The sequence below is a fragment of the Vibrio tapetis subsp. tapetis genome (assembly GCF_900233005.1).
Taxonomy (GTDB): domain Bacteria; phylum Pseudomonadota; class Gammaproteobacteria; order Enterobacterales; family Vibrionaceae; genus Vibrio; species Vibrio tapetis.
On the sequence record NZ_LT960611.1, the window covers coordinates 461370 to 518805 of the forward strand.

The 57436-nt window shown below is 44.1% G+C and carries 56 protein-coding genes and 7 pseudogenes (2 of these 63 only partly in view); 32 read left to right on the top strand and 31 right to left on the bottom strand.

All coding sequences use genetic code 11. The features are described 5' to 3' along the window. The 12 genes from VTAP4600_RS02125 to VTAP4600_RS02180 form a co-directional block, all read right to left on the bottom strand. Positions 1-229, bottom strand: partial view of a phosphopentomutase gene (locus tag VTAP4600_RS02125; protein WP_102521286.1) — the 5' end (the start) only. Its footprint begins 1013 nt before the window's first position; 229 of the gene's 1242 nt are visible here — the first part of the coding sequence; it begins with the start codon at positions 227-229; its stop codon lies off the left edge, out of view. Next, positions 222-1397, bottom strand: a complete 1176-nt coding sequence (locus VTAP4600_RS02130; RefSeq protein ID WP_102521287.1) for a YhfX family PLP-dependent enzyme — start codon at positions 1395-1397, stop codon at positions 222-224. The genes VTAP4600_RS02125 and VTAP4600_RS02130 overlap by 8 nt, the downstream gene beginning before the upstream one ends. A 72-nt stretch (positions 1398-1469) precedes the next feature. Further along, positions 1470-2771, bottom strand: coding sequence for a YhfT family protein (locus VTAP4600_RS02135; RefSeq protein ID WP_102521288.1), 1302 nt, complete (start codon positions 2769-2771; stop codon positions 1470-1472). Between the two features lie 9 nt (positions 2772-2780). After that, a complete protein-coding gene (locus VTAP4600_RS02140; RefSeq protein WP_102521289.1) occupies positions 2781-3140 on the bottom strand; it encodes a DUF2620 domain-containing protein in 360 nt (119 codons plus the stop codon). A gap of 13 nt (positions 3141-3153) precedes the next feature. Further along, positions 3154-4029, bottom strand: coding sequence for a phosphotriesterase family protein (locus VTAP4600_RS02145; RefSeq protein ID WP_102521290.1), 876 nt, complete (start codon positions 4027-4029; stop codon positions 3154-3156). Positions 4030-4040: 11 nt separating this feature from the next. Further along, complete coding sequence (locus VTAP4600_RS02150) at positions 4041-4412, bottom strand: PRD domain-containing protein (RefSeq protein ID WP_102521291.1); 372 nt, start codon at positions 4410-4412, stop codon at positions 4041-4043. A 37-nt stretch (positions 4413-4449) separates the two neighbouring features. Then, positions 4450-5343: a GntR family transcriptional regulator YhfZ gene (gene yhfZ / locus VTAP4600_RS02155; RefSeq protein WP_102521292.1), complete on the bottom strand. Its 894-nt coding sequence runs from the start codon at positions 5341-5343 to the stop codon at positions 4450-4452. A gap of 252 nt (positions 5344-5595) precedes the next feature. Continuing rightward, positions 5596-5787 (bottom strand): hypothetical protein, encoded by a 192-nt coding sequence (locus tag VTAP4600_RS02160; protein ID WP_102521293.1) that lies wholly within the window; start codon positions 5785-5787, stop codon positions 5596-5598. 169 nt (positions 5788-5956) lie between these two features. Continuing rightward, entirely contained in the window at positions 5957-6988 is a 1032-nt protein-coding gene (locus VTAP4600_RS02165) for a J domain-containing protein (RefSeq protein WP_102521294.1), read from the bottom strand. A 14-nt stretch (positions 6989-7002) separates the two neighbouring features. Next, entirely contained in the window at positions 7003-7332 is a 330-nt protein-coding gene (locus VTAP4600_RS02170; RefSeq protein ID WP_102521295.1) for a DUF2799 domain-containing protein, read from the bottom strand. Positions 7333-7416: 84 nt separating this feature from the next. Next, on the bottom strand, positions 7417-8109 hold the full coding sequence (locus VTAP4600_RS02175; RefSeq protein WP_102523865.1) for a DUF2786 domain-containing protein: 693 nt from the start codon (positions 8107-8109) through the stop codon (positions 7417-7419). Positions 8110-8258: 149 nt separating this feature from the next. Continuing rightward, positions 8259-8951, bottom strand: coding sequence for a DUF3334 family protein (locus tag VTAP4600_RS02180; protein ID WP_102521296.1), 693 nt, complete (start codon positions 8949-8951; stop codon positions 8259-8261). 221 nt (positions 8952-9172) lie between these two features. Here VTAP4600_RS02180 and ydiJ point away from each other — a divergent pair, with 221 nt between their 5' ends. From ydiJ to VTAP4600_RS02205, 4 genes are all read left to right on the top strand, one after another. Further along, complete coding sequence (ydiJ, locus tag VTAP4600_RS02185) at positions 9173-12211, top strand: D-2-hydroxyglutarate dehydrogenase YdiJ (protein ID WP_102521297.1); 3039 nt, start codon at positions 9173-9175, stop codon at positions 12209-12211. Positions 12212-13029: 818 nt separating this feature from the next. After that, positions 13030-14313, top strand: coding sequence for a group II intron reverse transcriptase/maturase (gene ltrA / locus VTAP4600_RS02195; protein WP_102521018.1), 1284 nt, complete (start codon positions 13030-13032; stop codon positions 14311-14313). 185 nt (positions 14314-14498) lie between these two features. Further along, positions 14499-15044 carry a GNAT family N-acetyltransferase gene (locus VTAP4600_RS02200; RefSeq protein WP_102521299.1) on the top strand — a complete coding sequence of 182 codons (546 nt, stop codon included), beginning with the start codon at positions 14499-14501 and terminating at the stop codon, positions 15042-15044. Positions 15045-15131: 87 nt separating this feature from the next. Continuing rightward, a complete protein-coding gene (locus VTAP4600_RS02205; protein ID WP_231897848.1) occupies positions 15132-15593 on the top strand; it encodes a methyltransferase family protein in 462 nt (153 codons plus the stop codon). On the opposite strand, the gene VTAP4600_RS02210 is transcribed toward VTAP4600_RS02205, so the two are convergent. The 5 genes and pseudogenes from VTAP4600_RS02210 to VTAP4600_RS02230 form a co-directional block, all read right to left on the bottom strand. Next, a complete protein-coding gene (locus VTAP4600_RS02210; RefSeq protein WP_145958547.1) occupies positions 15577-16458 on the bottom strand; it encodes a GGDEF domain-containing protein in 882 nt (293 codons plus the stop codon). The two genes, VTAP4600_RS02205 and VTAP4600_RS02210, sit on opposite strands and share 17 nt — an antisense overlap. A 421-nt stretch (positions 16459-16879) precedes the next feature. Then, on the bottom strand, positions 16880-17605 hold the full coding sequence (locus tag VTAP4600_RS02215; RefSeq protein ID WP_102521301.1) for a DUF3581 domain-containing protein: 726 nt from the start codon (positions 17603-17605) through the stop codon (positions 16880-16882). 185 nt (positions 17606-17790) lie between these two features. Next, positions 17791-19323 (bottom strand): histidine ammonia-lyase, encoded by a 1533-nt coding sequence (gene hutH / locus VTAP4600_RS02220; RefSeq protein WP_102523867.1) that lies wholly within the window; start codon positions 19321-19323, stop codon positions 17791-17793. A 14-nt stretch (positions 19324-19337) separates the two neighbouring features. Then, positions 19338-21017, bottom strand: coding sequence for a urocanate hydratase (gene hutU, locus VTAP4600_RS02225; protein ID WP_102521302.1), 1680 nt, complete (start codon positions 21015-21017; stop codon positions 19338-19340). A 115-nt stretch (positions 21018-21132) separates the two neighbouring features. Then, positions 21133-21465, bottom strand: a pseudogene (locus VTAP4600_RS02230) (arginase family protein); the annotation flags it as partial. Positions 21466-21588: 123 nt separating this feature from the next. Here VTAP4600_RS02230 and VTAP4600_RS02235 point away from each other — a divergent pair. Next, positions 21589-23117 (top strand): annotated as a pseudogene (locus tag VTAP4600_RS02235) (transposase). 83 nt (positions 23118-23200) lie between these two features. Here the strand turns inward: VTAP4600_RS02235 and VTAP4600_RS02240 are convergent. From VTAP4600_RS02240 to hutC, 3 genes are all read right to left on the bottom strand, one after another. Continuing rightward, complete coding sequence (locus VTAP4600_RS02240; protein WP_102521304.1) at positions 23201-24004, bottom strand: formimidoylglutamase; 804 nt, start codon at positions 24002-24004, stop codon at positions 23201-23203. Beyond that, positions 23997-25217: an imidazolonepropionase gene (hutI, locus tag VTAP4600_RS02245; RefSeq protein WP_102521305.1), complete on the bottom strand. Its 1221-nt coding sequence runs from the start codon at positions 25215-25217 to the stop codon at positions 23997-23999. Before hutI ends, VTAP4600_RS02240 begins: the two co-directional genes overlap by 8 nt. 121 nt (positions 25218-25338) lie before the next feature. Further along, the gene (gene hutC / locus VTAP4600_RS02250) at positions 25339-26046 is read right to left on the bottom strand and encodes a histidine utilization transcriptional repressor HutC (protein ID WP_102521306.1); all 708 of its coding nucleotides are present in this window, start codon (positions 26044-26046) and stop codon (positions 25339-25341) included. A 203-nt stretch (positions 26047-26249) separates the two neighbouring features. Here hutC and yqfB point away from each other — a divergent pair, with 203 nt between their 5' ends. From yqfB to rplT, 5 genes are all read left to right on the top strand, one after another. Then, the gene (yqfB, locus tag VTAP4600_RS02255; protein ID WP_102521307.1) at positions 26250-26567 is read left to right on the top strand and encodes a N(4)-acetylcytidine aminohydrolase; all 318 of its coding nucleotides are present in this window, start codon (positions 26250-26252) and stop codon (positions 26565-26567) included. Positions 26568-26731: 164 nt separating this feature from the next. Then, positions 26732-28657, top strand: a complete 1926-nt coding sequence (thrS, locus tag VTAP4600_RS02260) for a threonine--tRNA ligase (protein WP_102521308.1) — start codon at positions 26732-26734, stop codon at positions 28655-28657. Positions 28658-28741: 84 nt separating this feature from the next. After that, entirely contained in the window at positions 28742-29212 is a 471-nt protein-coding gene (infC, locus tag VTAP4600_RS02265; RefSeq protein WP_462889670.1) for a translation initiation factor IF-3, read from the top strand. Between the two features lie 104 nt (positions 29213-29316). Further along, a complete protein-coding gene (rpmI, locus tag VTAP4600_RS02270; RefSeq protein ID WP_102523868.1) occupies positions 29317-29511 on the top strand; it encodes a 50S ribosomal protein L35 in 195 nt (64 codons plus the stop codon). A 43-nt stretch (positions 29512-29554) separates the two neighbouring features. Next, positions 29555-29908 carry a 50S ribosomal protein L20 gene (gene rplT, locus VTAP4600_RS02275; protein ID WP_102521310.1) on the top strand — a complete coding sequence of 118 codons (354 nt, stop codon included), beginning with the start codon at positions 29555-29557 and terminating at the stop codon, positions 29906-29908. An 87-nt stretch (positions 29909-29995) separates the two neighbouring features. On the opposite strand, the pseudogene VTAP4600_RS02280 reads toward rplT, so the two are convergent. The 6 genes and pseudogenes from VTAP4600_RS02280 to VTAP4600_RS26130 all read right to left on the bottom strand — a co-directional run bounded on the left by VTAP4600_RS02280 (position 29996) and on the right by VTAP4600_RS26130 (position 34125). Further along, a pseudogene (locus tag VTAP4600_RS02280) lies at positions 29996-30958 on the bottom strand (integron integrase). Between the two features lie 639 nt (positions 30959-31597). Then, complete coding sequence (locus VTAP4600_RS02285) at positions 31598-31888, bottom strand: type II toxin-antitoxin system RelE family toxin (protein WP_102521311.1); 291 nt, start codon at positions 31886-31888, stop codon at positions 31598-31600. Next, on the bottom strand, positions 31878-32126 hold the full coding sequence (locus VTAP4600_RS02290) for a type II toxin-antitoxin system Phd/YefM family antitoxin (RefSeq protein WP_004730320.1): 249 nt from the start codon (positions 32124-32126) through the stop codon (positions 31878-31880). Before VTAP4600_RS02290 ends, VTAP4600_RS02285 begins: the two co-directional genes overlap by 11 nt. A gap of 183 nt (positions 32127-32309) precedes the next feature. Further along, positions 32310-33509 carry an IS4 family transposase gene (locus VTAP4600_RS02295; protein WP_102521312.1) on the bottom strand — a complete coding sequence of 400 codons (1200 nt, stop codon included), beginning with the start codon at positions 33507-33509 and terminating at the stop codon, positions 32310-32312. A 139-nt stretch (positions 33510-33648) separates the two neighbouring features. Beyond that, a pseudogene (locus VTAP4600_RS02300) lies at positions 33649-33844 on the bottom strand (type II toxin-antitoxin system RelE/ParE family toxin). Further along, positions 33841-34125 (bottom strand): annotated as a pseudogene (locus tag VTAP4600_RS26130) (damage-inducible protein J). The pseudogenes VTAP4600_RS02300 and VTAP4600_RS26130 overlap by 4 nt, the downstream one beginning before the upstream one ends. Positions 34126-34402: 277 nt before the next feature. Between VTAP4600_RS26130 and VTAP4600_RS02310 the strand changes: the two are divergent. The 16 genes and pseudogenes from VTAP4600_RS02310 to VTAP4600_RS02375 all read left to right on the top strand — a co-directional run bounded on the left by VTAP4600_RS02310 (position 34403) and on the right by VTAP4600_RS02375 (position 45214). After that, positions 34403-34930, top strand: a complete 528-nt coding sequence (locus tag VTAP4600_RS02310; protein WP_231897851.1) for a hypothetical protein — start codon at positions 34403-34405, stop codon at positions 34928-34930. Between the two features lie 725 nt (positions 34931-35655). Further along, positions 35656-35958, top strand: a complete 303-nt coding sequence (locus VTAP4600_RS02315; RefSeq protein WP_102521313.1) for a hypothetical protein — start codon at positions 35656-35658, stop codon at positions 35956-35958. A 240-nt stretch (positions 35959-36198) separates the two neighbouring features. Further along, positions 36199-36525, top strand: a pseudogene (locus VTAP4600_RS26135) (IS3-like element ISVisp1 family transposase); the annotation flags it as partial. Between the two features lie 16 nt (positions 36526-36541). Beyond that, entirely contained in the window at positions 36542-36694 is a 153-nt protein-coding gene (locus tag VTAP4600_RS26655; protein ID WP_172443050.1) for a hypothetical protein, read from the top strand. A 20-nt stretch (positions 36695-36714) separates the two neighbouring features. Then, positions 36715-37188, top strand: a complete 474-nt coding sequence (locus VTAP4600_RS02320) for a GrpB family protein (RefSeq protein ID WP_102521314.1) — start codon at positions 36715-36717, stop codon at positions 37186-37188. Between the two features lie 290 nt (positions 37189-37478). After that, complete coding sequence (locus VTAP4600_RS02325; protein ID WP_102521315.1) at positions 37479-37889, top strand: GNAT family N-acetyltransferase; 411 nt, start codon at positions 37479-37481, stop codon at positions 37887-37889. 114 nt (positions 37890-38003) lie between these two features. Beyond that, a complete protein-coding gene (locus tag VTAP4600_RS02330) occupies positions 38004-38543 on the top strand; it encodes a nucleotidyltransferase family protein (protein WP_102523870.1) in 540 nt (179 codons plus the stop codon). 269 nt (positions 38544-38812) lie between these two features. After that, complete coding sequence (gene istA, locus VTAP4600_RS02335) at positions 38813-40345, top strand: IS21 family transposase (RefSeq protein WP_102521316.1); 1533 nt, start codon at positions 38813-38815, stop codon at positions 40343-40345. A 9-nt stretch (positions 40346-40354) separates the two neighbouring features. Further along, positions 40355-41095, top strand: a complete 741-nt coding sequence (gene istB, locus VTAP4600_RS02340) for an IS21-like element helper ATPase IstB (protein WP_102521317.1) — start codon at positions 40355-40357, stop codon at positions 41093-41095. Positions 41096-41245: 150 nt separating this feature from the next. After that, entirely contained in the window at positions 41246-41491 is a 246-nt protein-coding gene (locus VTAP4600_RS02345) for a Rho-binding antiterminator (RefSeq protein ID WP_102521318.1), read from the top strand. Positions 41492-41558: 67 nt separating this feature from the next. Continuing rightward, complete coding sequence (locus VTAP4600_RS02350; protein WP_102521319.1) at positions 41559-42032, top strand: DM13 domain-containing protein; 474 nt, start codon at positions 41559-41561, stop codon at positions 42030-42032. Positions 42033-42530: 498 nt separating this feature from the next. Next, complete coding sequence (locus VTAP4600_RS02355) at positions 42531-43298, top strand: sulfite exporter TauE/SafE family protein (protein ID WP_102521320.1); 768 nt, start codon at positions 42531-42533, stop codon at positions 43296-43298. Between the two features lie 48 nt (positions 43299-43346). Next, the gene (locus tag VTAP4600_RS02360; RefSeq protein WP_102521321.1) at positions 43347-43715 is read left to right on the top strand and encodes a VOC family protein; all 369 of its coding nucleotides are present in this window, start codon (positions 43347-43349) and stop codon (positions 43713-43715) included. A gap of 83 nt (positions 43716-43798) precedes the next feature. Further along, entirely contained in the window at positions 43799-44251 is a 453-nt protein-coding gene (locus tag VTAP4600_RS02365; protein ID WP_102521322.1) for a GNAT family N-acetyltransferase, read from the top strand. Positions 44252-44283: 32 nt separating this feature from the next. Then, positions 44284-44837: pseudogene (locus VTAP4600_RS02370) on the top strand (GNAT family N-acetyltransferase). A gap of 131 nt (positions 44838-44968) precedes the next feature. Next, positions 44969-45214, top strand: a complete 246-nt coding sequence (locus tag VTAP4600_RS02375; protein ID WP_102521323.1) for a DUF3297 family protein — start codon at positions 44969-44971, stop codon at positions 45212-45214. A 149-nt stretch (positions 45215-45363) separates the two neighbouring features. Here VTAP4600_RS02375 and VTAP4600_RS02380 read toward each other — a convergent pair whose 3' ends face one another. Next, a complete protein-coding gene (locus VTAP4600_RS02380) occupies positions 45364-46758 on the bottom strand; it encodes a sensor domain-containing diguanylate cyclase (RefSeq protein WP_231897852.1) in 1395 nt (464 codons plus the stop codon). 226 nt (positions 46759-46984) lie between these two features. Between VTAP4600_RS02380 and VTAP4600_RS02385 the strand changes: the two genes are divergently transcribed. Beyond that, positions 46985-47503 carry a DUF2058 domain-containing protein gene (locus VTAP4600_RS02385; protein ID WP_102521324.1) on the top strand — a complete coding sequence of 173 codons (519 nt, stop codon included), beginning with the start codon at positions 46985-46987 and terminating at the stop codon, positions 47501-47503. Between the two features lie 109 nt (positions 47504-47612). On the opposite strand, the gene VTAP4600_RS02390 is transcribed toward VTAP4600_RS02385, so the two are convergent. The 3 genes from VTAP4600_RS02390 to VTAP4600_RS02400 form a co-directional block, all read right to left on the bottom strand. Further along, a complete protein-coding gene (locus tag VTAP4600_RS02390) occupies positions 47613-48986 on the bottom strand; it encodes an L-cystine transporter (RefSeq protein WP_102521325.1) in 1374 nt (457 codons plus the stop codon). 189 nt (positions 48987-49175) lie between these two features. After that, on the bottom strand, positions 49176-49874 hold the full coding sequence (locus tag VTAP4600_RS02395) for an NAD(P)H-binding protein (RefSeq protein ID WP_102521326.1): 699 nt from the start codon (positions 49872-49874) through the stop codon (positions 49176-49178). A 92-nt stretch (positions 49875-49966) separates the two neighbouring features. Then, positions 49967-51967 (bottom strand): methyl-accepting chemotaxis protein, encoded by a 2001-nt coding sequence (locus tag VTAP4600_RS02400; RefSeq protein ID WP_102521327.1) that lies wholly within the window; start codon positions 51965-51967, stop codon positions 49967-49969. A gap of 596 nt (positions 51968-52563) precedes the next feature. Here VTAP4600_RS02400 and cobT point away from each other — a divergent pair. From cobT to btuD, 5 genes are all read left to right on the top strand, one after another. Next, positions 52564-53628 carry a nicotinate-nucleotide--dimethylbenzimidazole phosphoribosyltransferase gene (gene cobT / locus VTAP4600_RS02405; protein ID WP_102521328.1) on the top strand — a complete coding sequence of 355 codons (1065 nt, stop codon included), beginning with the start codon at positions 52564-52566 and terminating at the stop codon, positions 53626-53628. Between the two features lie 99 nt (positions 53629-53727). Next, positions 53728-54261: a bifunctional adenosylcobinamide kinase/adenosylcobinamide-phosphate guanylyltransferase gene (gene cobU / locus VTAP4600_RS02410; RefSeq protein WP_102521329.1), complete on the top strand. Its 534-nt coding sequence runs from the start codon at positions 53728-53730 to the stop codon at positions 54259-54261. Between the two features lie 157 nt (positions 54262-54418). Continuing rightward, positions 54419-55495 carry a succinylglutamate desuccinylase gene (locus VTAP4600_RS02415; RefSeq protein WP_102523872.1) on the top strand — a complete coding sequence of 359 codons (1077 nt, stop codon included), beginning with the start codon at positions 54419-54421 and terminating at the stop codon, positions 55493-55495. 68 nt (positions 55496-55563) lie between these two features. Continuing rightward, positions 55564-56559 (top strand): vitamin B12 ABC transporter permease BtuC, encoded by a 996-nt coding sequence (gene btuC / locus VTAP4600_RS02420; RefSeq protein ID WP_102521330.1) that lies wholly within the window; start codon positions 55564-55566, stop codon positions 56557-56559. Next, positions 56546-57295 carry a vitamin B12 ABC transporter ATP-binding protein BtuD gene (gene btuD, locus VTAP4600_RS02425; protein WP_102521331.1) on the top strand — a complete coding sequence of 250 codons (750 nt, stop codon included), beginning with the start codon at positions 56546-56548 and terminating at the stop codon, positions 57293-57295. The genes btuC and btuD overlap by 14 nt, the downstream gene beginning before the upstream one ends. A 136-nt stretch (positions 57296-57431) precedes the next feature. Here the strand turns inward: btuD and VTAP4600_RS02430 are convergent, their stop codons facing one another. After that, positions 57432-57436, bottom strand: the 3' portion of a protein-coding gene (locus VTAP4600_RS02430) for a glyceraldehyde-3-phosphate dehydrogenase (protein ID WP_102521332.1). It continues 1438 nt past the right edge of the window; 5 of the gene's 1443 nt are visible here — the last part of the coding sequence; its start codon lies beyond the right edge, outside the window; its stop codon occupies positions 57432-57434.

The window sequence follows — 57436 nt, forward strand, 5'->3', positions numbered from 1 at the left end:
ATAACGCGGTGCCGATAGAGGCATTTGGCGAAGGTTGCATCACAGACTCTGAATTTGGAACGAGGTTAATCAGCCCAAGCCGCTCTAAGGTCGGTAGTTTCTTGAGTGGGAAATGGTTAAGCAGCTTAAGAGCGGTGTTTGCTCCGGTATCTTGTGGCCTGACGATGGGCACATCAGGCATTTCACCGATGCCAAATCCATCAAGAACGATAATAATAAATCTACTCATCACACACCTCGTTGCCTAAAGCGTCGTATATTCCTACCAGCTTCGGTTGGCCTGTATGGCAACCTGAAATCAATGCGACATCACTCCGTGTAACAAAAACCTGAGTGCGAAAAGCCATGATGACGGCCGCACCAATGGGATATTTATCGTCCAATTTGAAGTGATAATCGATGCTCGATTCGTCGTCGTTACTTACCTTGCTGTAAACAGATTTGGCGAGTTGCCTATTTGACCGTGGGACGATTAAGGCTTTATTGAGATTGCCACGGCGATAAAGCCCGCCACCATAGCAATAACTGCGCTGGTTAAAATGATGAGATATTTCACTGATATAGAGCATGGAAATTTGCTCACTTTGGCTCCCGTCAACGTTGTTTGGGATCGTCCCTGTTAACGCATGACCGGGTTCCGCGTGAGTACCTTGCAAACGAGCAATGTCAGGTAAGGTTTCACAACTGCTAAACGACGGCATATTGAGTTGAAGGTTATCAAACCCTAATGCATTCAAAGCATGATATGCAGAGTGCATTGTGCGTACATTATTGGTGGTTTGTGGTTTGCCATCTTTGAGCAGAAAACACGGAAAGTGGGTGATCCCCGCAACACGGATATGCTGCATACTTTGCAACTCTTCAATAACGGCTGTTAAGTCAAGTAGCGTAAATCCAGACTCTTGATTAACATAGAGCGCGTCATCGTCTTGATAGAATTTCAGCATGATGTCTTGGACGATGCCTAACTTGGCCGCCGCATCTGAAATTGATTGTGCTTTTTCTAAACTGGTCACCGTTACGATATCTGGCTTGCCGACAGATAAAGTTGACTCAATCATAGATTCTGGTAGTTGAACTAAATGTCCTACATGGGCAATTTTAATTCCAGCCTTTTGAAAAAAGCGCACTTCTTTAAAATCGACACACACGATGCCTTCATAGCCCAAATCATCAACTAGAATTCGGGCTAATACTGGGTTACGACCAATTTGTTTGGTCATCGCGTACAGTTTGATGTTGTGTTTGTCTGCGGTTTCCTTCAGTTTTTTTGCGTTTTCTATGAAGGAATCTACGTCTATTACGTAGCTGTCAGGCAAAATTTTCCCTTGTGATAATAACGTAACACTCGCTTCTATAAGCGCTGGGTTGCGTTTTATTAGTGCATCTAAAAACATACCGACGTCTCACTAAAAAATGCGCTAACCCGAACAGGGGGGGAGGTGGTTGAGTTAGCGCATGAAAGAGAATTAAAGGCTAAATAGCCCAAGGACAAACAGAACGTTGAGTACGATACCCGTAAGAATGGCAGCCACAGCTGGTGCGGCAATTTTCAATACTGGTCGGCCTAACACTTCGTTGAGGAAGTACAAGATGGCAAAAATGGTAAAGCCTGTTGTTGAGCCCATTTTCATTACCGCCAATACACCACCAATCAATAATGCAAACTCCATTAAGGTGTTCATTGAATTACGAATGTTATCTGATGCGTTACGAATAGACGGGAAATGCTCTAGCACTCGGCCTACGCTACGCAATAAGAAAATCTCTAGGCAAATGGTAATGGCACCCAAAAGCGCAGCCACTGGGATGTTTGGTGCTAAATAGCCAACAACAAAAACGAATGTCATGCCGACGACACCATACACACCTGTTGCTAACGCGGTGGTTGCAATCAGAGGGATAAAACCTAATCCACGCATGAATTCAGACAGGGCGACTTGTTTTAATGCGGCATCTTGTTCCGCTGCATCCGTCAGCTTGTAGGCTTCGGCAAGGGAATAAATCGAGACTTCAGAGCCTGCGAAGATACCCGCATTAGACACGGCAGCAATCAATGCACCCGTGACAGCAAGGAAAGGCAGGTGTTTGACGATTCGTTTGGTGCGTTCATCGAAAATACCGTGTAGACCAGACATGTCGGGTGGGCTGATCCCTGCTTTTTTGTCTGCTAAGTCTTTACGAATCGCGATAATAATCAGCATTAGCATGCCAATAAAGATCTGGATGGATTCAGGGTAGATACCGGTGTATTTGATGACCAACAGTCGAGAAAGCAAAATGACAACAGCGGTTACAGCGCCTGCTCTCCAGCCAAATTGATAGAAGATAGCCAATAATGGGAATAGAGCAAAAGCCGACATCACAGGCGTACCGAGTTCACCCAACGCACCCAGTGCATCTACAGGTAAACCGGTTAGCACAGTATTGACGGCGGTTAGCGAGGTCACCACTAAGATGCCCCAAGTTGCGCCAGCCAAGGCCGCTAAAATTCGGCTGCCAATCATTACGCCTAGTATATCGGTAGGCAAAAAGAGTAACCAAGGGTTGAGTAGGCCTGTTGATAAGGTGAACGAGATCCCCACTGAAGCAACAAAACCAATAGATAAACCAAACGCAACGGAACCGGCATCTCGGCGGCTCATGTTGCCCTCAAATACTTGAGGGAGTATGGGTCTGATGCCATCGTGGAATACCGCGGCGCTCATATTGGCGATCAGTGCGGTCATGCCACAGAGCAGGGCGACGAGGCCTAAGTTCATAAAGTCCATAATGTATCCTTACAATCGGGCTAGAGTAGTAATGAGTAAAGGTATTGCGTGTTCTACGTGTTCGACAGACAATCCGAATGCAACTTTTCCTTCAGAAATGAACTGCTCTACTTCCGCTTGTTTTGCTTGTATAGCGGGTTTGGCAATGGTGCAGCTTTTGTCGAAGCCGATGATCGCAATGGCCATGGAAAGGGCGGCGCCTGCTCCGGTATTGCAGCAGCCGATGTAATAATCAAGCTCACCACTTTTCACTTTTAATGCGGCATCCATATCATTAAGGATGTGCATTTCAAAGGTGTCTGGAGACGTTGCTTCTATTTGCTGTTGAATTTGTTCACGCTGTAAACCAGCTATGCCGATCTTTTTCATAGTGGTGCCTTTATTATTTAAATAGGGTGTAGGGGGTGTGGATCATCATGGTGTCTATCTCCTGTTGAGATATGCCATGATTGAGTAATTCTGGGAGAAAGTGTTCAACTAGGTATCCAAAGCCAAGCCCCCCATTTTCCTTAAGATGGGAGCGGCGAGTGATGTCCATTGAAAGCATCACTCGGTCTAAGCAGCCTCGCTGAGACAAAGCCATCAACATCTCGATTCTTTTGCTGTCGGGGAAGTAACTATTTTTGCCGATGGTGTCGAACTGCACATAGCAGCCTTGGTCGATCAGCCATTGAATTTCATCTAAGTTGCTTTTTAAATCGCAGTGACCAATGGTTACGCGTTCTAAATCGACTCCCATGTTCCGAAACAGGTTCACCTGCTCTTTGCCTAAGGTACTTAAAGACTGGTGAGTTGAAATGGGACGTCCAGTTTCCATATGGGTAATCGCCGCAGCGTGAAAGACTTTTTTTTCTAGGTCGGTAAATCGCTCTTCACTGCTGCCAACTTCACCGATGATACTGGCCTTAAGTGAACTGCCTGGAAGACCGTTTTCAATTTCAGATATCATTTTTTTGGCTAATTGCTGCGCCGTTAGCTGAGAAACTTCAGGCGGGAAAAAGCCCTCAATGTAATACCCAGTAGAGAGCAATACATTCATTCCGGTGTCGTTAATTAAATCCTCAATAAAATGAGGATTTCTGCCCATAAAATGATTGGTTACTTCTACGATGTTTCGTACGCCAAGTTTCAGCAGGTTTTCCATTTCTTCTTTTATCAACCCGTACTGATCGAGCCGACAATCAATGTCGCCTTTCTGAGGGGACAAATCGATATGGAGATGCTCATGGCAATAGGTATACCCTGTGTTATCAATCATCTTCACGGTTCCTAACGGTCGTCATCGGTTAATTGGCTAATGGCAAATAAATTGCTAACCAAGAATGAGTTTTCAGTTTGGGGTGCCTGTTCGATTCCATATAGGCTTAGAACTTTTGTGTTGAGCGCCTGCAGGGCATCAAACTGAGCGGACTCCACAATTTCTTGCCAGATATCATCATCGAGCCCTTCTTCGATTGGGCTTTCAAGCAAGATGCGATCCGTTGCTCTGGCTAAGTGGGTTACTAGCATCTGAAACTGTTCGTTATCAGGTGTTAGGTTGAATTCCGTTTCAATTAATGCCGCCGCCGCTATTGAAGCTTGATAACTGGCTTGGCTGATCACGGCATTTTCGGCCAGAATGGATAAACGTTGTTGCATCATTATTAACGTTCCTTATTTAATGAGTTTCACTGCCTATTTAATAGCTTGGTGTTATTAGGCCCTCTACCACTTGGTTCTGATGTGATATTAGGGCGTGTATATTGAGCAGTTTTCGCAACAATACCCGAATATACTGTGCCTCTGTGCGGACCAAAATAACGGCTTGAGAAGCGTCTCGGCATTCTTCAAATTCATCGAGAGATCGTTCCGATAAGCCCATGCCTAGCATATCGATAGCTTCAGGGAGCCAAACTACCGCATCTATGATGCCATTGGTCAGGTGACTGAGGCTGTCGCTGTAGTTAATTTCTACGATTTCAATTTGCTTGTCTTTAAAGGCAAGCTCAGTTAACACGCGTTGATCGGGTGAATCGGAATCGACCCCCACTTTTGTTATGGTGCTGTACTCGCCATCACGGTAAATCAACCTATGGGCGTTTGAATAAGAGTGATCGCCTAAATCGATGGCCGTTACTAAGCCGTCGACGACATAATCTTTGGCGGCAAGTCGTGACATGATCGCCATGTCGTATGTGCCGGCTTTTAAGCATTCTGCCCTGACGTTTGCACCTCTCATATGGGCAAAATAAAAAGGAAAGTCACTCATTTGTGCTTTAATGCCACTGGCAATGCCTTCGTAGTGTTTGGTATACGGAAGAGGCATGGCACAGACCAAATGAGACAACCCAGACAACTTAGCCAGTTCAGTTTCGTTTAGCGTGCTAATGAAGGTGCCATTTCGGCCTTGCTTGCTCAAACCGACCGCTTGGTGGCTTTCAATCGTGGTGAGCGCTTTTTGAATGAAACCAACCGATACCCCGAATTCTTCGGACAACGAATCAATCGTTCTTACTCGGTCTCCTTCCTTTGCGGTAAGGAGGTAGCGCGCAACATTGATAACTGCAGAACCTTCTCGACTGATGTATTGCATAGTGTGCTTCTTTTAATCTTCATTATTTTGAAGATAATATATAGCATTGGTATTGTTTATAAAATAGACATGATGAAAATTTGTGAGGCATGATTGATTTGTCAATAAGACAAAAAATTTAAATGATTAAAAATAAGGGGTTATGGTTTTCTGGCGAAAGGCGAAAGATAATTTTTAGTGAGAGTAGGGGGGAATAAGAGCGTAAGCACATGACGTGTACCTACGCGTTTTTCTGTTGTGCTGGATATGTGACTAGCGTGTGGCGCAGCTTGCTACGGAACTACTGCGTAATGCGAGCTCGTCTATATTGAATAAGCGTACGTCTAGTGTGGCAATGTCGTTACAAGTTTCACATGAGTGGTGGTGTTTTCCATCGACATAGTCGTGTTTCATTACCATTTTTGGTTGTTTACACCAGTCGCATGTGCCTTCCGTGTTGAACATTGAAATCTCCTTTGGTTGTTTTATTCGTATGAGATGACATCAAAATATTATGCCACAAATAAAATACAAATGTTAAATTTTTGTTACTTTTTGATTTGTAAAAATCCAAAATGCGATCGATTTAGCGTATTTAGCACTGAGTACGATTAGCTACTGAGCGTGGCTTTCACTATTTGTTATATGACGGGTGTTTCAAAATGACCTTGAGAGCCCCATTGAGTTTTTTCATCTCATCATCACTGCCGTTGGCATCAGGGTGATAGACACGGCAAAGCTTTTTGTATCGAACTTTTATCGCTTCGGCGCTGGGCAATCGTTTTGCATTGAAACCAAGAAATGTACAAGCTAATGTAAAATTCTGATCTTGTTGTGCATTTTTCAGATCCTTTAGCACCGCATTTTGGCTCAATAACTGGCGGCGTGTTTTCTCAAGCTCTTTACGTAAAATACGAGAGTCATCAGCGGATTTTTGTTCCTGTTTAACGGCTGTTTTTTGTTTGCGCTTTTTACGGCCCAGCAAGATAACCGCCAGTAATGCGAATAGGAAGGTTGCCGCGATAATGAGGTAACCGACTTGTTGAGACACTTCAGGCAATGCCCAGTTAGATTCTTGCGTCATTTTAGGAGCTGGCGATGAGGGTTCTGTTGCGGTGAGGGCTTTGTTTGACTCGTCATCCAACTGCGTAATTTGTCCGAGTTGGGCTGCGCGCATCGCATTAAACTTAGCTTCCAATACTCGGTTGTAGCCGGCTTCGGCTTGAGTGCTGTTATTTTCTAGCGCAACCTTGTACCAAACTCTGGCTAAGTCTAGATCTGTGATGGTTTGATATTCGTTGTATTCGCGCTCGTACAGAATCCCAAGTTTTAGTTGAGCCCTGGCTAATCCTTGAACCGCAGCTTTGGTGTACCAATAAACGGCTAAATCTAAGTTCTCTTCTATGGCAATGCCGCTATCGTACGCGTTAGCCAGTTTGAGTTGCGCCAATGAGTAACCATTGTCTGCGGATTGCTTGAGCCAATCGAGTGCTCGTTGCGGATCTTTTACTACGTCTTTCCCGGTGAAGAAAGCTTGAGCTAGTGAATATTGTGCAACGGGGTCTTGCTTGTTGGCTTGAGTTTCTAATTCTCCAATGGTGACTGCACCTAACCAATGACTGAAGAAAAGTGCAGTGATACACAATAATCGAATTGATTTATTCATTGGGGATTGGTTTCCTAGAGTTTATCAGAACCGCGACGAAAGCCGTCTCGATAGCTTTGTTCAAATGACCAATCACAAATACCAAAATAGGGCTTACGCAATAGGCCTAACCGATGCGGATCTTGTGAACAATAAACATCCTGCCCACTTTGGTAGCCATTGGTGTAGGCAAGGTAATTGTCTTCGGAGGTTTGTGCTTTGTTGGGACTAAACTGTACAGCACCCTTGTTGGATTGCTCAAAGCCAAAGTCGTACCATTCTTTTTCAGAAGTGAGGTGATTAAGATCGACACTGGTACAAGCAACCAAAAATAGAGTTGGGAGAATCACTGTGAATTTGTTCATTATTGTGTCCCTTAATTTACCCGAATGTGTAAGGTTATTATGATAGCAAATTCAGCAGTGTTCAATTTACGCAGCGATAAAGGGCTACTTTAATAGTTTTGGAGCAGCGGCGGGTGTTGTTCCACCGACAGGGCGGTTCACCGATAAACGGCGGCCTTTCTTTAAGCCAACTTCGTAATCGGCGGTGATGTTTTTCATGGCATCACGTAGCTGTTGCTTAAAGGTTTCACGATCGATGTTTTCAAATTCTTTATCAATGTAATTATTGATTTTGTTATTTGAATCATCATCTGGTGCGATCGTCGGCAGTTTTTCTAATGCGCCTTCAATCCAACCGGATAAAAACGAAGACACGCGTTTGGTGACTTCAGCGCTACTGGTACCAGAGCCTGCAAAACTGTTGCGGAACTGCCCCGTGTGTTCGTTCATTTCTCTATAGACAATATCAAAGGCAAATGCGGCAAAAATTGCGCGATCGGCTTCACCAATGAACTCGAGACGTTTTAACCCTTTGTGGTTCAGCAATACGGCTTCAACGCCAAATTTAGTATTGATCCCACGAACAATACGTAAAATGTTGGAGCCAACATTGCTTGGAAGTAAGTGGCTAGATTGAGTCTTGCCCATTTTGATGAACTCAATGTCATCTTTATCTAACCCATATTTAATCATGAGATTATGGGCCATCTTGATGGCATTAGCAGCTTCATTTACGTTCGCTGAATTACCGAGTTCAAGACACTTCGCAATTTTCTTGAGGGCTTTTTGTTTATCCATTAATGCTGCAGGTTGATGAGAAAAGTCGACCATTTTAGCGTTATTTGACGGGAAGTAAAAGAGTGGAATGGGCGATTAAGGCAGGATTACGTTAACTCAGTACCGGCTGACACCAAGTTAACGCAACAGATAGTTTGAATTTAAGGCAATTAGATGCCTAGTTCATCAAGTAAGTCGTTAGCCATATCATCAGCGGCTGATGTAACGGGTGCGCTTTTTTCTTGCTTCTTGCTCGATTTCTCTCGTTCTTGATCTATCAATGAGTCGATGCAGGTTTCTTCTTCGATTTCAAATTCTTCTAGCTGAATAAACTCGGTTTTATCCATAGCAAGTTCTAGGTAGAAGATGTTGTTTTTCTCTGTCGAGAAGGTTACGCGACGCGCTTGCGGACGATCTAAGTTTGTATCAACGGATAGCATGACTTGTTTTGTCAGCGCTAGCATTTTAGGTTGGTTTTGAGTGATGTTGGTTTGCAGCTCTTTACGTACCTTGTTAGTAAAATCACCAACTAATTGGTTCATCAGTTCGCCAAGAACATCACCGACTTCATCTGAGGTGTGCAAAATGGCCAGTTCATCTTCTGGCATGCCCATGTTACGCATGTAGTTTTGATAGATCTCTAATGCGGCTGGGGCTGCGAAGTTGATAACAACCAAGCCAGAAAAACCGCCATCGAATAGCACAAAACAGCCAAAATCAGGTTTTAGGCAAGTTTTGTTGATTTTTTGTACCATTGCCGAGTAATGAATCGGAGAATCTGTTGCCGAGGTCAAAACGCCAGACACTGATTTACATAGCATTAATAGAATGTCTTCGGTGGTAACTACTTTATTTTTTTTCATGAGATTATCGCTTTAATAAGCATATAAGAAATTGTTGCTTGTAAGAAGTGTGGACTAAAAATCCAAAAATGTAAGCAATCGATTCAGTTTGAAGTGCAGTAACTGTTTTTATCAAGCTCTAAAATGTTGTAAAGTGACGAAAATCAAAAAAATCACCCGCAATGTCAACCGAACTACTTTCCCCACTGAATGATTCAGTGTTGTAGGGAGCAGGAAGCACCATGTTACCAAGAATTTCAAATCAACCTGATATCGATAGTGTTGTTACTCAATACCTTAATGAGCTTGAAGAAAAAGGATTTAGTGGCGACATCGAAATAGGCTATTCAAGCCGCCTTGCTGTTGCGACCGACAACAGTGTCTACCAGCAGCTGCCACAAGCGGTTCTTTTTCCAAAAAATACCAGTGATGTTCAGTTAATTGGCTCAATTGGTCATGCCGCGCCATACCAGTCTGTCACTTTTTCCCCAAGAGGCGGAGGCACCGGCACTAATGGCCAGTCACTGACCAAAGGTTTGGTGATCGACCTTTCTCGTTATATGAACCAAATGTTGGAAATTAACGAAAAAGAAGGTTGGGTTCGTGTCCAAACCGGCATCGTCAAAGACAAGTTAAATGACTTGGTCAGACCGTATGGCTATTTCTTTTCTCCTGAGCTATCGACCAGTAATCGTGCGACGTTAGGCGGTATGGTCAATACGGACGCATCTGGCCAAGGATCGTTAAAATACGGCAAGACTTCGGATCACGTATTGTCGTTACAGGCGGTCTTTAGCGATGGTTCAATATTAGAAAGTGATTTGTCTGATGGCCTTCCAATCCCAGACACACAAGCGGCAAAGGCTCTCGAAGTCACCGAAGCCGTATGCCGAGATAATCGCGATAAAATTGTCGCAAAATTTCCAAAGCTAAATCGGTTTTTAACGGGTTATGATCTAAAAAATGCCATCGATGAAGACAGTGCAGCGTTTAACTTTACGCGTGTTCTGTGCGGCTCTGAAGGTTCGCTCGCTTTTATCACCGAAGCTAAGCTTAATTTAACGCGTATACCTAAAGCTCGCACGTTAGTGAATATCAAATATTTGTCGTTCGATTCAGCGTTGCGCAATGCGCCGTTAATGGTAGAAGCAGACGCCTTATCTGTTGAGACAATCGATTCAAAAGTACTGAATTTGGCTAAGCAAGACATCGTTTGGAACACCGTAAGCGATCTGTTAACCGATGTACCCGGCAAAGAAATGTTGGGCATTAATATGGTTGAGTTTGCTGGTGAAGACGTTGCCTTGGTTGAGCAGCAGGTTAAGTCCTTAACTCAAAGCTTAGATGAAATGATGGCGGCAGAGCAGGCAGACATCATTGGTTATCAAGTGTGTTCTGATTTGGCCAGTATTGGTCGTATCTATGGGATGCGTAAAAAAGCCGTGGGTTTGTTGGGAGCCGCTAAGGGCAAAGCAAAGCCTGTCGCGTTTGCTGAAGATACCTGTGTACCACCAGAAAACTTGGCTGATTTTATTGAAGAATTTCGCCAGTTACTCGATGACAAATCATTGAATTATGGCATGTTTGGTCATGTGGATGCCGGTGTTTTGCACGTTCGTCCAGCGCTGGATTTGTGCGATCCCGAACAAGAAATTTTGATGCAGCAGATCTCTGACCAAGTGGTAACTTTGGTGGCCAAATATGGCGGTTTGATGTGGGGCGAACACGGGAAAGGCTTCCGCTCTGAATATGGCCCTGCCTTTTTTGGTGAAGCACTGTTTACGGAGCTTCGTAGAGTGAAAGCGGCCTTTGACCCGTATAACAAAATGAACCCGGGTAAAATCTGTACGCCGTTAGATAGCGATGCGGAACTGGTGAAGGTTTCGGATACTAAACGCGGCTATTACGACCGCCAAATTGATGTAGAAGTGCGAGACAGCTTTAGCCAAGCGATGGAGTGTAACGGTAACGGGTTGTGCTTTAACTATGATGTGCATTCGCCAATGTGCCCATCAATGAAGGTAACGGCTGATCGTCGTCATTCTCCGAAAGGCCGTGCAGGATTGGTTCGTGAATGGCTACGTCAGCTAACCGAAGAGGGCATCGATGTGCTCGATTTGGAAAAGCAAACTCTGGCGGGCACCAATAGCATTAGAACCCTGATTGAGCGTGTTCGTAATACGATTAATAAAAGACACGAATACGATTTCTCTCATGAAGTTTTAGATGCGATGAATGGCTGTTTAGCGTGTAAGGCTTGTGCCAGCCAATGCCCAATTAAAGTGGATGTGCCGAGTTTTCGTTCTCGTTTTCTAAACCTGTACTATTCACGTTACCAAAGACCCGCTAAAGACTATTTGGTGGCGAATATTGAAACCATGCTACCGTTGATGGCAAAAGCGCCGAGTTTAGTTAACTTTGCTTTAAAGCAGCCTTTAGTGAAATTATTAACGGCGAAAACGGTCGGTTATGTTGACGCGCCGTTGTTGAGCGTACCAACGTTAGCAAAGTCACTGAAATTTAAACCAGACACTCAGTTTGATTTACAAAAACTCAACCGTTTATCGGATGAGGACAGAGCCAGTCATGTGCTTATTGTTCAAGACCCATTCACCAGTTTTTATGATGCAAAAGTGGTTGAAGACTTTGTTGATTTAGTCAGTAAATTAGGGTTGCAGCCAATCGTTTTACCGTTTAAACCGAACGGAAAAGCGCAACACATTAAAGGCTTTTTGAAGCAATTTGCTCAGTCGGCCAATACGAGTGCCGAATTTTTATCCATGCTGGCAGAAACCGGGATTCCACTGGTTGGCGTAGATCCTGCGTTGGTGCTTTGTTATCGCGATGAATATAATGAAATTTTAGGCGATGAACGCGGTGATTTTGATGTACTTACGGTGCACGAATGGCTCACGCCTAAGTTGCCTCAATTTGCTAAGAAACCACCGACAGATGGCATAGCATGGCAGCTATTTGCGCATTGCACCGAAAAAACCAAACTGCCAAACGCAGAAAAAGAGTGGGCTGCAATCTTTGAACATTTTGGCGCGACTCTTAAGCCTGTTTCGGTTGGTTGTTGTGGCATGGCCGGTACTTTTGGTCATGAAATCGACAAGCTTGAAATGTCGAAAGATATTTATAACTTGAGTTGGAAGCCTCGCCTTGAAGAGACAAATTCAGATCATTGTTTAGTGACAGGCTACTCTTGCCGTAGTCAAGTTAAACGATTTGAAAATATCTCACCTAAACATCCATTACAGGCATTGCTGCAGTACGTTTAAGTGCTCTGGTAAAACGGCTCAGTACCACACTGAAAGTTGTCTTGTTGCTCACAAAATGCGCCGATAATGGCGCATTTTTTTGTTTGCCCAGCGAAGCTGGCAAACCCATTAGGCTGAAAGAAGCCTAAATCACCCTGATTGAGGGGAAGATAATCCGAATCGCAAGGGCGTTGCTGGCCAACGGCAGGGTTTGAAGGAAGCGATAGGAAGTTAACAGTACACAACGAAAGTGAACCTGATTCGGCAATTTAGGTGGGTAAGCGTGCAAATAGCGTGAAGCCCGATACTCAATCAGACCTAGATTGTGCTTGAGGGTGGCATTGTTAACAGGGAGCCAGTGCAGTAACTCGGGAAGCCTGACACCACATCCGAGCAAACGTCGGAAGCATAAACTCAAGGCGAGAGCCAAGATCTATGTTGGTGCGAGGTGGCAGATGAATCCGTAGTAGTGAGTAAAGCTCGGCCGGTGAAGCCCAGTAATGGTGTGGAGGATAAAACTGAGCTGACCATCAGTAACACGTCTGATGGGACAACATTTTGCCAAAAGCAATCTGGTGTTGCGAAGGGATGAAGTACATTTTAAGTCTGTGATGAGCAGATGTTTTTTTTTCAGTGGTATACAAGTTGATTAGCTATCGAGGTATTCCGTCTCGGTCTTTGTGAAAGCAAAGCACTGAAGCGAGAAACCGTACAAGGGAGTAACTCTGACTCACTCTAGTAAATTGCCATTGAGCTAGAAGGCTAGAGAGTGGAGTGAAATACACCAACACTGTGAGAGAGCATTTGTCCCCACACGGCACACAATCTAAAGGAAAAAGTTGAGAGTTTACTACAGTTTATATGGTCACTTGCTCCACAAAGAGCGACTCTATAAAGGATTTAAAAAAGTGTGGAAAGCGAAAGGCGCGGCCGGAATAGATAGGCAGAGCCTAAGCGACTACGCCCAAAATCTGAGTGATAACCTAGATCAACTTCTTCTGGAACTCAAAACCAAGCGATACACCCCTCAACCCGTCAGACGGGTAGAAATACCGAAAGATGATGGTGGGGTGCGATTACTTGGGATCCCAACAGTACGGGATAGAGTTGTCCAACAAGCTCTAAATGATCTATTAACCCCAATCTTCGAAGAGCAGTTTCACCCATCCAGCTTTGGGTATAGACCGAATCGAAGTTGTCACGATGCTATAAACAAAGCGACGATGTTCATCCGTCGATACGGAATGCAACACGTCGTAGATATGGACTTATCGAAGTGCTTCGATAAGCTCGACCACGAGCTTATTCTAAAAAGCATTAAGAAACGAGTCACAGACAGTAGCGTACTGGAGCTCATCAAACAGTTCCTGAAAAGTGGCGTAATGGTTGATGGAGAGTGGCAGCATACCGAGATAGGTAGTCCGCAAGGTGGAGTAATAAGCCCACTGATAGCGAACATCTATCTGGATGCGTTTGATCAAGAGATGCGAAAGCGAGGACATCGAATAGTCCGTTATGCCGACGACATACTGATCTTCTGTCGCAGCCGTAAAGGTGCAGAAAATGCGCAAGTACAGGCAACGAAGGTCCTGGAAAAACAGCTCAAGTTAACGGTGAACGAAACCAAATCACACATAGCGCACAGCGGCGAAGGTGTGAAATTCCTTGGAATAGAAATCGGTAGCCATTATAGCCGTATTCAGCCAAAGAAAATGTCGACGTTCAAAGGAAAGTTGAAGCGAGTGACAAGACGCAATGGCGGTAAGCCATTGTTAGAAGTCATTAAACAACTGAATCCACTTCTGAGAGGGTTCAGCCAGTACTTTCGAATAGCGAATGCCAACAGGGAGTTTAAGAAACTGGCCGCGTGGTTAAGGCGAAGACTTCGCAGCGTCCAATTACGATTATGGAAAAAACCGACCCGACTCCACCGCAGGCTAAGACAGCTAGGTTACGAAGGGTCATTCAGGTATATCTGTATGGATAGTTGGAGAAATGCTGCGAGTCCATTAGCCAGTTACTCGATGCCAAATCAATGGTTTAACGACCTTGGATTAGTGAATCTTGAACACGTTAGGACAGGATATGTGTTCAGCCATTATGCTGAATGGAAATGTGCATGAGCCGTATACGAGGTCCGTACGTACGGTTCTGTGAGAGGGATGAGGCGGAGACGCCTCACCCTACTCGATGGTTGAAATTTAACATGGGTCAAAAAACGCTCAAATTGTTTTGGCTGATATTTGTACAATTTGGAATTTGAGAGCATCATGCGTGCCTATAACTCGAATAAAAAAGAAGTTGGCTTATGCAAGATAATTTATTTTCGTTCCCTTTACTCTCGCACAGCGATTGTGAAGCGTTGCTTCGGTTTGAGAAACGTAACCGATTTTGGTTTGAGTCGAATATCAATGGCCGCCCTGAGGACTTCTATTGTTTAAAAGGGGTCAGTAGCCACATTCGTGAATGTTTACATCAATACCATGAGCTCACCATGTTGCCGACCCTGATTAAAAACAGTAAAGGCGATATTTTGGGGCGCGCGAACTTACACTCCATTGATTTAAGCCGTGGCGAAGCTTGGGTTGGGTATCGAGTCGCTGAGCAATGTGCGGGTCAAGGGCTCGCCTCGAAGGCCACAGAGCAGCTCATACGTTACGCCAGTAGCTTTAGCGGGCTCAAGTATTTGAAGGCTTACGCATCCACACAGAACGTGGCTTCTCAGCGAGTGTTATTGCGAAATAACTTTAAAATGATTGGTAACGTTAATGATTTTACTGAAGTGAATGGGGCGATGATAGACTGCTACGAGTATCAGTTGGAGTTGCAGAAGCCATTCAGCCAATGGTGTTGATGCGCAAGGCTAGAGGCTAGAGGCTTAAGGCATAGGGTTAAGCGAAGAGCTAAAGGCATAGAGAATTAAGGTAGAAAGGGAGGATCTTTGGATCGATTGGAGTTGAAAGTTCCGCCGGTGGTTGTGTTTTTTTTGGCGTTGGTGTTGATGTGGTGGAGCGTGGTTTCGTGGCCTAGTTTGGCTTTTGAGCTGCCATGGCGAGCTGTTTTTGTGATGATTTGTGTGGCCAGTTCTGGTTATATTGGCATTGCGGGTGTGTTGGAGTTTCGACGCCATCAAACGACGGTTAACCCTCATACCCCAAATAATGCTTCTACCATCGTCGATACGGGTATTTTTAAGTACACACGTAATCCGATGTATTTGGGGTTGGTGGTTTTACTTATAGGGGCTCTATTTTATTGGAGTAGCCTCGCATCACTATGGGTAATTGTTGCTTTTATCGGCTATTTGAATCGCTTTCAGATCTCTGCGGAAGAGCGGATTTTAAGTGAAAAGTACGGTTCGCAATATACAGACTACCTGACTAAAGTTAGGCGTTGGATATAGGGGTTGTGGTGTTTTTGTAGCTATGTATCTCAACGACCTCGACATCCCCGACATGCACTTGGTTTCTTCCTTCTTGTTTCGCCCGATATAAATGCTGATCAGCACGTTTTAGCCACGTATTAATACTGTCGGTTGAAGATGAATCAGCAACGCCTGCACTTACCGTCACGGTTTTCTGCTCTATAAATGAGTGGCTTGCGATGTTTTTTCTTAAGTGTTCAGTCCTTTCTACTGCTTCTTTTAAAGATATTTCTCGAAATAAGATCAAAAACTCATCGCCACCAAGCCTAAAGATGACTGCAGACTGACCCGGCATCGCCGTCATCAACTTGGCGGCTTCGATAATGACTTGATCTCCTACATCGTGACCCAAAGTATCATTGATTTGTTTAAACTTATCGATATCGAGCATCGCTAAGCAAGAGCTTGTATTGGTTTTTGCCTGGGTGTCTAAGCATTGCTGTAGATACACGTCTATTTGTGAACGGTTAAAGACTTTGGTCATTGGATCTTTAATCGAAGACTCTCGTAATTTTTCTTGTAGCTTGCTAATGGAACCCATTATGTAATGGGTGATGAAGGCAGTAACAATTAATGCACTGATGAAGCGCACCATGACCAGCAGTTCGATTTGGCCATACCCCAAAAAGGCGGCACCTACTATGGTAACGGCGTTGAAGGCGAGCGCGATTCTAGATGACAGCAATAACGTAATACAAACAAGGATCGGAAACAGCCAGTATGTTCCATAAAGCCCCAACACCTTGATAGACCACAATCCGTTAAGCGCTAAGAGAATAACAGGCAGCATATAACCGGTATAGGGAGTACGTTGCTGGTACGCTGCATGAATTTCTATTAACAAGGAAATTTCGAATAATATCAGCAAGAAAGCGAAAAAAGGTTCACCAATAACGTAGTTTTTTATCGAAAAGGGAATGAACAGTAAGGCCGACACAATTCCAACAAACGTAATGATTTTTTTTGTTCGTGAACGTCTAATAAGCTGTGTGATGTGCTGACCCAAATGTTGGACTTATTTTCTGGCATAACAACCCTTTAAAATGAAGATAGGGAATTCTAACTGCCCGATGACTTGATTCGAGTGCTTAAGAAAACCGAAGGCAAGCCGAGGGGAGGCTCTATGCAGTGCCATCTGGTTTTAAGGGCGGCCGTTACTATTATTACTAGAGTATAACAAAGAAAATTTAAGCCAGAGGAGCGGATACAAAAAAGCTCAGCGGCAGGGCGCTGAGCTTTTATTTATTGATGCGTGAGCCAGAGGACTATGCTGCTGCGACGTCGCCTTGTAGAAATGCTTCTTTGCGAGCATTAAAGCGCTCTACCAGATCGTCTACTGCTTCTTTTTGAAAAGGTTTCAAGCCAGAAGCAACCATACGCTTAATGCCTTTACCTACAACGACACCGTTGTCGATAAAGTTAAACTTCATGGTAACAAGACCACGTTTACCGTCGATATCGAAGGTTGCTCCTACGTAATCGACCGTTGGGCGAGATAGGTTAAGGTGCTCAAACTCTACTTCCATGCTCTCGTAAATCACTAAAGGTCGTTGGCAGTTGATCATCATCTGCTTGTCTTCCATAAGTGGCACCATGATGTGCGGGAAGTTCATGCCAGAAAATTCAACGTATGCTTTTACGATGTGCTCGATAAACTCGGCATCGTGGCTGATTTCACCTTCATGATGCATGTGTAGATATTCTTTACCCGATGCGTCAACCAGTGCGCTCTCAGTTTTGCCTTTTTCTTCAACTGATAATGCAATTCCATCGTTTACCATGCCTGAAAAATCGAAACGCATTTTTTGACTGATGCCTTCTTTCTTCAGTAAAACGGCAAACAATAAGTCGCCAGGCACACAGAAGCGTTTGTTGTCTTCATCGTGGATTGGGTTGTAATCACCCGCTACCTTTTTTGCAAAATGGCTTGCTTGCTGGCGAGTAAATTGAAACTGATTGTCTTGAGTTGAGAAATAAGATGCTAAGAACATAATTCACTGTTGATTACGGAAACTGGGCTGATTATATCTGACTATTGAGCTCAAATGGTCTAACCATTCATAAATAATTCACTTTGATCCATATAAAAGCCGTATTTATTCTCTCGACACCAATAAAAAATGGGCCTCAAGTGAGACCCATAAAGGGGGGACGCATGATTACGGCTGCTACGAATCTAGAACGAGCAAAGTGTATGCGCTGGAACTAAATGATTATGAACCGCCATTTTGAGCAGTGCATTTGCTTTTTCTATGTCGGGAGCAAAGTAACGGTCCTTGTCATAAAAGCTCACTCGTTCACGTAGGATTTGTTTTTCTTGCTCTATTTTGGGAGAAGAGAGCGTAGGGGAACGGAAATCAAGCCCTTGCGCCGCCGAGAGGTATTCGACCGCCAATATGCCACGTGTATTTTCTGCCATATCGCGCAGACGACGACCCGCAAATGTTGCCATAGAAACATGATCTTCCTGATTAGCAGAAGTAGGCAAGCTATCAACCGATGCCGGGTGAGCAAGGCTTTTGTTTTCACTAGCCAGTGCCGCAGCGGTGACTTGCGCAATCATAAAGCCCGAGTTTACGCCGCCATTGTCGACCAAAAACGGCGGAAGTTTACTCAGTGCGCTGTCGATAAGCAGCGCCATACGTCTTTCAGATAAGCTGCCGATTTCAGCAATGGCGAGTGCTAAATTATCTGCGGCCATTGCGACAGGTTCGGCATGGAAATTACCACCCGAAATAATGTCGCCGTCGTCGGCGAACACGAGTGGATTATCGGATACGGAGTTAGCTTCTACTTTGAGTATTTGCGCTGAATTTCGAATTTGTTGTAAACAGGCGCCCATGACTTGAGGTTGGCAACGCAGTGAGTACGGATCTTGAACCTTTTCACAGTTAGTATGCGACTGGCCTAATTCACTGGTTGAATCTAATAGGTAACGAAATGCCGCAGCCGCGTCCATTTGAGCTTGATGGCCACGAACTTCATGGATACGAGCATCAAATGGGCGTCTACTACCCAGTGCCGCTTCCACTGACATGGCACCACAGAGCGTTGCGGAGGCAAATAAATCTTCAGCGGCGAACAAGCCTTCTAGCGCAAATGCGGTTGAAGCTTGCGTGCCATTTAATAGAGCAAGCCCTTCTTTCGGAGCCAGCGTGATGGGCTCAAGCCCTGCGATTTTTAGTGCTTCTAATCCGGAAATGATTTTTCCGTTATGACGGGCTTCGCCTTCACCCAATAAAATAGTGCTCATATGGGCGAGGGGAGCTAAGTCTCCTGACGCACCAACGGAGCCTTTTTGTGGCACACAAGGGTAAACTTGAGAATTGACCAGTTCGATTAATGCTTGGATGACTTCTAATCGAATACCGGAAAATCCGCGAGCGAGGCTGTTAATTTTTAGCGTCATCATCAAACGCACGGTTTCGTCGTGCATGAGTTTGCCAATGCCTGCTGCGTGAGATAGAACAATACTGCGTTGCAGTTCTTCGAGATCGTCTGGCAAGATGCGTGTATTGGCTAACAGACCAAACCCGGTATTAATGCCGTACACGACGCGATCTTCGGCTATGACTTGCTCGACTACGCGAGTGCTCGCTTCGATGTTAGGAATGGCACTGGCGCATAGAGACAGATTAACCGGAGAGCGACTAATTTTGCGTAACTCGCTCAGGCTGATGTGGCCTGGGTTCAGTTCTAAATTTAACATGTTGTTTTTCTCCATTATAAGTTACGCAGTTCTTCATTGAGCATTGGTAAGTCGAGTTTTTGTTCTTTGGCACAGCGCTTGGCAATGTCATAGCCTGCATCAGCATGGCGCATTACTCCGGTTGCGGGGTCGTTATGCAGTACGCGGGCAATGCGTTCGGATGCGTCATCGCTGCCGTCACAACAAATCACCATTCCAGAGTGCTGAGAAAAGCCCATACCGACGCCGCCGCCGTGATGTAAAGAAACCCAAGTTGCCCCGCCTGCGGTATTTAACATGGCATTGAGTAGCGGCCAATCTGACACGGCATCTGACCCGTCCATCATGCCTTCTGTTTCTCTATTAGGGCTAGCAACGGAACCTGAATCTAGATGATCTCGGCCGATAACAACCGGTGCTTTTAATTCGCCATTTTTTACCATTTCGTTGAAGGCTTGTCCTAAACGTTCGCGGTCTTTGAGCCCTACCCAGCAAATTCGCGCAGGTAAGCCTTGAAACTGAATGCGTTCGCGAGCCATATCTAACCAGTTATGCAGGGCCGGGTTATCTGGGATCAGCTCTTTTACTTTTTGATCGGTTTTGTAGATGTCTTCTGGGTCGCCAGACAGGGCAGCCCAACGGAATGGCCCAATGCCTTCACAAAATAGCGGCCTAATGTACGCAGGAACAAAGCCTGGGAAATCGAACGCGTTCTCTACGCCTTCTTCCAGTGCCATTTGGCGGATGTTGTTGCCGTAATCGAGTGTTGCCGCGCCTTTCTCCTGCAAAGCAAGCATGGCTTTAACTTGAACGGCCATGGATTGTTTAGCGGCTTTTACGACTGCGCTTTCATCTTCTAAGCGCATTTTTGTAGCATGATCCATGCTCCAGCCTTGAGGTAAATAGCCGTTTAATGGGTCGTGTGCAGACGTTTGGTCGGTAACGACATCCGGAGTGATACCTCGCTCGACAAGCTCTGCGAAAACATCGGCCGAATTGCCTAGTAACCCAACAGAGATCGCTTCATCTGATTGTTTGATTATCTCTAGCGCTTCATCAAGGCTGGTGGCTTTTTTATCTACGTAGCCGGTACGCAGGCGATAATCGATGCGTGATTCATCACATTCCACCGCCAGCATTGAAAACCCAGCCATGGTGCCCGCTAATGGTTGCGCGCCGCCCATACCGCCAAGGCCACCTGTTAAGATCCAACGATCTTTTGCTTGACCATCAAAGTGCTTTTTAGCGATGGATACGAAGGTTTCGTATGTGCCTTGAACAATGCCTTGTGAGCCGATGTAAATCCAACTGCCTGCGGTCATTTGGCCGTACATCATCAAGCCTTGTTTATCGAGTTCGTTGAAGTGCTCCCAATTGGCCCAATGTGGCACCAAGTTTGAGTTGGCAATTAATACGCGAGGCGCATTTTTATGGGTAGGATATACACCGACGGGTTTTCCTGACTGAACTAATAAGGTTTGATCGTCTTCCAAGCGCTCTAACACTTCGACAATTTTGTCGTAACACTGCCAGTTACGCGCAGCGCGACCAATGCCGCCATACACCACGAGCGCATGTGGGTGTTCTGCAACATCGGGATCTAGGTTATTCATGAGCATACGAAGTGGCGCTTCAGTTAACCATGATTTAGCGCGTAAAGTCGTGCCGTGTGGCGCGCGTACAGTGCGGCTAGTGTCGAGTCTTGGATCGGTCATCTGTAAATCCTTTTTGTAGGTTGTTTTAGTTATTAGGTTTAGGAAAATAGTTACGGGTTACGGGTTACGGGTTACGGGTTACCTGTCGTCGGTAGAACGAAGTCCGTTCTTCTGCCTATTTACCCATCTTTTCTGCTATTTCCCAACACAGCCTTGCTGCTAGCCGGGCTGTGTGTCCGTCTATGTCGTAATCTGGGTTGTATTCAGCGATGTCAGCCAGTTTGAGTTTATTGCTGTGTGTTAGTACTTGTTCAAATAGCGGGTAGAAGTTATCTAAGCTGACGCCTCGGCCTGCGGGGGCGCTTACACCCGGAGCATTAGCGGCTGGAAACACATCCAAATCGATGGTGAGATAAATAACATCACACTGATCGATGAAGGCATTCAGCTTCGTTTGGTTGAGTGACAGATTAGGGGCGGTTAGTTGGTCGTCTGTTACGTACCAAACGAGGCTGTAGAATTTCTCCTCGCCCGTCTCAATTCTGATCCTGCCGCCATTTCATCACGATATGAACTTGAACGCACTAACTCCTTGTGATCTAATCTAAATTATTCGCCACAAGACACGGTTATGCCCAACTTCAAAACCGATTACTCGAACCAAAACATGTTCGTCCCTATCATCATCGATGAACAACTCATCCCCGGAACTATTGAGTATGCGATTTCCCACATTGTCGATAACCACCTCGACCTCTCGCCCTTTGATGCGCACTACCACAACGACAAAAACGGGGCGGCGGCTTATCCACCCTCCATCATGCTTAAGGTTATTTTTTACGCCTATTCCCTCGGCATGTTAACTAGCCGACGCATAGAAAGAGCCTGCATCAACAATGTCACTTTCATGTGCTTATCGGGCGACGAGCGACCACACTTCACCACTATCGCGGCTTTCATCGCACAAATGAAGGACACCATCGAACCACTGTTCACTCAGGTTCTCATGATATGCGATGAACAAGGCCTAATAGGCCGTAACATGTTTGCTATTGATGGCTGTAAAATTTCATCCAATGCCAGTAAGGAATGGAGTGGCACACACGAAGAGCTTCGCCGTAAAAAAGAAAAACTACAGCGGGCGAGCCAGCGAATTATCGAGCGTCATCAAAGCCAAGATTCGCTCCCAAATGAAGTTATCGAACAAGACCTAAGACAAAAACAAAAGCTTGATAGCAGCGCCGATAAAATAGGTTCATTTCTGGCGAGCACTAAAGACAAATTGGGCAGCAGTAAAAAACCCGTAAAAAGCAACATCACGGACAATGACAGCGCTAAAATGACCACCTCAAAAGGTACGATTCAAGGTTATAACGGCATCGCCATCACGGATGACAAGCACCAAATTATTTTACACAGCCAAGTGTGGGGAAGCGTTGGTGAACAGCAAACATTAAAGCCTGCAGTGCTCGCTTTGAAAGAACAATTAGAGAAGCTACCCAACAGCTCAAAGCGCACCACCAAGTTCACCGCAGACAGCGGATTTCATAGTAAAACCAACCTCAAGTTCCTGTCTGAGACTCCTTATGATTGTTACATAGCAGACACTGGATTTCGCAGCCGTAATCCGCTGTTTCAAAACAGTGAAACCTATCAGACCGAGCAAGCGAAAAAACGAAAGAAACGCTCGAAAACAGGTAAAACCTGTTACTCCATTTCTATGTTCGAGTCAACCAAGACGACATGACTTGCCGATGCCCTGCAGGAAATATGATGCGGCTGAGCAGCAAGAACGCCGTCATCCGTGGAGAGCGTGGTGCTCAGTTTTGTGGATACCTAAACGACTGCAGACAATGCGTTCATCAACCGCTGTGCATGAGAAAACCGCCTGGCAAGCAAGTCGGTCGACAAGTCTTCTTCATCTACAAAAACACCAAAGACTTTGACCACATGCAAGCCATGAAAGACAAGATTGATAGCCCAGAAGGAAGGCGGCAATACAGTAAACGGCTTGGGTGTGTTGAACCTGTTTTTGGCAACATCACCGTCAACAAACAGATGAATCGATTTACGCTAAGAGGACAAGAGAAAGTGAACGCCCAATGGGCGATGTTCAGCATGCTTCACAACATGGAAAAGCTACGGAATTGCATCATCTAGAGGGTAAAACCTCTAAAATCAGCGAAAAACCCAAATTAACTCTCATCCTGTCGCTCTATCTTTCCTTACCATGATAAAGGCCGCTACCATCGAGCAGTATTTACGCCGTTGCCAGTAGGATTAATGACGATAAAAACATGGGAAATCGGTGAAAAATCGAGAAATTCTACAGCTTCAACGCCCAGTTCATCGGCTCTGTCGAATAACGCCTCGGTATTACTGGTTCGGCTTACGCCAAGGCATGCGTAGTGGAACGGCCAGCCCAACTGCTTGCAATGATCGGCAATTTGTTTAAATGGCGTGCCAGAGCTAGGCTTTATGCTGCTTTTTAGTGAGTCGTCTGTGGTTTGGTAAAGCCTAAGATCAAAGTGTGCATCAAAATTAATGATGCCGATTTTAGGAGGCTTGACGTCAAGTCGGTTGGTGATAGGTCGGTGTTGTAAGTATTTTGCAAGCCCCATGAAAGAGCCATAAGCGACTTCATGGCCCCCACCTAAAACGATCACGGATGTATCGGTTAACGCATTGGCGACGCGATCGGATAACGCTTGTTGTGCGAGTTCCAATTCGTCACCATCGCACACCACATTGCCTTCATCATAAATTGCCATGGTTGAATGCCACGCCATGTTCGCCAACATTTGACGAATGATGTCTGGGCCTTTTGCGGCTCCTATTCTGCCTTTGTTTCTCGCGACGCCGGCATCAGAACAAAATCCGATTAAACTGACGTTGGTATGGGAAGTCTCTTCTTGATTGGTCGAATTCTTATGAGCCACCGCCGTTTTTACCACGTGATGAACTCGCCCCCCTTTGGTGCCATCTTCTAAATCGTTTCGACCTTCCCATTGGAAACTCGGGTTAGATGTTCTACTAGATTTAGTCATGACACAGCTCTCCATTAAGGATGCGGGTATTTAAGAGTGATGTGCCGACTTGATAGCTTAGATCGGCAGGATGTTGGGTATTCCAAATAGCGAGATCGGCATCAAATCCGATTTTTACTTGGCCCATAGATGCTTCAAATCCCAATGCTTGGGCTGCATGTGTGGTGACTGCGCGCAAATTCTCTTCGGGAGTGAGGCCAAATAGGGTGCTAGCCATGTTCATCATCAGCCTGAGATCGGCAAATGGCGATGTACCAGGATTAAGGTCGGTAGATAGCGCCATTGGCACTTTATACTGGCGCAACCATTCAATTGGTGGCTTTTGAGTTTCACGTAGGAAGTAGAATGCACCGGGAAGAAGAGTGGCTACCGTCCCTGATTTTGCAATGGCTTTAACGCCGTGTTCATCGAGAAATTCAATATGGTCGACGGATAACGCACCGTATTCGGCCGCAAGAGCGCTGCCACCTAAGTTTGAAAGTTGCTCAGTGTGGCCTTTTATCTTCAGCCCATGTTGCTGGGCTGCTTGGAATACGCGCTGTGTTTGCACTAAATTAAAGCCAATGCCTTCGCAAAAAACGTCTACTGAGTCTGCAAGTTGGTTTTCAGCCGCGGCAGGGATAATGGTTTGGCAGACTAAATCAATGTAGCTGTCTGCGTCTCCTGCGTACTCTGGTGGCAATGCGTGGGCAGCGAGTAGGGTGGTTGAAACCTTAATTCGACGATGCTGCTCCAGGTTTTTGGCTGCGCGTAACATTTTTAGCTCGTCTTCAAGAGTGAGCCCGTAGCCAGATTTAATTTCAACTTGAGTCACGCCGCTGCGTATCAAACCTTCTAGCCTTGGCAGAGCAAGTTCTACTAATTGATCTTGCGTTGCTGCGCGTGTCGCTTTTACGGTAGAAAGTATGCCGCCACCGCGTTTGGCTATCTCTTGATAGGGCACGCCAGTTAAGCGCATCTCAAATTCGTCTGCTCGATTTCCGGCATAAACAAGGTGGGTATGGCAGTCAATTAGACCTGGTGTAATCAGTTTGCCTTTGCAATCAATATGCTGGTGGGTAGCATTTATCCACGCTGACGATTGTATTTCATCGGTGCTGATGCCGGCTATTTTACCGTTTTGAATTGCAATACAACTGTTTTTGGTGACGGTGTAACCTAGGGCGTCATTTTCCATGGTTACTAAATTTGCGCCACTTAATACCAAATCCATGAATGCCTACTTGAGAGTATTTAAATGTATATACAAATAAGTAGGCTATTTAGACAATTGAGGCAAGTTGGATGTTACTAAGTTGTGATCGAATTCTAGTTTCATCCGATTAATTGGCCAGCTATAGCAGAATTTTAGAACTGAGTTTATAGCGAGAGGCTGGATGGTAGAGTTTCGCTACGCTGATCAATTGATTACCGCTCCATGTGCGTCTATTGAGTAATAAACAGGGCTCATTGTCATTGAGTTGTAAGATGGTTTTTATGTTCGGTTCAGCTGGAATAGCCTCTACAGTATGCTCGATGGCGGACAAAGGGCAGTTGTTTGATAAATATTGGTTTGGCGTCTGTTTTGTGAAATCTTGCTGTAAGTAATTGGGTGCGAACAGAGCATTAACCCAACGAATTTCCAATTGAATGGGTACACCATCTGAAAAGTGGGTAATTTCGCTGTAGAAGACTCTGCTATCTAGCATGATGCCTAGTTGCGTAGCAATGTGCTCGTTAGCTTGGACCGAGATATGTTGCAATATTTCGCTGTGGTATTGTTGCCCGCGTTGTTGGACTTCCTCTGCGATGTTACGGATATCAAGCAGGGGTGATTCTGCTTTTTCGTTCGGAGCACAAACGAAAGTGCCTCTTCTTGGCGTTCGTTCTACTTTTCCGTCGGTAACGAGATCTCTGATGGCTTTATTTACCGTCATTCGGCTTACTGAAAACTGTTCTGTTAACTCAAGTTCCGTAGGGATTTTCTGCCCAACAGGCCATTCTCCGGAAAGAATTTTTTGTTCGATGTGTTGTTTTATTTGAATATAGATAGGGGCAGACACGAGGACTTCTCTGTTAAAGTATTGACTATACAAATAATGGAATGCAATTCGCGTTGGCGCAACGGTAAACGTTGAAAATATGTTGAGGCTGTGATCAAAACGAACCAAATGACGGTTAGCGCTTGAAAACTGGCAGTAACACGAGTCAAATTAGGCGGAAGGCGGAAGCTGGGTGAGTACTAATAACAGTAGAGAGTTAAATAATGCAGTATGCAAATAAGATAACATTTTTTGAACGTTTTGAAGCCGACATTGTGGCTGGAAAGAAAGTCATCACCATTCGTGATGAGAGTGAAAATAACTACTTGGCAGGCAGTGTCGTCGATGTTGCTACCTACGAGGATGGCCGCCAGTTTTGCCAAATAAAAATTGAATCAGTAAACCCCATTTTGTTTGACAACCTGACTGAGTTTCATGCGCAACAAGAAAATATGACACTTGCCCAACTCAAGCAGGTGATCACCGAAATCTACCCCGGAGTACAGCAACTCTATGTAATTAACTATTTATTGGTTAAGTAAGCATCTATTCGTTTTTGCAATCCAAGGCTTAGATAGGGTAGAATTGCCCGTTCCCGATGACAGTCCGGTATTCGTATTACTGAGTGACCGTCGTTGAGGCCCATTTCAATACAACTAATGAACATGTGTTGCTACGTATGCAACACCACTGTGAAGGATTTAAAATGCCTGTAATTACTCTTCCTGACGGCAGTCAGCGTCCATTCGACAGCCCTGTATCTACTCTAGATGTTGCCCTTTCTATCGGTCCTGGTCTTGCTAAAGCAACCATTGCTGGCCGTGTTGATGGTGTGCGCGTAGATGCTTGTGATTTAATTGAAAACGATGCAAGCCTAGAAATCATCACTGTAAAAGATGAAGACGGTTTGGAAATCGTTCGTCACTCTTGTGCTCACCTTCTTGGTCATGCGATCAAGCAGCTGTACCCTGAAGCGAAAATGGCGATCGGTCCTACCATCGACAATGGCTTTTACTACGATATCGATTTAGAAGACTCTTTAACTGAAGAAGATGTTGCTAAAATCGAAAAGCGTATGAAAGAGCTTGCGAAAACCAAGTACCAGGTTGTTAAAAAGAACGTAAGCTGGCAGGAAGCTCGTGATGCTTTTGAAGCACGCGGCGAAACTTACAAGATTGAAATCTTGGACGAGAACGTTTCAAAAGACGATCGCCCAGGTTTATACCACCATGAAGAATACATTGACATGTGTCGTGGACCTCACGTTCCGAACATGGGCTTTTGTCAGCACTTCACGCTATTAAACGTAGCGGGTGCCTACTGGCGTGGTAACAGTGACAACAAGATGCTTCAACGCATCTACGGCACTGCATTCCATGATAAGAAAGCACTTAAGGCGCATCTAACTCGCCTAGAAGAAGCGGCAAAGCGTGATCACCGTAAAATTGGTAAGCACTTGGACTTGTTCCACATGCAGCAAGAAGCGCCGGGTATGGTGTTCTGGCACCACAATGGTTGGTCTATCTTCCGTGACCTAGAAGTATTCATTCGTCAAAAACTGACTGAATACGATTACCAAGAAGTAAAAGGCCCATTAATGATGGACCGTGTTCTTTGGGAACGTTCTGGTCACTGGGACAAATACGCAGAAGCGATGTTCACTACCTCTTCTGAGAACCGTGAGTACGCCATTAAGCCAATGAACTGCCCAGGTCACGTTCAAATCTTTAACCAAGGTTTGAAATCTTACCGTGATTTGCCACTTCGTATGGCTGAGTTTGGTTCTTGTCACCGTAACGAGCCGTCTGGCGCACTGCACGGCATTATGCGTGTACGTGGCTTTACTCAAGATGACGCACACGTATTCTGTACTGAAGAACAAGTACAGCAAGAAGTGAAGTCATGCATCGAGATGGTTTACGATACATACCAAACGTTCGGTTTCGAAAACATTGTTGTTAAGCTTTCAACGCGTCCTGAAAAACGTGTTGGTTCTGACGAAATGTGGGACCGTGCAGAGTCGGATCTAGAGACTGCGCTTAAGTCTATGGACATCGCTTACGAGATTCAAGAAGGCGAGGGTGCGTTCTACGGACCTAAGATTGAATTTACTTTGCATGATTGTTTGGACCGAGCTTGGCAATGTGGTACAGTGCAGCTCGATTTTGCATTACCAGAGCGTTTAGGTGCAACTTACGTAGGTGAAGATAACGAGCGTCATACGCCAGTTATGATCCACCGCGCGATTTTAGGTTCACTTGAGCGATTCATTGGTATTCTAATTGAAGAATATGCAGGCTTTTTCCCAACATGGTTAGCTCCAGAGCAAGCTGTTGTAATGGGAATTACAGACAAACAAGCTGAATATGTTCAAGAAATTACGAAAAAACTGCAAAAAAGTGGAATTAGAGCCAAAGCGGACTTGAGAAATGAGAAGATTGGCTTTAAAATCCGCGAACATACTTTAAAGCGTGTACCGTATATGCTTGTTTGTGGCGACCAAGAAATGGAAGCTGGAGAAATAGCAGTACGTACTCGTAAGGGCAAAGACCTCGGTAAATTCAAAGTGGATGATTTTATTTCTTACATCCAAGCCGAAGTTTCAAGCCGTAAGCTCAATCTGGAGGAATAACCTATTAAAGGCGGAAGACGTGGCCAACAACCGGCCAAACAAAACCAGCACCGTTTAAACGGTGAAATTCGTGGCATTCGTGAAGTGCGTTTGACAGGCGCTGACGGTGAACCAGTTGGTGTAGTACCAATCAACGAAGCACTAGAAGCAGCTTTAGAAGCTGGTATGGATCTCGTAGAGATCAGCCCTAACGCCGAGCCGCCAGTCTGTCGCGTGATGGACTACGGCAAGTTCCTCTTCGAGAAGAGCAAAGCTGCGAAAGAGCAGAAAAAGAAGCAAAAGCAGGTCCAGATTAAGGAAATAAAATTCCGTCCTGGGACTGATATCGGAGACTATCAGGTAAAACTACGCAACCTGACTGGTTTCCTAGAAGACGGCAACAAAGTGAAGGTAACAATTCGCTTCCGTGGCCGTGAAATGGCTCACCAAAACATCGGTGTTGACGTTCTTAATCGTTTGAAAGCGGATACTGAAGAATTTGCAGTAGTCGAATCTTTCCCAACGAGAATTGAAGGTCGCCAGATGATTATGGTGTTGGCCCCTAAAAAGAAGTAATTAACGGCCTGCAAGTAATTTAACCTTGCTGCTTAATGTGGCAGGGTTTCATTCGCCCTAATTACTATATGTTTAATCAACTCAACAATGCGGAGTTATTCATCATGCCTAAGATGAAAACCAACAAAGGTGCTGCTAAGCGTTTTAAGAAAACTGCTGGTGGTATTAAGTTCAAGCACGCTGGTAAACGTCACATCCTGACTAAGCGTACTACTAAGAACAAGCGTCAACTACGTCCTAACGCAATCCTTCCTAAATGTGAAGTGGCTGCTGTTATTCGTATGATGCCATACGCTTAATTCTTTTTAGTTATTTATAATCGTTTAGTTTAGGAGAAGCATAATGCCTCGCGTAAAACGTGGTGTACAAGCTCGTGCACGTCATAAGAAAGTTCTAAAACAAGCTAAAGGTTACTACGGAGCACGTTCACGTGTTTACCGCGTAGCTTTCCAAGCAGTTACCAAAGCTGGTCAATACGCTTACCGTGACCGTCGTAACAAGAAACGTCAATTCCGTCAACTTTGGATTGCACGTATCAATGCGGCATCTCGTCAAAATGGTATGTCTTACAGCCGTTTCATCAACGGTCTTAAGAAAGCATCTATCGAGATCGATCGTAAGATTCTTGCTGACATCGCAGTATTCGACAAGGCTGCATTCGCAGTTCTAGTTGAAAAAGCGAAAGCTTCTCTTTAATTAGAGATAGTTTAAGGATTATGAGAAGGAGAGCTTAGGCTCTCCTTTTTTTCGTCCTATCAACGGCTTTTCATCGGCCTAATTATTTTACAGTGTGGATAATGGGCTAAGTACACCGTTCGCTCCCCGTTCTAGTACATGAGTATATATTTGTGTTGTTTTAACATCACTATGGCCTAGTTGCTCTTGGACGGTTCTGATGTCGGCTCCACTTTCTAATAGGTGAGTAGCAAAAGAGTGCCTTAGAGTATGGCAAGTGACGTTCTTTTCAATCTTTGCGGCTTTCGCTGCGCGTTTTACTGCCCGTTGTAACGCGGTTTCATCTATATGCTGGCGTCGTAGTAAATCTGATTGTGGATCCACGCTTAAACGATGAGACGGAAACAAGTAATGCCAGCCAATTTCCTTTGGTGCTTCAGGGTATTTCTTATGCAGTGCATCGGGAAGCCAAACTCCCGCATAACCCGCGGTTTGCATATCTTTTTCGTAATATTGCCTTACGGTAAACTCTTGATGCTTAAGGAGTGGATAAAGCTCTTTCGCTAATGTTACTGTTCGGTTCTTTCCTCCTTTCCCTTGCTAGATACGTATTGCTCCATAGTGGTAGTCAATGTCGTGAACTCTTAAGCGTATGCACTCCATTAATCTCAGGCCTGAACCATAAAGTAGCTGAGCTTGAAGCTGATATCTTGGCGGTATCTGCTGTAAGAGAGGCCGAATTTCTGCTTTCGTTAATACGACAGGAAGCTTGCGCTTTATATTGGAACGCCGGAATTTCATGTTTAAAGCAAGTGGCTTTTTAAGGATGTCTTTGTATAAAAAATTCAACGCATTTAATGCTAGCGACTGCGTATTAGCCGATACGAGCTTTTCATTAGCAAGGTGAGTTAGAAACGCTTCCACATGCTTTTCGCTTAAGTTTTTCGGGTGCTGCATTTTGTGAAAGATTATAAAATTACGCATCCACAAGGTGTAGGCTTCGATGGTTTTCCTTGCATAGCGACTGGTGTGCATTTGTTCGCGAACATAGGTCATAAATTGTGACTTCATACATCCTCCATTTATCGTGTTTAAATTGACAGTAGTGTAAGAATAACCAGTATTTTGACTTTAGAATGAAAGAAGCCGCATTTCGCGATAGAGCGCACAGGTAATTAACTGATAATACGCTGTTTTACATAGGTAAGTGTGCTAATGTGCATATGCTATTAAAACAAAGATAGATGGCGGTAGCGTGGGAGTGAACCGGGCTAGAAGCGGTTTAAAGACTGTTAGTAAGCCAGCTGTTTAAGTCCTCAAGTTTTATGAGTGGTGGTTCATTTTGTGCTGCTATTCCGCGGATTTCAAAGCGGATGTAATCGCTGAAATCATGTAGGTTTCTTTGGTGCAACGCCGCCGCTAGCTATTCAGGTTTTGTTTAGTTCACTTGTTCGGCGGTCAGTGCCTAACAGTAGTTTCGCTTTTATGGACGATCCGTTTTTGGTTACTCCTGAGCGCAGCTGGCCGGGTGTGGATAGGGTGTCATGTTTAGCAGAGATTGGTGATTTCTGAGAGATCAGCGTGCAACGGAACCCCCGTTACTAACAAGTCACTCAAGCAGACGCTGTAACCTATGGCATTTTTGGTTTGAAGTTTTGTGGGTTTGGTAGGTGCATCGTTTGCGCTACTTAGCTCTGCGTTATGCCGCAATCAATTATCTATACGTTTCATTGCTTTACGGTAAACATCGCTACGTTCACGTTTCCCCACAGCTAAGACGGTTACAATGATTACATCGTCTTCGACTTTATACACTAAGCGGTAACCTGATTGGCGTAGTTTAATTTTATACATGTTATCAGCACCGGAAAGCTTGGAAGCTGGCACGTGTGGATTTGCTAGGCGCTCGGTTAGCTTTTTTTTAAATTGCTGCTGTAATGTAGAACCAAGCTTTTTCCACTCTTTGAGTGCGCTCTTTTTGAAGTCGAGTTTATAAGTCATCAATGTTTACCGAAATGCTCTCTTCAGATTCACGTTCTTTAGCAATAGTAAGTAGCTCTAGATCTTCGAGTCTGTCCATCATCATTTCGTATGCTTCAGCAGGTACACAGTAGAATGCGGGTTCATTTCGGTTAAGCACAGCAACAGGTTCACCGTAAGCACTAGTTGCAACCTTCATTGGATTTGCTTTTAATTCGGTAATACTTGCAGCAACATCAGCTAAAATTCTAGTGGTCATTATTTAGGTCTCTTAAGTGGTCTTTATATTGGTCATTCTAGCTTCGACCAAACGGTATAACAAGCGCTTCAAGTTGATTCGCAACGCGTGGCATTTTTGGTTCAAATTGGTTTGGTGTTTACGGTGCAATGCAGACAGTTCGGTTTCGTTGCTCACAACTTAAGCGGGCGCTGACGGATCCCCTCATAATTGCCCCAGTCCTGAGTTGTGCGTCAGCCTTTGATATTCGAACATACCCCATTGGTATTGAGACTCGTTAATTTTGTATCGCCGATGATTCCGCACTTCTCTTCCGAGTCGAGGAATTGATAGGACACGGCGATGTTTAATGCTGTTGGCTTGGAAGTCAAAATGCCATTTGGCTTGGACTGCGATGAGGCCATTCCACCACATCAATATTTCAGCGAGCAAAGCTATTAGAAGCAGGATATCTAACCTGTTAGTACTGCGAGTTCTATTGTGACGAAGTGCGATCCCATAAGCGGTACTTTTTAGGTCACGGAATGACTCTTCTATTTGCATACGCTTTGCGTACAGATTAGTAATTTGCACTTCATTTAAGATGTGTCGAGGGACGTTAGTCGCGAGTAACCACGGCTCTTTTGCGCTGCGTTGGTAAAGATGAGTAGCGGAGTGCTTTTGACTGGTTCTACTGTGGCGCTGGGCTTTTCGACCTTTCTCTAATCCTTTGTAAACATAGGCTTCACAAGGTATCGGCGCTCTTTTGGCTAATAAACAATGGCCAAGGTACTTTGGTTTATGTACGGCATTTGGATAAAAAGTTTTGTTTGAGACCCAAGGTTTATCCGGTTGTTTTATTGAGACTTCGCCTCGTACACGACCTAACCAAAACCAGCCTTTGTCCTGAACTTGTCGGAACCAGGTATTCCGAAAACCGGCATCAGAAACGATGATTGGGCAGGTTCTATTGGGCAAAATATCCTGCAATTTATCGAGGAATGATTGGTGGCTTTTAGGTGAGTTATATTGGCCATATTCAAAAACTTGCTCGAAGATTGTGATGGCTCGGCCATCCAGAGCAACGGATGATCTTAACGTCATATAACGAAGCTGCTCACGAACATCAGACCAATCAACAAGGACTACTGGGCAGGGATTCGCCCCCGTTATTAAGTGGGCATGCCATTTATAAATAAGGTCTTTTTCACGGTGGAGTTGGCGATTTCCAAGTAGCCTATCAACACGCTTAATTGCATGTTTTACCGTGGTATTCGTTTCTAGTTTACGACCTAGCTTAGTCAGGGTTAAATCAGAGCCATCAAGCACGCTCTTTGTGGCAAGTATCAGAGAATTAAGCCGTTTTTTGTGAATCGAGGGGCATTGGTTTTGTAAGGTTTGCTGTAGAATCTGAATATCGCGCATCGTGAGCCCATTTGATCAAAATGTGTGTTTGGCGATATTCATTAGATCAAAGGCGGCGGTGCGCGTCTACCTCATTGTTTTTATGGTTAATTATGAGGGGATTCGCAAGAGTAAAGCGTTAGTTTCCCAATGCCGGAGGTTAGCTCGTCGGAAATTTTTGCTTTTGATGTAGCACGCGCATGATACGGATGATGTCACCTTCAACCCAGTAGGAGATGATCATCGAAATCTCTGGAATGATCAGTAGTCGCCCTCGTATTCCATCACGCTGACCCCCATAAAAACTCAAAGATCTTCTCGCGATTGTTCAGAGATTCCTCATCCCACAAAATCATTGAGTACCTCGATTACGGATTCTTGCTTTACGTTCTTCCATCTGAGGCCTAGCTGTTTCGTGGCTAACAAAAACGGCTTTACCTGAGTCATAGTTCTCAAATGCAAGGTTTATTTGTTCTGTTAATCAAGCATCATGCGATAATGTTTTTCTTTGTTGTTCAGCTAGTTGCTCAGTGAGTTCACGGCAAGCATCGCTAAGTGTTCGACCTTGGCTCTCAGCCATCTGCTGTGCTAGGCGTTTGGTCTCTTCATCAACACGAAATTGAATTTTAGTGTCCATGACATATTCCTTTTAGATGTGTGTGTACAAATGTTAGCACTACGCTTTGAGTCGGGTAACTAACAATCGCTTCAAGTTGATTCGCAACGCGTGGCATTTTTGGTTCAAATTGGTTTAGTGTTTACGGTGCAATGCAGGAAGTCCGCTTTCGTTGCTCACAACTGAGGCGAGCGTTAGCTCTCTTGTGAAATTAGTCGCATTTTCTCTAAGTTCAAATATGTCAATAGAATAGTCATATATTATCGTCTGATTCAATGACAACAATGGAGGATGATAAATGACTAATTTTGTAAAACAATTAAAATATGAACTACCAAAGTCTAATACGGAAGCACTGTTTAAGCTTGCATCTGTGTTAGATATTCCAAAGCATCATATCCAAGGTGATCATCTGTTGATTGCACAGTCGATGGCTGGAACAATACTTTATCGAAGCTTAGATAATCAGTCAAAACAGCAGGTTATGCGATTGATTTCGAGGCTTTCATCTGGTCATTTAAAAAGTAGACTAATAACAAAATGTACTGATGTGTTAGTTAATCCGCAATGGGGTGAGTGGTCTTTAACTACTAGTGAACTAAAGGAAGTATTACAGCTCCATAATGATTTTAATCGATGGTCAAGTCTTCTGGGTGCTAATCCAGGAGCATATGGAGTTGGTGGATCAGCTTGGAGTATTGTTAAGCAAGGTGCAAGTACTGGAAACGTAGTCGTTCTTATCGTATCAATCGCTTTAATAGGTATCCATGAGTTTTCTTATAAAGAAACACAAAAATATGCACGTGAATTGGAACGGAGGAAGTAATCCATGAGGTTGAGCTTCTCCTATTTGCTGTTTTACTGCGTACTAATCGTTGCCGGAATTTATATAAATGACTTCTTTTCGATCAAACCATTATATGCAAATAATCTACTGGTGTTAGTTGTTAGCGCGTTTGTTGCGAGTAGAATCTCTGGTGTTGAGAGAGGGTTATCAAAAGAGAAATATATTCTAAGTGTCATATCTGGGCTTTCTTATTCAATAACATCATATTTAATCGTAGAGCTAAGTTCATTAACATCAATTACTGCCCTAGAGTTTGCAAGTGCTTTGCTGGTTGCTTCACTTTCAATCATTTTGCTTTCTCGGTTTAATATGATTTGAATGCGAGAAAGCTAATAAGGCAATCAAGGTGACGTGTTACACTCGGCATTTTGGGTATGAAGTTCGGGCGCCTTGTTAGCTCAGTAGGGCGCACCTTATCGCAGGCGTTAAATGGCTCGCGTATTACGCAGTTAACCTTATATATTTTAATTGGTGTACGTTGTTATTATTTATTTCCACTTTCAAAAGTTGAAGTCAGTGAGTAATCAAAAGCGTACTGCATTTTTGTGAACAATAAGCTTTCAACTCGATGTGCAATAGTTAAGCTGGATAGCAACGTGTGCCATTTTTGGTTCAAATCAGTTTGGTGTTTACGGTGCAATGCAGAAAATTCGATTTCATTGCTTGCAATTTAAGCTAGCGTTAGGCCTCTCAAGGAAATACATATGTCACTTTGGGTCTTAGTTCCTATTTCATTTATTCACATTACAGTCGGAGGAGCGATTGGTTTTTGGTTGCTTTTTTTGGGTTGTGCAGACCGTGGTGTTACGGTTTCCAAGCTCACTAATGATATTTGTGTAGCTTTGTGGTTTGCATATAGTGCCTCGTTAGTCTTAAGCGTTGTCTTAATTGCTTATTTTTACCTTACAGGAAGTCAATCTTCATACTATTGGTGGTACGCAATGCCTTGGATTTTTTTGGTGGTGCTTATTGTTTACTGGAGAGTGTCGACTTTCAAGTTAGCCTAATAAATGGCTCAAACAGACAGCTAATGTATTGCATTTTTAGTTTGGTGAGTTTGGTGAGTTTGGTGATTACGTGGCTTTGCTTGAGTTTCGCGGTACTTAGCTGCTATATAGTTAGCTGCTATATAGCAAAGCGTTATAATTCAGTAACAAGCACGGGGAAAAATGAACAAGGAACCGTTGGCAAAAGAAATCTACAACATTTCGAATATTTGAAGTGAATTTTGACTTCGCTCTGGTATCTCTGCCACAGAGTCATTAGATATCCATCCTTACATGCTATCGAGGTGACGTAAGGTGTATCGTGAAGGGATTATTGTGGGAGATAAGCGCAAGAAAAGCCATTACCTAAGTCAAGGTCGGAATCTAGTCGAATTGCAGAGCTTGAGCGTAAAAATGAACCGCTGAAGCTGGAGGATGATTTGCTAAAAAAAGTGGCAACGATTCGCGGCTGAAGAAAATCGACGAAATTTGGATTCATAGCGAAGTATAAAACCCACCTCCCAATCGTATTGATGTGTAAATCCTCAACTGTTTCTAGATCTGGTTATTACGCTTGGAATCGTAGGGATACTAGTCATTACTAATGATCTCAAAAAGAGTTGCTCATCAATATCCAGAGGGCATTCGACGAGAGCAAGGGGAATATATGGGAGCCAGTGAGTACATGCAGATCTTAGGCGAAAAGGCGATGTTTAATGCTGTTGGCTTGGAAGTCAAAATGCCTTTTGGGAGATAAAATGCCTTTTGGGAGATAATATGAAGTTTTATAGCGCCGACGAATATCAGGTGTTTTGCGAAGAACGGTATCGAAAATATCAAGGTGAGATACAGGCTTTACTGCCATATGCGGTGGTTGAGCATATAGGCGCTTCGTCAATACCAAAGGCTGTTTCTAAAGGTGATCTAGATATATTTATAGGGGTTAATGGCAAAGACCTTGAGAACGCTGTGAAGACTCTTACAATTTTAGGTTTCGAAGAAAAAGCCGATACGTTGAGGACGGCCGAGCTCTGTATGTTGGAAAGTTCCTCAGGTGATGATGTCGCGTTTCAAATAGTTGCTAATGGCTCAGAATTTGAGTGTTTTTTGCGGTTTAGGGATAAACTCCGTAGAAATCCCTCTTTAGTTCAACAATACAATGAACTCAAAATGTCTTGTGTTGGCTGGTCTCGAGATCAATATCGCCTAAAAAAATCAGCTTTTGTAGAGCACGTTTTAGAACAGGCGTAACAAGTCGCTCATAACCCATGGCTCTTTTAGTTTGGTTTCGGTTTATCTATTGTAGTGTTGTTAGTTCTTGGGGTGACTTTAGGCTTGCTCACTTGGTCGCTGTCTGAATATAGGCATAAGACGAAAAAACAATAACGCACATAACAAGTACTACGACCTGATCGTGTAGTTGACCCCAACGAGTAGACCTCGCCTGCAGCCTCATCCGATCTTCCAAATATCTTGATGACTGTTTATTTATACAGTTGTGTCGTGTATGCTCCAAAAGATTGTCAAAAGGAGTGGTTTACATGAATATTACATATGAAGAAAACGTCCCACGCCCGGATGAATTTTGTGCAATGCGTGTGACAGCAGGCTTATCACCAAAGTCTTTAAAGGCTGCGACCATTGCATTACCAAATAGCCTGTATGGAATTTCAGTGCGAGATAGTGGTGTATTGATTGCAATGGGGCGTGTCGTTGGTGATGGTGCGTGTAACTTTGAGGTTGTGGATGTAGCCGTTAATCCAACTTATCAAGGTAAAGGCCTAGGAAGAAATGTTATGGAGTATATAGACAACTATTTATCACAAGTTGCTTTAGAAGGTTCGTATGTTTCAATGATTGCGGACGAACCAGCGTTTTACCAAAAGTTGGGATACAAGCTTGTTTCTCCATCCTGTCAAGGCATGACAAAGAAGTTCAAACCGCACGTATAACAAGTATTCTCACTGAAACTTCCCCCAATTTTAATGGTTAGGGCGTTCTAAACTTGGTCTTTCCATTTACTTGATTGAGTGTATTTAATGAATAATGGGTACGGCGTAAAGGACATGGATAGAATTGTAAGATTAATTAAGCAAGATACATTGCGGGTGTTAGCTCTTGAGTGTGTATATGAACTCAATTTGCCCCAATGCTATTTAGCGGCTGGTTTTGTTCGAAATTTAATTTGGGATCATCTTCATCAAAAACAATCTCCGACCTTATTAAATGATCTTGATGTGATCTATTTCGATCTTAACGAGCGTGATACGAATAGGTATCTAGAATATGAAGCCAAGCTGCATGAGATGATGCCTCAAGTTAACTGGCAAGTACGAAATCAAGCTAACATGCATGAACGTAATGGTGATAATCCCTATCTTAGCTCGATTGATGCAATGGGTTATTGGCCTGAGAAAGAAACGGCGGTTGCCATTCGTAAGCTAATTGATGGTAATTATGAGTGTGTGTCAGCATTTGGCTTTGAATCTTTGTTCAATTTACAAGTTACGCATAATCCGAAGCGTCACCGAGATGTTTTTGACCATCGTGTAACCTCAAAAGGTTGGTTGGCTCAATGGCCTGCGTTGAGAGTCGTGCGACCCTAATATATCCACAGAGGATCACGACATGCATTGCCTGCGTCTCTGCGTATTTCGGAGCATTGCGATCACCTATTTCGGCATTATCCGATCACCTGTTTCGGTTTAAACCGATCGCTCATTCCGCAATAATCCGATCACTTTAGCCCAAACTCCGAAATGGGCGATCGGAATAGCGAAATCACTGATCGGATACTCCGAAACCCTCCCTTTTTCTCTTTTAAATCAACCAGTCGCTATCCTTGTTAGTAGTCGTATACAACTAGGAAGTGATGATGCCAAAAAAGAGAACACCAATGACAAAAATCAAAGAGGTTTTACGCCTTAAATTCGAGTGCGGATTGTCACACAGAAATATCGCTTCCTGTCTGAAAATTGGTTGTGCGACCGTATCTGAAATCATCAGTCGTTTTAATCAAAGCCAAATAGGTTGGCCGCTCCCTGATAGTTGTTCAGATACAGAGTTAACCAATGCGCTTTATCACCCAAAAGGAGCGAATAAAGCCAAAGCGATGCCAAACTTCGCTAACTGTTGTACGGAACTAAAAAGAAAAGGCATGACGAAACTGCTGTTGTGGGAAGAATATTACGAGCAATATCAGGAGCGAGCCTACGCTTATACTCAGTTCTGTGAACATTACATGCGTTGGTTAAAGAAGCAGAAGCGTAGCATGCGACAGACCCACATCGCAGGTGACAAGCTGTTCATTGATTACTGTGGCCCAACGATCCCAGTCGTTAACCCTGACACGGGAGAGATCCGTCATGCCCAGGTTTTTGTTGCCACTCTTGGTGCATCCAATTATACCTACGTGGAAGCAAGTGAGAGTCAAAAACTAGAACACTGGCTGGAAGCCCATGCCAATGCCTTCGAACACTCCGGCGGGGTTCCAAGGTTGTTAGTCCCTGATAACCTGCGTTCGGCTGTCACTAAACATGACCGCTATGAACCTCAGCTCAACGATAGTTACCAGAAACTATCTAACCATTACCAGACGGCTGTCATGCCTGCTCGACCATACAAACCTAAAGACAAAGCAAAAGCTGAAAATGCAGTGCTCATTGTTGAGCGTTGGATAATGATGCGACTACGACACAATACCTTCCACACGTTCAAAGAGTTAAACCTAGCCATCCGTGAGCTAATGAATGATTTGAACCAAAGGGAAATGAAACAGCTAGGAGCCAGCCGTCAGGCACTGTTCGAGCAGTTAGATAAACCAGCATTGAGACCACTTCCAATCCAACGCTACATCTATACCGAAACTAAGCGGGCGAAAGTTGGGCCTGACTACCACATAGAGTACAGAAAACATTACTACTCTGTGCCTCACCAGTTAGTGGGACAACATGTTGAACTTGAAGCCACTTCCCGCTTGATACGCATTTATTATCAAGGAAACCTAGTCTCACAACATCCATGTAGCCCAAAAGAACGAGGGATAAGCACTTACCCCGAACACATGCCCAGCAACCATCGGTATCAGAAATGGTCTCCTGAACGATTATTGCGCTGGGGAGAACATATTGGCGCTGCAACTCGTGAAATGGTGAATGTTCAATTGATGAAAAAGGCACACCCTGAACAAGCTTATCGTAGCTGTCTTGGCTTATTGAACCTGAGTAAAAAATACGGTGATGTTCGTCTAGAGCAAGCCTGTAAGGATGCGCTTCTAATCAATAAACCCTATCTTAAGTTCGTCAAAAACTTGTTAGTAAACCATCGGGAAGGCCAACTCTCATCAGAAACTCAAACCACACCCAACATAGAGCACAGCAATGTTCGTGGCCCTGACTTTTACCACTAGGAGTACGTAATGAACCAGATAAATGAACAACTAAAAGCACTTCGCCTTGGTCATGCAGCACAAGCTTTAGAGCAGCAACGTGAGCAGCTATCCACTTACGCAGAGCTAGCGTTCGAAGAAAGGTTAAGCTTACTTCTAGAGAGTGAGTTGATGGACCGAAACCAAACTAAGATCCAAAGGCTCAAGCGACAAGCCAAGCTCAGAGTAGATGCGCAGGCAAGCCAAATTATTTACAAAGAAGGGCGAGGTCTAATGCGGAGTCAGATGAGTGAACTTCTGACAGGAATCTATCTGCACAAACATCAAAATATCTTGATCACTGGCCCTACAGGAGCAGGAAAAACCTATATCGCTTGCGCTTTATCGGCTCAGGCTTGCGAGCAGCAACATAGCGTTCGATATTACCGTTTGAGTCGCTTACTGGATGATCTAAGTTCAGGCCGTCTTGACGGCACATATCAAAAACAGCTACTGGCACTATCGAAAAAAGGCTTACTCGTCCTAGATGACTGGGGAATGGAAAAGCTCACTCAGGATCATGCAGGTCATTTACTGGAGTTACTTGAAGACAGATATCAGGTCAGCAGCACGATGATGATAAGCCAACTTCCTGTAAAAGAATGGTACAACATGATAGGTAACGCCACGGTTGCTGATGCTGTTTTAGACCGATTAATCCATAACAGCCACCGATTAGAACTAGGAGGGGAATCAATGAGAAAACTGGCGCAATCCGATCAGTTAGAGTAAAACTAGAGGTAGAGAAAAACGGCAGGGTCAGGTGATCGGATTAAACCGAAACGCCCGATCGGAATCGCCGAAATACGCAGTCTCTCGAGATAATTGCAATCAGTACTATTCAAGCTTACATTAAGTGTTCAATTATCAAAGGTGAGTCTTATGATAAGTTGCAGTGAATACGATTATATAGAAATAGTGTGCCTATATCGCTACCCCATTCGATTAACGATGAAAGCCGGTGAACCTGTAGAGGGGGTGGCACTTGACACGTTACGAAATGAACAACGCAATGAATGCATTAAAGTCGATGTCGGTGAGGATGGTCAACTCATTGAACTGTCAAAGATTTTGAAACTAGAAGTTCTCATTGAGAACCCACATTTTACAGAAATTACTTTTCAATAAACTCCAGTGAATGCGAACGTTCACACTTCATTACCTAATTCTAACTAGTCAGGGACGTACTTTTAAAATGAGAAAGATTGCAATACTTTTGGTTACTCACTTGTCTGTCGGTGTATTTGGCTTTGTGCTAGGGATTTATATGTTGCCCATTTTGATTGCGCCTACATCGCCCACTCAGTCGGAAGTGAGTAACCTGTCATCTCATGCGCAATATTCGGCCACATTCGTAAGAGATCTCAAAGACAGCGATTCATTTCATTGGGGAGAAGGGCAGGTTTCTCTTGGTTCTGACGTCATATCATTGATGGGTAGCCTAGCACCTGGCCCTGATTATAAGCTTTACCTCTCAACTGAGTTTGTCGAAACTGAAGATGACTTTAATCGGTTAAAATTCAATATGGCACTGGTGGGAGATGTTAAGACCTTTGAAAACTTTGTTGTTGAAGTTCCACAAAATATTCAAATAGCTGATTACAACACGGTTATTGTTTGGTGTGAGACATTTGGAGAGTTTATAACGGCAGCCAAATACAGGGAGTAGCTTTCACGTACAAGGGCTAAGTTAAACGTGTATGCCGCCATTTTTTGCCGTTTGCCGTTTGCCGTTTGCTGTTGCTTCTTGATTGAGGAGTCGATCGGAAAGCGCAGTAATACAACCAATAATGATATGTGCGAACGGTAAAGATGTTCGGCTATACATGCCAATAAATTGGTAGTGAGTAAAATTAAGGAGCAATTGAGATGAAATTTATTTGGTTGAAAGTCGCGATAACCGTGCTGGTATTTGCGAGTTTGTTCGGCGTCGTTTATTACAAAGTGTCTACGGGCGGTATTTAGTTTAATAAGGTGCTATACAGCCGTTAGATGTTGTAATTATGCACGTAACTGCTGGGTTTGTTACTATGTCTCACTTTAATAATGTAGCTGTATAAATGAACAGTTATTTCTTGTTTGTGCTATTTCATGCGTGTAAGCTAATCAAAAGCATGGCAATGGTACAAGCCGAAAAATAGCGAGGGCAAATTGGAGTAAGTGAGTTATGGAAGATTTTCTTTTACTTTTTATTGCAGGGTTAGCGGGTGGTATTCTAAATTCTATCGCGGGTGGTGGCAGCTTTATTACGTTTCCTGCGCTTATATTTGTCGGAGTTCCTCCGCTTGTTGCTAATGCTACCAATACATTTGCGTCTTGTGCCGGTTATTTAAGTGGCGCGTATGCATTCAGGCATCAGTTGCGTAATCACAAAAAAGAGATTGCCTTAACTATTTTGCTTAGTTCAATCGGTGGCGCATTCGGTGCGTTTTGGCTATTGAATACATCTGAAGCGGCATTTCAGCAAGCAATCCCTTGGCTTCTTTTGTTCGCGTCTGTGTTATTTATGTTTGGTTCAAAAGCCAATACCTGGTTACAAGAACATACTGCAAAGTACAAGTACGCCTCTAAAATTAAACCTTTAATATTACCTCTTACTTTATTGGGTGTGAGTACGTATGGTGGCTTTTTTAATGCTGGTTTAGGTATTATTGTATTGAGCTATTTGGCGTTGTGTGGCCACGTTAATATTAACATCATGAATGGAATAAAGTTGGTCGTTTCATCTGCTGTTTCTGTTATCGCTATCATTCTGTTTGTTCTAAATGGCTCCATCGCGTGGTTTGAAGGAAGCGTTGTATTAGTGGGGACATTGATTGGGGGCTATTATTCAGCTTTTGTTTCCATGAAGCTGCCTCAACAATATATCAGGTCGTTTGTGATTCTAATGAGTTGCGTCATTACCGGTTATTTCTTCTATGTAACGTATGCTTAATAATGTATTTCAACCTTATTTATTCGAATAGTTCGTAAGGAAAAGTTAATGATTTTAAACCACGTGTCTGTGGGCACTAAAAATATAATAACAGCAGTAAGATTCTACGATGCGGTTTTGGCAACGCTCTCTATTCAACGAGCCCACTATATTGAAGGTGTTACGGCAGCATACGGTGAACAGTTTGAATTTTGGGTCGGTAGCCCGAACGAAGGCCAAGCGTCCATGGGAAATGGTTCACATATCGCATTTAATGCTCTAAACAAAGAAGCCGTTGATCACTTTTATTCAGTTGCGATTGAACAAGGTGGCACGTGCGAAGGCAAGCCAGGTTTTCGCCCTGAATATGGTGAAACCTACTATGCTGCATTTGTTCGCGACTTAGATGGGAACAAAATTGAAGCGGTTGCAATGTGATTTAAATCCGTTTTGACAGCGAGTCAATGGGTTGTGTAACATGTGTTATTGTTCTAATTATCATGGTCTTGAAGGGGTTTGGCATGAACATCACCTGTGAAGCTGGGACAATAGATCACGTTATCGCGATTAACCATCAGATCCCTGAGTTTGACGATCGAACAACCTTTAACTATTTAGCATCAAGACTCACGAATACGTGCCACTTGATCTTGATCGCAAAAGTCGATGATGTCCCCGTCGCTTATAAAATTGGTTATGCACTGTCTGACAGCGAGTTTTACAGCTGGTTAGGTGGGGTTGTTCCTCGTTATAGAAAGCAGGGTATTGCGACCATATTGCGAGAGAATCAAGAATCGTGGGCTTTTAACTCCGGTTACTCGTCTATCAGCGTTAAGTCGATGAATCAATACCCGGCAATGCTTCAATTGCTTATATCGAGTGGTTATCAAATTAACGGTTATGAGGACAATGGCACAAAAGAAAATAGCAAGATCCAATTCATAAAAACGTTGTTACCTCAACGCTCTATATAATGACTCAGCAAGCGACCAATAAAGGAAAATATATGTTTACACTGGATGTAGATGGTGAATTAAAGCTAGCGCTTGTCCAGCCATCATTTGCTAAGAACTACTTGGAAATCGTCACGGCACAGCAGGAATACTTGTCAGAATGGTTAGTTTGGCCCCCTCATGGAAACTCAGAGGCTTTCTTTCTAGCCTTCATTCGTAAGTCTTTACTTGAATATTCGGAAGGGAAGGGAAGGGGATGGTTTGTGCCATGATCTACCATGATGAATTGGTTGGGAATATTAGTTTCAATTCAATCGATCATAATTTGAAAGTAGCAGAAATTGGTTATTGGCTGAGTGAGAAACAGCAAGGGAAGGGGATTATTACTCGTTCTGTATCGAAACTGATTAATATGGCTTTTTCAGATCTTGGTATGGACAAAGTACAGATTGCCGCTGGTGAAGGTAATGCCCCGAGCAGAGCGGTATGTGAACGTTTGGGAATGAAATTAGAAGGCATTATCACCAACAGAGAAAACCTTAATGGCCGAGTGATCAACCATGCGATTTATGGCCTTTCAAAAAGTGATGCGGTTACTTCTGGTTGATATAAAAACAACGGCAGACAACCGGGACACTCTGAGCTGAAGAACATCAATACTTGAGAGCTATCAACGCTTGAGGCCTAAGGCTAATTTGACTACAATGGCGCACTTTTTATTATCTATAGAGCATGAACATGACAGACACATCTAAACCAACACTACCGGATCACCTAGCAGGTAACCCTCGTAGCCCGCATCATGTCGCTGAATGTTTTGAGCATCAAATCGGTATCCGCCTAAATGGTAAAGAGCGCTCTGATGTTGAAGAATACTGTATCAGTGAAGGCTGGGTTAAAATCCCATCACCAAAAGCGTTAGATCGCCGTGGCCAGCCAATGTTGATCACCTTAAAAGGCACAGTGGAAGCGTACTACGTTTAATCGTATAGCCTTTTCGCTTTAGCGTATTCGTAATACGTGCGCTAAACCTTATATTCAGCACATAGAATTGTTTGGTTCTATGTGCTGATTTTTATTTGTCAGTTGAACGCTAAATAAACGAAGAGTTATTTGATTTAAAAGCGTCTGGCTTAACTGAACTCAATTCTATCTCGACCTTTATCTTTTGCTCGATACAATGCATTGTCGGCCCTGCTGATTAAACTTCCTGCATTGTCATTTTTAATCAGTTGAGCGACTCCGACACTTACCGTTAGCGGTATCATTTCACCTTCGAAATCAATGCCTTTTTCTTTGAGCTTGACCAGTAATCGGTTGAGTAATATTTCGACCCCGGCTTTGTTGGTATTAGGATAAATAGCGAGAAATTCTTCGCCGCCCCAGCGCCCATAGACGTCGTCTGCCCGGCAAAACTCAGAAACAAGTCGAGAGAAGTATTTAAGTGCAGCGTCTCCGGCATTGTGGCCAAAATTATCGTTAATGGCTTTGAAGTGATCAAAATCGAAAATCGCCACCACCAGATCTTTTTCGTATTGGAGTGAGAGGCTGACTTGTTTTTTTAGAATGCACTCCGTACAGCCTCGATTAGCAAGTTGAGTTAAAGCATCGGTATTCGCCACCACTTTTAGTTGATCATGAGCGTGTTTTAAGGCGCTAATATCATTGTTTCTTGCCAGTTCATGTCCAACCCATTCGGCAAACATTCTCACTAACTCAACATCTTGCCCAGTAAAAGAACGCGTAGATTCCGGGCTAGAGAAGTTGAGCGTGCCAAACCTCTTTCCATCAACAAAGATTGGAGCGCCTAAGTAGGCTTCTAACCCAAAATTACTAAAACACGGATGAGTGGCGATCCTGCTGTGTGAAACATGGTTAAAGCCTTGAACATCATTGGCTTGGTAAACGTGGCTACAGTAGGTTGCCCCAAGGTCAAACGTTAATCCACTGTCCAGTGCGTCATCAGGGTGGACGGCATATTGAATGACGTATTTTTGGTTATCAATCTTACTGAATATGCCGATAGGTAAACCGAAATGCTCACAGCCTAAATTCAAAATGGCTTTGACGCGTTGTTCAAAGTTCAAGTCTCGTGAGGATGTAATGGTGTGCAGTTTGTTAAGCGCGACTTCGGCGGCGACTCTATTGGAAACATCTTTGATGATGGCTACGAAGAATTGTGGTTTGCCGTCTTGATCCTTGATAGCGCCACCAGACAACTGACCCTTGAAAATGTGGCCATCTGAATTTTTGTAATCGACGGTGTCGGTTGATTCTGAATAATTTGTGTGGGCGTTAAAGCGGCGCAGTCCTTGTTTATCATAATCACTGTCGTGGGCATAAAGAACAATGGTGCTTTTTCCCACAACATCGTTGTTACTGTATCCAAACAAATCTCTTGCCGCTGGGTTCATATAAACGAATTGGCGCGCCAAATTTGAAACTATGATGGGCGTATCTATATGTTCAAATACCAGTTGCACGGTCGCTATATCTAGCCCGGTTGTGTCAGTAAAAGTCATGCCCATACTCAGCTAGCTCCTTGATTAACGCCATTTCTGACGGATACCCATTTAATAAGTATCTTTCAAAATGAGCAATTATCAACCTTATAAACGGAATTAGTCATCTTGGTTTTGTGAGCTATAGGGTAAATAATGGTTCCGAATGAATGTTTGCGCATCGTTTCCTTAGTTGTATTCAGTGTTTGAGTCATGCGACAATTAGGGAAGAAGGTTCTAACTTGGAAAGATGATGGCAAAGTTAACGCTACAAGAACAAATGCTTAAAGCTGGTTTAGTCAACGAGAAGAAGCTGAAAAAAGCAAAGAAAGGTGCTAAGAAGTCTCGAGTCCAAAAGCGAGAAGCCGTCGAGGCAGTAGAAGCGAATAAAGCGGCGCAGCTTGAGAAAGACAAAGCGCTGAATCAACAACGTAAAGATGAACAGCTGGCGAGAGAGTTCAAAGCTCAAGTGAAGCAACTTGTGCAAATGAATAAGCTTGAACTAAAAGAAGGCGATATTAAGTACAACTTTACCGATGGTACATTGGTTAAGTCGATGTACGTAGAGAGCTTAATTCATACTCAATTAGTCAAGGGCATTCTTGCTATTGCACGCTATGACGGCGGCTATGCGGTTATCCCAGGCGTTGTGGCAAAGAAAATTCTGATGCGAGACGAAGAGACGGTTATCGAAAACAGCACGGCTGAAGAGATTCCAGCAGAAGATGACCCATACGCAGATTTCGTCGTACCAGATGATCTCATGTGGTAGAAACGAATATTTAAACTCAATTCGTGATATTGCCTATTGAGTTGACCGAGCAAATAAAAACCGGCATTTCATTTGAAGTGCCGGTTTTGTTTTGTCTATTGCTAAGGTATTACGCTTGTTGAGCTTCTTGCTCTGGCGTTTTATCTTTGTTCTTTAACAGACGGCTCGTAATCGTACCTGCTGTCATCGCACCGGATACATTAAGCGCAGTTCGGGCCATATCAATCAATGGTTCAATCGAAATCAGAAGTGCGGCGATTGTTACTGGTAAGCCCATTGCTGGTAGGACAATAAGCGCTGCAAAGGTTGCGCCGCCACCCACTCCGGCAATACCGAATGAGCTGATTGTAATGATGGCAATCAAAGACAGAATAAAGTTGATGTCCATTGGGTCGATACCGACGGTTGGAGCGACCATTACAGCCAGCATAGCAGGGTAGATACCGGCACAACCGTTTTGGCCGATCGTCGCACCAAATGAAGCCGACAAGTTAGCAATTGCTGGTGGTACGTTAAGCTTGGTAATTTGAGCTTCTACGTTCAGTGGAATCGTTGCTGCTGAACTTCGAGACGTGAATGCAAAAGTCAGCACAGGCCAGATTTTTTGGAAATACTCTTTTGGGTTTACGCCAACGAACGAAACCAAAATACCGTGAACAACGAACATCAGAATGATTGCTACGTAAGAAGCTACGATGAAGCCAAGTAGGTTAAGAATGTCAGACGCGCTAGACGTCGCTACAACTTTAGCCATAAGAGCTGCGATGCCATATGGCGTGAGGGCCATGATCATCTTCACTAGGCGCATTACAATAGATTGCGCAGCTTCAACAAAGGTACGAATTGGCGCTTCAAGCTCTTGCTTTTCAATCATCACCTTACGAGCTGCAATACCCGTCAAGATACCGAAAATCACAACAGCAATAATCGACGTAGAGCGTGAGCCGGTTAAATCAGCAAACGGATTGGTTGGAATGAAGCTCACTAGCATTTGTGGGATCGTTAAGTCGGCGACACTACCAATGCGGTTTTCCAGCGTAGCGATGCGAGCCGTTTCACGAGCGCCTTCGGTTAATCCTTCTGCTGTTAGACCAAATACTTGAGTGACCGCAATACCAACCACGGCAGAAATCATCGTGGTGACGAGCAAAACAGAGATGGTTAATCCGCTGATCTTCCCGAGTGAACCAGAATTTTCCAGTTTAACCACGGCGGCAATCATAGAAACCAAAACCAATGGCATGATGATCATTTTAAGCAAGCCAACATAGCCACGGCCGACAACATTCACCCATTCTAGGCTAGCGGCAATGGCGTTATGGCCTTCACCGTAGATAAGTTGTAATCCGAGGCCAAAAGCACTACCGAGAACTAAACCAAAAAGTACTTGGCGTGAAAGAGTTGAGCCTTTTTTCTGCTGCAAACTGAGAAAGAAAAGAAGGGCAGCAAAAACAGCGAGATTCGCAATAACAGCCACTGACATAAACGTAATCCTTAAATTTGGTGGTAGATTTTATAAATACCTACTCGGTAAGTCATATAAAGAATGAAATTCTATGGCGGTAGATTACTGGTAGTGGTTTAGATCACAAAGTCGCGATCGTGATTAGATATAATCTTTGGTTATACAATTGATTGTATTATCACCAGGTTCGTATGTTATTCGTACTTATTATCGGTATTTGTTTAATAATGCCCACATTTTTTTACTGTCGAGTACTTGGGTTGTTCCGCCAAAGTCGCTGTCGGTTTGAAGTAGGCTATACAGCATTGCTGTTGCAACGTCGTCTCCAGAGATAGGGCGAAAGTTGGTAAATGGGCCGATTAATAACGGGCGAGCAAGCGAAAGCAGTTTTTCACTGATGATTTCACCCCTGCGAGGTTTGGTTCTTTCTCCAGACAGTGGCCCTGGCCTTACAATCACAAGGCGTTCAAACCCTAAGCCTCTTAGTGCTTGTTCCATTTTCCCTTTGCAGCGTAAATAGTGAGAGGGTGAATGAGGATGTGCACCGACACTCGAAACAACCGCCAACCTTTTTGTTCCAACAAGTTTCATGGCATGGGCTACTTGGCAAACGAGATCATAATCTATATGGCTCAGTGCTTGTTTGCTGCCCGCATCTTTGAGAGTCGTGCCAAGGCAGATAAGCCCTAATTCTGGTGGTTCAGTATTATCATCCCACTGAGTGAGGGACAAAGTACTGTTCTGATGTTCGACTAATTTTGTATCAGTCATGTTGAGTGAGCGGCGAACGAGCGCGTGAATAGAGGTGACGTTGTTATCCGACAGCAATTGAACCAGCGCACTGTGCCCAATAAGGCCACTGGCGCCAGCAATCATGACGGAAATATTTTGGTTAATGTTATGCATCTCGTGACCACAAAGGAAGATAGTCTTGAGATTATATAGGATAAATTACCAGCAAAATGCTCACGAGTGCACAGCCTTATTACGTTATGCGGTTAAGTATGCAGTTTGAACTCTCCTAATTGGCTCTGCACTTTATCGACTTCTTGCTGATAGCTGATAACCGTGTTCGTCATCTCAGATGCTAGGCTGCCCGTTCTATCCGAAATTTCATTAAGGTTATCGATATCTTGGTCAACCGCTTCACTGGCTTTTGATTGTTCGGTAGTGGCGTTTGCGATGCTATTAATATGTTCACCCACGGCTTCGATAACATGTTCAAGCTGCGAAACGCTGTCTTTTACCGAATTAACCGAAGTGAAGGTATGCTGGCTTGCATCATTACTCTTACGCATGTTTTCAACGGCACGTGCGGTGTTGGTCGAAATTTTGTCCAGTAAGGCGCTGATGTCCTCGGTGGCCTCTTTACTTCTTTGAGCCAAATCACGAACTTCAGAAGACACAACGGCAAATCCGCGCCCGTGTTCACCTGCTCGTGCTGATTCGATTGCAGCGTTCAAGGCTAGCAAGTTGGTCTGCTCTGAAATACTGCCAATGGTCGAGACGATGCTGCTAACGCTTTGGGCGTCTTTTTCTAACTCTTCCATGCATTGCTGCGTTTCGTCGATTTGATTAGACAGGCTCTGAACATTGTCGAAAGAGGTTTCACTTTGTGTTAAGCACTGCTCAACTTGCTGATTCATTTTTTCAGTTTCAAGCGAGGCACTATTAGCTGAGCCCGCAATATCTGTGCTTGATTGGGTCAGTTGAGTCATGGCGGCTGCGATGTTAGCGCATTTACCGGATGTTTCTTGGCTACTGCGAACCAAATGTTGGGAACCAGATACAATCGATTCCAACTTCTCAAGGCTATTCGCGTTAGTGTCTGTCACACCGCCTAACAACACGCGTATGTTTGTGGTGAGTTGGTTCACGCTCGTGGATATCTGAGAAATCTCATCTTTACCCGATTCATCTAAAGACTGACTTAAATCACGATTTTGGGACATGATGGCCAGAGTTTTCGTGGCGCTGCCAACGGTGGAACGCAGCATTCGAACACATATAAAGAGAGAAAATATTAGAGCTAGTGACAAAATAAGCGTGGTAGTTAACGTCAGGTATTTATTGTATGTGGCTTCGTTTTGCTCACTAACAGACAAAGTAATCATTTTTTGCTGGATGAGGTTACGAACTCCGTTAATCAATTTGATTCGGCTGGTAGCGGCAGCAAACCAGCTCGAAGCTTGTGGCCCTTCTACACGATCAAGGGTGTTCTTTTGTGCTAAGAAATCGCGCTGAACATCTTCAACTTGCTGCCACGCCGAGTTAGCTTCGGCTTTATTCAATTCATTAATGAACTCGCTAGGCATCGTTAGGGTTGCGTTTCGTTGGGCGTAGTGACCAGATTCAAGGTAGTTTTGAATATTGCTGTATAAACCCGCCGTTGCAGATTTTCGAGCGAAAACCCCATTCAGTGCGCCACGAACTTGGCCCGCACGTTCTTTCATGGTCATAACGGCAATTAGAGACTCTCCCAGTCGACTGACTTCCGGTGTGCTTATTTGAGATAGCAACAAAGCTGCGTTGTCTATGGCAAGCTGATTGATGTTTGAGTAGTACGAAAAAGGGGAGAGTGTTGGTTTTAATGTGTCGACTTGGCGACGGACTTCATTCAAATCGCCTAACTGTTGTCTCACGTTTTGGATCAAGTCTTGAGTTAACTTAGGCGCAATGTGGAGAGATTGACTGCCTAATAAATTTGAGGCGTGCGTATCTACTTTCTTTCGCTGCTCTGCCAGTTTGGCTACTTGCGGCCCCTTGCCTTTGCTACCTAATACCCCGGCAGTTAAACCGCGCTCAACGGCTAGGTTGTGAGCCAAATTATCGTATAGCACGATAAGCGTGACAACATCGCTATCTTGTAGGGTCTGGTTGGCTTTGGTGTTGAAATGAGAGACAAAAGTGAGCGCAAGTATAATAGCAAGCACAATGGGTACTCCCGCAATAGCCGTTACAGTAACGTATAGCGGAAAACGGCGAAATAGGCTTTGCATAGCCACTCCTTTTGATGTTGAACTAATAGTTGTTCTACTTAAACGTAGTATTTTTCCATTAGCTTAGTATAATTTTGCTGTTTTTCCGTCTGATTGCTTTATTAATTCGGCTATTTGGTGGTTAGAAACCCAGTTTTTGATCTAACTCTCATTTCAAGTGGCGCTTAACTGTTAACTCGGTTTAAATGCTCATGTTATTGAAAGGGGCAATTGGTCTTTTTCTTTGGGCTTACCTTTTGATTGCGGTGCTTTATTTCGAGATGTTGAACTCATTGGTTTTTTAGGTTTAGGGGTTAATAACATAGATTTCTCCTTTGATGGTTCTGATGCCTTCAGTAAGGAGATCTAGCATATTTAATGCCACAATAAACTGTGCTCTATCCGTGTTTGAGTCGTGATAATCGCGTTGTGCCAAGGATAATTAGGCAAAATGAGAATGAAATGTTCAATGTGAGAATGACGATAATCAACATTAGGAATGTTTTTCTGTGGGAGTATGAGCCAAAGCCCACTAGGTCTATGACAAATCAACAAATTTCATGGTTTGTCATTAAAGTTAAAGGTAAACTATGGCTAAATTTTGTAAGGAAGCAAATATGTACCCGCAGCTAGATACTCAATTCAACGAAACCATTCAGCACATCATCGACACCAAAACTAAACCCGTAGGCTCGCTTGGCCAATTAGAGAAGGTGGCTTTTCAATTGGCTCTGATTCAAAGCCAAGGTAAAGAAAGTGCGACAACGAGTATTACTTTAAATAAGCCAACCATGCTGGTATTTGCAGGTGATCACGGCATTGCTGCAGAGGGTGTGAGTATTGCACCTAGTGAAGTGACTCAGCAAATGGTGATGAATTTTTTAGCGGGAGGCGCAGCAATAAACTGTTTCTGTCGTGTTAGTGACATTGAATTGCATGTGGTCGATGCAGGCATATTGGCTCCGTTAGCCACGCCAGAATCATTTCCGTTAAGCGATAGTTATCATGAGCAGCGACTGGGTTCTGGTACCGCTAACATAGCAAAGCAAGCAGCCATGACTATTGATGACGTTAAGCAAGGCTTGAAATACGGCGCAAATATTGTGGAACACTGCGTTAACCAGGGCAGTAACTTCCTTATGTTTGGTGAAATGGGCATCGCGAATACGTCAAGTGCGACGGCTTTATTGTCGGCTGTAACACAACACCCAGTTGCTGAATGTGTGGGCGTCGGAACGGGCATTACTGATGAGCAATTGATTAAAAAAACACAGCTGATTGAACAAGGTGTTGAACGGTTTCTAAGCCTGCATGACAGAGCCAATACAGAGCAAGCTCTTGCTGAACTGGGCGGTTATGAAATTGTGCAAATGGTTGGCGCATTCATCGCTGCGCGTAAGAAGAATGTTCCTGTCTTGGTTGACGGGTTTATCGTATCTGTTGCTGCTTTAGTCGCAACGTCACTCGACGCATCGTCGAGAGAAACCATGATCTTTGCCCATCATTCAAAAGAAGCTGGGCACGTTCGCGCATTAAATGCGTTGCAGGCGACCCCTCTTATTGACCTAGAGCTAAGGTTAGGTGAGGGCACTGGCGCTGCACTGGCTTTTCCTTTAGTTAAAGCCGCCGCTGAGTTTTACAATGAAATGGCCAGTTTTGAAAGTGCAGGCGTTACGGTGTAGCTTCTCCGCGATCGTGAATAAGCTTGGTGAAGAGCACGGCCATTAAAAAAATGCGGTAACCAGTGTTGATAAACAATCAAATCCATATCAGAGAGCAATATAATGATTCATTTAATCTTGGGTGGCGCTCGTAGCGGCAAGTCGAGTTACTCAGAAAAGCAGTCCTTAGACGTTGCGACACAACATGAGAAGCAGCTTCATTATATTGCAACCGCTATTTCATTTGATACCGAAATGGAAAGTCGCATCGAGTTGCATCAACAACAAAGAGATAAGCGTTGGCAGCTCCATGAGTGCCCGACCAAGGTGCCAAATTTACTCTCTTGCTTTGCTCACCAAGATGTCATTTTAGTTGATTGCTTAACATTATGGCTGAACAACGTGTTGTTTGAGTTAGGAGATGATGCAAGAAGCCAAGATATTGAACGCCGTGTTGATGAGCTAGTGAATGCCATTGCTGGGTGTAAAGGTGACATTTTCCTCGTCTCTAACGAGGTGGGGTTGGGCGTTATTCCAATGGGAAACCTCACTCGAAAATTTGTCGATCACGCGGGGTGGATGAATCAAAAAATAGCCAGAGTCGCAAACAACGTTACTTTTGTGGCGGCGGGCTTGCCTCTTAAAATGAAGTAGCACTTAGTACTTAGTACCTTAGCGTTTCGACTGGTTAATGAATGGCATAAAAGTAGCTTGGTGATCTGGTTATAGTTCTCGTTACTTACCTTACACTTTGTGTTTACAATGAGTTAACATGTGGCGTGTGCCCATTTGTTTGCTGATTGGAGTGACTATGCAAACCGCGATATTTCAAGAATCATTTCTAAAAGACACGTTGAACCTCGAATTGAATGCAGCGAAAGGCGCCCATTCATTGGCCAATGGCGCAAAACTTAACCTTCTAGCGCGTGGTGTTGTTGAGTTTGTCCCTGCCAGTATCGGCTTAGATACAAAGCACATTATTATTTCTACCGGCATTCATGGCAATGAAACCGCGCCAATAGAGCTTGCCGCCCAAATGGTGGAAGACATTATTGGCGGTACGCTTCAACCTTTGCACCGATGCCTATTCATCATTGCTCACCCAGCGTCTACTAATGCTGAAACGCGCTTTATTGATGAAAACCTTAATCGCCTATTTTTCGATGGCCCGTCCACAGCGAATGAATCTTCAGAAGAGATCAAACCTGAAACAACGGAGTCGGTGATCGCCAAGTCGCTCAAAAAGTATGTAACGGATTTCTATCAAGATACCGCTACACACCTTCGTTGGCACCTTGATTTACACTGTGCAATACGAACTTCTCAGCATTATACGTTTGCGGTCAGTCCTCATACCGAACATAAAGTAAGAAGCGAAGCACTGTTCGATTTCCTAGCAGGCTCAGACATTGAAGCCGTGTTGCTTTCCAATTCGGCGAGTAGCACATTTAGTTGGTACTCTGGCCATGTTTTTGCCGCCCAGGCATTGACGATGGAGCTTGGGCAGGTGGCCAAGTTAGGCTGCAATGATCTGTCGCTTATAGAAGGGTTTAGGAAAGGCTTAATCGATTTGATTTGTGGAAGTGAATCGACGTCGACATCGAGTGGTGAAGACACAATAACGTCCATTAAGCTGTACCGCGTTAATCGCACTATTAACCGTACTCACGAAGATTTCAGTTTCACTTTTGATGACAAAGTAGCTAACTTTACTGCGTTCTCTCTAGGGGAGTTGTTAGGGTTCGACGGAGAAACTCTGCTTTATGCAGATGCAGACGGTGAAGCCGTTGTCTTTCCCAATGCCAATGTTGCTGTCGGCCAGCGCGCGGCATTAATGGTCGTTGAAGCGGAAGGTAAGTTCGAAAACGAACAACTGGTATACATTTGATGTGTTAGGGGTTTTCAATTCTTTACTAAATCGGTAAGGTATCAGCCCCTTTGCTTGAACATGCTTCTATGGACTTTAATCGTTTACTGATCCAAAAACAAAATCACTGGCGACGCAGCTTTATAATCGCTGCTGTTTTATTGGTTTTACTAAGCCTCGCTTATCTGGCGATAGGTGAAGTGTTCATTACTCCAATGAACGTCACTGAGCCTCTTCACCAAATGCTATTCATGGAATTAAGATTGCCTCGATTACTTGCGGCGATCGCGATTGGATCGGCACTGGCGGTTTCTGGCGCTAGCCTTCAGGTGTTACTCGGTAACTCGCTAGCAGAGCCGGGCGTCTTGGGTATTTCTGGTGGCGCGAGCCTTGCTATGGTCGCGGTACTCTTTTTTCTGCCTTTTGCTCCTAGTCCCGAGTTGTACATGTTGTCGGCGGTTATTGGGTCTTTAGTTTTTACCTTTCTCATTGTGACTGTTGCACAAACCATGCGCTTGAGCACCCCGCGTCTTTTATTAGTTGGTGTTGCATTAGGCATACTATCTAGTGCTGGCGTCACTTGGGCTTTTTATTTTAGTGACGACATGAGTTTACGAATTCTCATGTATTGGTTAATGGGAAGTATAGGCGGAACCAGTTGGCCCCAGCATAGTTTAACGTTGGTCATGATCCCCATTGTTATCTGGTTGTGTAGGCAAGGAACCAAACTCGATAAACTGATGATCGGGGAAGTGCATGCTAAACAATTGGGTGTCGATGTAGCAAAACTTCGTTGGCAGTTAATTTTTGCGGTTTCATTGCTGGTGGGCATGTCGGTTGCGTTAGGCGGGATCATTAGTTTTGTTGGTTTGGTGGTTCCCCACTTGTTACGTTTAGCATTTGGCTGCGAGAATCGGTATTTGTTGCCGATGTCCGTTATTGCCGGGGCTGCATTGTTGGTCTTTGCAGATATCATTGCCAGAATTGCGCTTACCTCAGCTGAATTGCCGCTAGGGGTCGTTACCACGACGATTGGTGCGCCAATCTTTATATGGATGCTATTAAAAAACCATGATTTGCGTTAATGATTTATCCGTAGGCACTCGTCTATTGCCGCTTTCCTTTAAGGTTGAAAAAGGCGAAATCTTGCATATCATCGGCCCAAATGGCAGTGGTAAAAGCACCTTGTTAGCCGCGATGTCGGGTTTGTTAGAGTGTGATGGAACAATCCACCTTCAAGGTGAAGATGTTGCCAAGTTGAGCCTCGATGCGCTATCAACAAAACGGGCGTATCTTTCTCAGCAAGCAAGGCCGGCTTTTGCTTTGAACGTTCATCATTTTTTGTCTTTGTCGGTGCCCGCAATGGCGGATCAAAAAGCCGTCGCCGAAGCGGTATCTGAAATTTGCGTTAGGCTAAAAGTGGAAGACAAGCTGGAGCGCTCTGTGAATGAGCTTTCAGGGGGGGAATGGCAACGAGTGCGCCTTGCGGCTTTGTGCATTCAGATATGGCCAACCTTGAACCCTTATGGTCAGCTATTGATTTTAGATGAGCCTGCTGCACCGTTAGATGTAGGGCAAGAAAGTATGATGTACGAGTTGGTACAGCAGGTCGCACAGCTTGGTTTGAGTGTGGTGATGGCCAATCATGATCTCAATCGAACATTACGCCACGCAGACAAAGTACTCCTGCTTGATAAAGGGGTTGTGAGGGGGTATGGCAGCAGCGAACAAGTGCTGACTCCGGATTTACTTTCTGATGTTTATCAAACCAAAGTAGAAAAACTGGATTCGGACAAGCGCTCGTATTTGTTGTTTGGGTAGCCGTGTCGGTAGGGCGATGTATTGGGTACTTACTGGTTTCTAGCAATGCCGATTTCCAACAAAGTGAAAACCGGCAGAGGTCTAGTATAACAATACGGTGAAAACGCTTAATGTTAGGTTATTTAGCGTTCAAGTATTATT

Excerpts from the sequence above, each read along its gene's own strand:
- VTAP4600_RS02345 (WP_102521318.1), top strand. The coding sequence starts at position 41,246 with ATGATAAGTTGCAGTGAATACGATTATATAGAAATAGTGTGCCTATAT.
- VTAP4600_RS02310 (WP_231897851.1), top strand. The coding sequence starts at position 34,403 with ATGACTAATTTTGTAAAACAATTAAAATATGAACTACCAAAGTCTAAT.
- VTAP4600_RS02355 (WP_102521320.1), top strand. The coding sequence starts at position 42,531 with ATGGAAGATTTTCTTTTACTTTTTATTGCAGGGTTAGCGGGTGGTATT.
- VTAP4600_RS02240 (WP_102521304.1), bottom strand. The coding sequence starts at position 24,004 with ATGACTAAATCTAGTAGAACATCTAACCCGAGTTTCCAATGGGAAGGT.
- btuD (WP_102521331.1), top strand. The coding sequence starts at position 56,546 with ATGATTTGCGTTAATGATTTATCCGTAGGCACTCGTCTATTGCCGCTT.
- istA (WP_102521316.1), top strand. The coding sequence starts at position 38,813 with ATGCCAAAAAAGAGAACACCAATGACAAAAATCAAAGAGGTTTTACGC.
- VTAP4600_RS02165 (WP_102521294.1), bottom strand. The coding sequence starts at position 6,988 with ATGAATAAATCAATTCGATTATTGTGTATCACTGCACTTTTCTTCAGT.
- VTAP4600_RS02360 (WP_102521321.1), top strand. The coding sequence starts at position 43,347 with ATGATTTTAAACCACGTGTCTGTGGGCACTAAAAATATAATAACAGCA.
- VTAP4600_RS02295 (WP_102521312.1), bottom strand. The coding sequence starts at position 33,509 with ATGCGCGATATTCAGATTCTACAGCAAACCTTACAAAACCAATGCCCC.
- VTAP4600_RS02175 (WP_102523865.1), bottom strand. The coding sequence starts at position 8,109 with ATGGATAAACAAAAAGCCCTCAAGAAAATTGCGAAGTGTCTTGAACTC.
- VTAP4600_RS02390 (WP_102521325.1), bottom strand. The coding sequence starts at position 48,986 with ATGTCAGTGGCTGTTATTGCGAATCTCGCTGTTTTTGCTGCCCTTCTT.
- yhfZ (WP_102521292.1), bottom strand. The coding sequence starts at position 5,343 with ATGCAATACATCAGTCGAGAAGGTTCTGCAGTTATCAATGTTGCGCGC.
- VTAP4600_RS02330 (WP_102523870.1), top strand. The coding sequence starts at position 38,004 with ATGGATAGAATTGTAAGATTAATTAAGCAAGATACATTGCGGGTGTTA.
- hutU (WP_102521302.1), bottom strand. The coding sequence starts at position 21,017 with ATGACCGATCCAAGACTCGACACTAGCCGCACTGTACGCGCGCCACAC.
- hutI (WP_102521305.1), bottom strand. The coding sequence starts at position 25,217 with ATGGATTTGGTATTAAGTGGCGCAAATTTAGTAACCATGGAAAATGAC.
- VTAP4600_RS02315 (WP_102521313.1), top strand. The coding sequence starts at position 35,656 with ATGTCACTTTGGGTCTTAGTTCCTATTTCATTTATTCACATTACAGTC.
- istB (WP_102521317.1), top strand. The coding sequence starts at position 40,355 with ATGAACCAGATAAATGAACAACTAAAAGCACTTCGCCTTGGTCATGCA.
- rpmI (WP_102523868.1), top strand. The coding sequence starts at position 29,317 with ATGCCTAAGATGAAAACCAACAAAGGTGCTGCTAAGCGTTTTAAGAAA.
- VTAP4600_RS02290 (WP_004730320.1), bottom strand. The coding sequence starts at position 32,126 with ATGACCACTAGAATTTTAGCTGATGTTGCTGCAAGTATTACCGAATTA.
- btuC (WP_102521330.1), top strand. The coding sequence starts at position 55,564 with ATGGACTTTAATCGTTTACTGATCCAAAAACAAAATCACTGGCGACGC.
- yqfB (WP_102521307.1), top strand. The coding sequence starts at position 26,250 with ATGCAGTATGCAAATAAGATAACATTTTTTGAACGTTTTGAAGCCGAC.
- hutH (WP_102523867.1), bottom strand. The coding sequence starts at position 19,323 with ATGTTAAATTTAGAACTGAACCCAGGCCACATCAGCCTGAGCGAGTTA.
- VTAP4600_RS02415 (WP_102523872.1), top strand. The coding sequence starts at position 54,419 with ATGCAAACCGCGATATTTCAAGAATCATTTCTAAAAGACACGTTGAAC.
- cobT (WP_102521328.1), top strand. The coding sequence starts at position 52,564 with ATGTACCCGCAGCTAGATACTCAATTCAACGAAACCATTCAGCACATC.
- VTAP4600_RS02350 (WP_102521319.1), top strand. The coding sequence starts at position 41,559 with ATGAGAAAGATTGCAATACTTTTGGTTACTCACTTGTCTGTCGGTGTA.
- VTAP4600_RS02130 (WP_102521287.1), bottom strand. The coding sequence starts at position 1,397 with ATGTTTTTAGATGCACTAATAAAACGCAACCCAGCGCTTATAGAAGCG.
- VTAP4600_RS02380 (WP_231897852.1), bottom strand. The coding sequence starts at position 46,758 with ATGGGCATGACTTTTACTGACACAACCGGGCTAGATATAGCGACCGTG.
- ydiJ (WP_102521297.1), top strand. The coding sequence starts at position 9,173 with ATGTTACCAAGAATTTCAAATCAACCTGATATCGATAGTGTTGTTACT.
- VTAP4600_RS02320 (WP_102521314.1), top strand. The coding sequence starts at position 36,715 with ATGAAGTTTTATAGCGCCGACGAATATCAGGTGTTTTGCGAAGAACGG.
- VTAP4600_RS02395 (WP_102521326.1), bottom strand. The coding sequence starts at position 49,874 with ATGCATAACATTAACCAAAATATTTCCGTCATGATTGCTGGCGCCAGT.
- VTAP4600_RS02135 (WP_102521288.1), bottom strand. The coding sequence starts at position 2,771 with ATGGACTTTATGAACTTAGGCCTCGTCGCCCTGCTCTGTGGCATGACC.
- VTAP4600_RS02160 (WP_102521293.1), bottom strand. The coding sequence starts at position 5,787 with ATGTTCAACACGGAAGGCACATGCGACTGGTGTAAACAACCAAAAATG.
- VTAP4600_RS02375 (WP_102521323.1), top strand. The coding sequence starts at position 44,969 with ATGACAGACACATCTAAACCAACACTACCGGATCACCTAGCAGGTAAC.
- VTAP4600_RS02285 (WP_102521311.1), bottom strand. The coding sequence starts at position 31,888 with ATGACTTATAAACTCGACTTCAAAAAGAGCGCACTCAAAGAGTGGAAA.
- VTAP4600_RS02170 (WP_102521295.1), bottom strand. The coding sequence starts at position 7,332 with ATGAACAAATTCACAGTGATTCTCCCAACTCTATTTTTGGTTGCTTGT.
- thrS (WP_102521308.1), top strand. The coding sequence starts at position 26,732 with ATGCCTGTAATTACTCTTCCTGACGGCAGTCAGCGTCCATTCGACAGC.
- VTAP4600_RS02365 (WP_102521322.1), top strand. The coding sequence starts at position 43,799 with ATGAACATCACCTGTGAAGCTGGGACAATAGATCACGTTATCGCGATT.
- VTAP4600_RS02400 (WP_102521327.1), bottom strand. The coding sequence starts at position 51,967 with ATGCAAAGCCTATTTCGCCGTTTTCCGCTATACGTTACTGTAACGGCT.
- VTAP4600_RS26655 (WP_172443050.1), top strand. The coding sequence starts at position 36,542 with ATGATCTCAAAAAGAGTTGCTCATCAATATCCAGAGGGCATTCGACGA.
- VTAP4600_RS02215 (WP_102521301.1), bottom strand. The coding sequence starts at position 17,605 with ATGTTCTTAGCATCTTATTTCTCAACTCAAGACAATCAGTTTCAATTT.
- VTAP4600_RS02385 (WP_102521324.1), top strand. The coding sequence starts at position 46,985 with ATGGCAAAGTTAACGCTACAAGAACAAATGCTTAAAGCTGGTTTAGTC.
- VTAP4600_RS02325 (WP_102521315.1), top strand. The coding sequence starts at position 37,479 with ATGAATATTACATATGAAGAAAACGTCCCACGCCCGGATGAATTTTGT.
- VTAP4600_RS02145 (WP_102521290.1), bottom strand. The coding sequence starts at position 4,029 with ATGATTGATAACACAGGGTATACCTATTGCCATGAGCATCTCCATATC.
- VTAP4600_RS02200 (WP_102521299.1), top strand. The coding sequence starts at position 14,499 with ATGCAAGATAATTTATTTTCGTTCCCTTTACTCTCGCACAGCGATTGT.
- VTAP4600_RS02150 (WP_102521291.1), bottom strand. The coding sequence starts at position 4,412 with ATGATGCAACAACGTTTATCCATTCTGGCCGAAAATGCCGTGATCAGC.
- VTAP4600_RS02140 (WP_102521289.1), bottom strand. The coding sequence starts at position 3,140 with ATGAAAAAGATCGGCATAGCTGGTTTACAGCGTGAACAAATTCAACAG.
- VTAP4600_RS02180 (WP_102521296.1), bottom strand. The coding sequence starts at position 8,951 with ATGAAAAAAAATAAAGTAGTTACCACCGAAGACATTCTATTAATGCTA.
- rplT (WP_102521310.1), top strand. The coding sequence starts at position 29,555 with ATGCCTCGCGTAAAACGTGGTGTACAAGCTCGTGCACGTCATAAGAAA.